Here is a 57,671-nt window from a genome sequence, read left to right as displayed (position 1 = left end):
CTTCTAATTTTCCTAAATGTCTCAATGTAGGTGTAAGTGCAGCGAAAAAGAAACCTTCTTTCAATTTACGAGCTTGTGGCGCACGTGGAGAATATGCTCTAGAACCACCGTTTACCATCGAAGCTTGATTTACTTCTAATAATAGGTAACCAGCTTCTTTTTTAATTTTGATCAGTTCAGCAAAATTATCGTCTAAATTATCGTTTTCAATAATATGATAAAACGCGTTTTTAAGCTGTTTATATTGGTTTTCATACGCATTGATATCGAATTCTAAGTATTTATTGATGCCATTTTGTGCGTCAGAAAATTTATGAATTAAATCTAACGAAGCTCTGATTGAACCGAGCGCTATAGGAATTTGTAAAGCTACAAATTGTGGTCGAATGGCAGAAGCAAAACTTTTTGCTTCTTTTGTTATAATTTGTGATTCAGGAATCTCTACGTTTTTCATTTCAATAGCAAATGTAGCCGACCCATTGACACCTAAGAAATTTGATTTTTCATCTAAAGTTATACCTTTTTGATTCGCTTTTACAATAAACATCACTAACTCATCTGTATCATTTGCTTTAGAAATTGCTCCAAAATAATGATCAGACGCAATATTACTTATTGCAGGTAATTTGCCATTAATAATTAATGTGTTGTCATTATAATGATGTGTTAAATTGAATGATTCTAAATCGTTAAAAGATTTCATAGGGTTAGATAAACCTGTTGCTCCTAAAATTTCTCCATTTAACAACTGTTGCTGTAAAGTTTTATTTAAATGTGGTTGATTTGCGTGTTGTAAATAAGTTGAAAATGCTAATTGACACCATAGACAAAAACCTGTAGTTAAGCAGGATTTTGAGACTTCTTCAATGACTTCTAGATTATTTTTTAAGTCATTTTCAGAAAAATAGCCATCTCTAAATAAGCCTTGAATGAATGGTCGTGGGTAATAACTCCCTTCATCAATTTCAATAACATAGGGATCTAATTCTGTTTCAATACGTTTTTGTAAAGTCATATAAATTACTCCTTTATTCTCCAAATCTGATTAAAATTAATTTTTCTAAATAACTAATTATTCTATCTATCAAAAATCCAAAGAGTCCAATAAAGAAGATCGCTGATAATACATCTTCTAAATTTAACATATTACGCGCATCTACGATTAAAAATCCTAGTCCAGATTGGGCTCCAATCATTTCACCTGAAACTAAGAAAATCCAACTTGTTCCCACTGCCATGTGAATACCAGCCATAATATGTTTAAATGAAGCAGGGAATAAGATGTTACGATATAACGTCCAACCACTTAAATTCATATTTGACGCAATTTTTAAGTATTGTGGCTCAACATTCCTAACGCCTTTAATCGTACTAAATACAATCGGGAAAAAAGCAGCGATAAAGATGATAGCCATTGCTGGTAAACTGCCAATACCAAACCATAAAACAACAAATGGCGACCAAGCTATAGGTGAAATAGGTCGTATAAGTTGAAATAACGGTTCTATTGCAGTGTGCAATAAGGTGCTTCGACCTAAAATAAAACCTGTTGGGACACCAATTAAAATTGCGATACTAAATCCAATAAAAAATCGAAATAAACTGATGCCCAGATGGGTAAATATTTCCCCGGTAATAATAAAATGCCAAATACTCTGAGCTACTAGGATAGGACCTGGGAGTAATATCGGTTTATAATCTCCAATCCAAATGACACATTGCCAAATAAATAAGAAAAGTATGAATGTTAGTATAGGTAAAGTTTGCTTTTTAATTAAATTACCTGACATGCTGCTTATGCCTCCTTATACAGTGTTGGATCAACGAATGATTTATAAGATGGTGTTTCGAAAAGTTGATGTTGGTTAATCAACTGTGTAATTTTTTGATAACCATCTTCATTAATTGATAAATTGCCATATGATGTCCATTCTGCAGATTGTTCCAATACTTTTCGATCTTGTTTAAAGTGCTTAGACATAATATCAACACTTTGTGATTTATCATTCATTCGATATCCAGCTTTTTTATAATCAGATATAAAACTTTGAGCAACATGTTTTTGATCTTTTATTAAGTCAGTTCTAAGTACTAAAGCACAACAGTATGCATCGGGAATCACTTCATTACCATGTTTTAAAGTTTTTCCTTTGCCTAACTTTTCTCCTAATGCGCCAAAAGGTTCGGCCACAGAATATCCAGAAATTCTATGTTCATTTAGGGCAGCTGGCATTTCTGCTGGAGCCATTTCATGATAACTGAATGTTTGAGCATTCAAATTTAATTGTTTTCTCATTTCTTCCAATAATAAGTAGTGCGTTGAATAACGATGAGGGATGGCAAATCGATATTGATGCTCATTATTAAAATTGTTTACCGTTTCACCTTTTTGTCCCATAATGACGTTACCTTCGTGGTGTCCTAGCGCAACTGCTTTAATATCAGCACCCTTTTGTTTAGATTTCATAGCTAATTCTATTAAGGTTGATGCGCCATCAATTCTCCCACTATTTAATGCATCCATAAGATCTGGCCAATTATTAAACTTAATTAATTTTAATTTATAACCATTATGTTTAGCTTGTGCTTTTACTTTTTGAGTCATCATTAAGTTAGCAGAATGTGTAATTGGCAAATAACCAATTTTTAAAGTCTTTTGCGGTTGATTATGTTGATTATTCTTCTGTATAGATTGATTATTACATGCACTTAGTATAAGGATCATAATTATTGGAAAGATGATTATTTTTTTCAATAGTTACAACTCCTTATATGTAATATTCAGGTTCTGCTTGATGGTGGTTTAATGCGAATTTTTCCATAATATTATTTCTTAAAGTTAATAAATAACTATCATTTCTATTTCTCGGATGTGATTGTTCAATTGAATATTGGCTTATAATATTACAGCCATCGCCGAGTAAGATAATGTGATCAGAAAGGTAAATGGCTTCATCAATGTCATGCGTAACTAATATAATCGTAGCTGTAGATTGTTTTTGGAGTTGCACAAGTTGATCTTGTAATTTATAACGTGTAAAAGCATCCAGTGCGCCTAATGGTTCATCCATCAATATGACTTTGGGTTGATGGACTTGTGCACGGCAAAGTGCTACGCGTTGTTTCATTCCTCCAGATAATTGCTCTGGAAACGTCTTTCCTTTATGATCTAAATCAACATATTTTAAATAATTATTGATTTCATCATCACTCAATTCGCGATTTAACCCTAAACGAATGTTGTCATTAATGTTTTTCCACGGCAGTAAATTATGATGCTGAAAAATCATTAAACAATCAGGTGATGGATTTTGTTTTAATTGATTTTCAATTTTAACAGTACCTGACGAAGGTGTTAAAAATCCGCCTATAATGTTTAACATGGTAGACTTTCCGCAACCACTTTTACCTAGAAAAGTAACTATTTTACCTTTTTCAATATTTAAATTAAAATCATCGATAACACGATGGTCTCCAAATTGATGTTGGATGTGATTAATGCGAATCATGGCAACACCTCTATTATTCCTATCTAATTAATATGTTTTTTGATGAAAAAAAAAGCGGCAGAAATCTAAAATGTATCATTTGATTTCATATTGCCGCTCCTTGAATAGTGTTTAGGTTATTTATAAGTTTACCCCAATTTTTAGCTTAAATAAGATTGTTAGCTAGCAATGGTGTGACGAGTGATACATACTTATAAATAACTTTTGCTAACTAAACCTGTGGAATTATAAATATAAAGAGAAAGTTTAGTTATAATTTTTCAATATCATCAATAGGTGTATCTACAGCTTTTCTTGCACGACGAACGGCGTCTTCATCAGGTGCATCATATAAGCAGATACATTTTGACATATCTTCACATACATAAGTACGTTGGAATTGAACTTCAGGGACTTCTTCATAGTGGACAGAATTTTTCTTTTTACGCGCTAAATATTGATCCATTGTGATACCTTCTGGGATGTTCCACGTAACAAGATAATCAACGTGTGCATCACCTTTTTTAACTTCTTCTAAGTCTTTACCTACTAAACGTACTTCTTTAACTAAATTAATGTTGATAGATGCATCTTCAAGAAATTGTTTAGCTTCTGTATCACTGTTCGCTTCTACAATAAAATAGCCATGTGTTAAATCTTCTGTTGCTTGTACTTCAATTAATGTTGGTACTTCACCAGTAGTGAGTTTTGCTGCTTTATCTTCTAAGTCTTTTTTAGACTTTGCGAAATCAAGATTATTTGCTTCGAGTAAATATAATGTCATTTAATAGAACCTCCAATGTTTATAATAAATGCATAGTACTATAATTCTTATCAAAATACAAGGATATAAAAGGATGTTATTTTAATTTTCTGATAATTGTTAAAAATTATATTCTATGTAAAGTAAAATCTTTCGGGAAACATGTAACGTTAATTTTTAAAAAATTTCAAAACGTATATAAAATGATATAAACATTTATATTTAATTAAACTGTATTAAATATAAGAAAAAACGGGGGGAGAAAATTTTAGGTTTCATAAAACTAAAGAAAACGTCAACTTCTATATTTATCATAGAAATTGACGCTTAAGCTTGAGCAAGCATTGTTTATGTTCTAACTTTTTATCGTTGTGATTTTAGATATTATAGTAAGACTGTTGCTAAAATTGGTGCAACAACGACTACGATTACACCTACGATTACTAGTGAAATAGAGGCCATTGAAGCTTCTGTCTCACCAAATTCTTGTGCAGATGACACTCCTAATGAATGGCCACTTGTACCAAGTGCGAGCCCACGAGCAATAGGGTTTGTAATGTTAAATAATTTAATGAGTTTGGAACCTAAAGCATAAATAATGACACCATTTAAGATTACTGCCAATGATGTTAGTTCTTTAATACCACCAATATCGGCTGATACTGGTAAAGCAATGGCAGTGGTAGCACCTTGTGGTAACATAGATGCAATGATTTCATTTGAAAATTGGAAAGCACTTGCAATGAAATAGATAAATACCAAAGCAGCTGTCGTTCCGAAAGCAATACCACCAAGGATCTGTTTCCAATATTTCTTAAGCACGTCACGTCTTTTATATAACGGAATCGCAAAACAGATAGTTGCAGGTTCTAAAAAGAAATTGATGATGTCGCCACCGATTTTATAATTTGCATAATCTATACCTGTTAACTTTAGAAATGCTATACCGAAGACCATGCTGACAAATAATGGTGTAAATAAAAAGAAGCCATTCGTCTTCTTGAATAATATCGTTGCTACGATAAAAGGTATAATAGATAATAAAATTCCAAAATATGGTGTGTTAATGCCTAAATGTTCAATCATAATTTTTCCTCCGCTAACTGTTTAGGTTTTCTTTTCTTAGGTATAAATGATTTTGTAATTAACATTTGTGAGAAAAATCCTGTGCATAGTAATAATAAGATTGTAGAAATGATAATTAGCAATATAATCAAGATCGGACTTTGGCTTAATACGCCTAAAGAATTAATAACTGAAATACCTGCAGGTACAAATAAGAAACCAATATTATTTGTTAGCGTCGTACCCACTTTTTCAACTTCCCCAAGTTTAACAATCCCTGTACATAAAGCGATAAATAATAAGACTAGACCTATCACTGATGCTGGCATTGGAATAGGCATGAAACTTTCGATAATATTTGATAAAAGCATGATGATTGCCAACACTAGTACTTGATGAAAAAAGTTATACGTTTTTGAATGACTAGGCTGCTTCTCAGCTTGTTTTTTGTTTGTTTCCATAATGTATTTCCTCCCGAATTAATCTTGAGTTAATTATAATATGAAAACGGTTGCTACTAGTCGTTTTAAAGGTGAATTACGAAACGTATATACTGAGTTGCATTAATTACGATGTGACATTCAAAGTAAGCCCATATTCTGCTTGAACGTTTTCATATATGAGCGACTGACTTGGAATTTTAATGCATTTGTCATCGTAAGTTGATAGGTATAGTTAAACCAATGTTCTATTGTTTGTATGTGTACTTTATTAACAAGCGTGGCACGGTGAATTCTCATAAACAAAGGATCCGCAATTTTTTTTTCGTAATGGTTAAGTGGTTCAGTTGTATGATAATTTTCTTGTAAGGTGTTGATTGTAGTAATACCGTTATTAACAGAAATAGCAATAATATCTTCTAAATTAATGATATGAATACGCTCATCTACTTCAATAGGTAAAACCATTTGTGAAGTTGGCGTATTTTCTTTGTGTGCATCATTTTGATGCTGGCTGACATCATTTGCTTGTTTATAAGTATCGTGATCGAGCGCTGTTTCAACTTTATGGATGGCCTGTGCAATACGTTTTTGTTCGAATGGTTTTAAAATATAATCCGTCGCATCTAGCTCAAAAGCTTTAACGGCGAAAGTATCATGTGCCGTAGCAAAAATAATATGTGGTGGGTTTTGCATTTTGTTAATTTTATTTGCTAAATCGAGTCCACTCTCTTCCATTAAATTAATATCTAAAAAAATTACATCATAACGATCATAAAGTAAGAGTTCTAATGTTTCTGAAACATTTTCTGCTTCATTAATTACATCAAACGTACGAATTTCATTTAATAAGTAATGAAGTTCGTTACGCGCTAAAGGTTCATCATCTACAATAATTGCTTTCAATGTTTTTCGTCCTCTCTTATGAAAAATGGAATAGTATAACTTACGTTGGTACCTTCTTTGCTGGAATGAATATGCATTTTAGCTGTAATACCAAATAAGCCTTCCAATCTGTGATTTAAATTCTCTAAGGCGCTACCTGTGCCTAAATCAGAATAAACACGTGTTTTACCTATATTATTAATTTTATCATCAGGGATTCCTGAACCATTATCTTCAACTGATATATATAATCCATCTGCTGTTTTATAAGCGGTTACGATAATACGATTGTTATATTTACGGTTTTTAAAGGCATGTTTGATGGCATTTTCTATAAGTATTTGTATTGCAAATGGTGGTACAAGTGCACCATAACATGAATCTTCAATATTGAATGAAACATCAAAACGATCTGGATAACGTGCTTGTTCCAGTGATAAATAAGCCTCAACTTGTTGCAATTCCTTTTCAAGTGAAATCGTATTGTTACGTGCACCTTGTAAATTTGAGCGGAAAAATTGGCTGAGCTGTAACAGTAACTTTCTTGCTTTTTCACTATCAATTCTGACTAAGGCAGAAATTGTGTTAATGGCATTGAAAAAGAAGTGCGGATTTACTTGTGCTTGTAGTGATTTGATTTCGGCATCTCTAACTAAAGCGCTTTGTGTTTCAGCTTGTCCTAATTCAAGTTGACTAGAAAATATCTCTGCAAGACCAGATGCTAACTGTTTGTCGGAATGAGAAACATCGTGCCTATTAGTAAAATATAGTTTTAAAGTACCAATAACATCATTCTTGACTCTTAATGGAACGACAATGGCTGCTTCAAGCGGGCATTCAGGATGATTGCAACCAATATCTTCCCTTGAATATGCTTCTTTTAAAGTACCTGCTTGTATTGCCTGTTTTGAAAGATTGGTAATGATTTGTTTTTGGGCAACATGATGATCACTTGCTGCACCTACATGCGTTAATATATCTTTACGATTAGTGATAGCGACTGCCGAAACACGCATAAGATCTAAAATAATGGTAGCTGCTTGTTTGGCAGAATGCTCATTTAATCCCGAGCGGAAAAATGGTAATGTTTCATTTGCTAGTTGTAAAACATCGTGTGTTTGAATAGCACGTGTTTCTTCTTCTTGTTTGATTGTCGATAATATAATTGATAAAAAAATTGCTGTACCGATTGAGTTGATTGAAATCATAGGTAAAGCAATTAATTTAACTAGTGACCAAGCATGCTCCGTATTATCAGAAAAGATTAAGATACAAATCATTTGAATAACTTCTGTAGTACCTCCAATGATAGTACCTTTAACTATGGTAGGATACTGACGTGCACGCATTGCTCTATAACCAAAATAACCGGATACTAGCGCAATAAATATAGATGAAATCAGATAAATATAAGCATCAGCACCACCAATATAAACACGATAAATGCCTGAAATTATTGCGACAAAAATAGCGACGAATGGTCCTCCAATTAACCCTGAAACGCCTATGGTAAGTACGCGCGTATTTGCGAGAGAAGCCTCAGGATCTAAGTGATTATAGACGCTACCATTAACGACTTCATTGCCATTGATTTGTATACCTGTGAAGTTTGAAATCATAGAGAAACACCCGAAAATGATGATGAGCTGCCATTGTGAACTTCGTTTATCTCTTTGATTCATCATTGTTTTAAAGTGATTAATATTCATTAATATATAAGCGATAATAATAATAAGACCTACACGTTCTAGTAATAAAATAAATAAATTTAACATCTCATACACCTTTATAGATAATTTGTCTATCTAGTATAATACATAATTTTGATTATGTATTAATTATTCTTATAGAAAAAATAAAATTTCTAAACGCTATCAATATATTTTGTGGAATAATTAAAAAGTTACTTAATACACTTTGCGTGCTCTTTTTTTAGCAATAAATTGAAGTAAATGTTATTTTTATCTTATTGACTTTTTTAAAAAATGTTTTGAATTTTAAAAAGTCATGTTTACCATGTAATCATTATTATAAGGCAAGAGAAAATGTTTTGGAGCTGGACAAGTTAAATCATTAATAATGATTATGGTTGTTTTACGGGGATTTAGGAGGCAAAATAATATGGAATCAGAACAACCATTTGAAGGAGATAACAGACTTCTTTCAGGTATTTTTTTAAGCGTAATAACATTTTGGTTGTTTGCTCAATCGCTCGTTAATATCGTTCCTGCATTAGAAACATCTTTCACAACTAGTTATGGAACGATTAACGTAGCCGTAAGTTTAACCGCATTATTATGTGGTTTGTTTGTTGTAGGTACAGGAGGACTTGCAGATCGATATGGTAGGGTCAAAATGACTTATATCGGTTTGACTTTAAGCGTTCTTGGATCATTACTTATTATCATTCCAGGATTTGTCCCTTTGTTAGTACTTGGGAGAGCAATACAGGGGCTATCTGCAGCATGTATCATGCCTTCGACATTAGCAATTATAAATGAATACTATATTGGAAGAAGGCGACAACGTGCGTTAAGTTACTGGTCTATCGGTTCATGGGGTGGTACTGGAATTTGTTCGTTTTTTGGTGGCATCATGGCTACCTTTGTAGGATGGCGATCTATATTTATTATTTCAATAATAGTAGCTTTAGTGTCTATGTATTTAATCAAACACACGCCAGAAACGAAAGCCGTTCAAACCGAGGCATCAAAACGTGCCAAATTTGATTTTGTAGGGCTAATTATATTAATAGTTGCAATGCTGAGTGTCAATTTAATCATTACACAATCTTCAAATTATGGTTTCTTTTCACCGCTTATTTTGATGTTAATTGTGATATTCATCATTTCAATTATTGTATTTATATTATTTGAAAACAAAGTTAAAAACCCATTGATAGATTTTAAACTTTTTAAACATAAAGCATACAGTGGTGCTACAGTGTCAAACTTTTTACTAAATGCTGTAGCAGGGACGCTTATTGTTGCGAATACTTATTTTCAATCGGGATTACATTTCACCTCATTCCAATCTGGTATGATGACTATTACTTACTTAGTAGCTGTTTTAATCATGATTAGAGTCGGAGAAAAAATCCTACAGGAAATCGGTCCTAAAAAACCAATGCTTATAGGTGCAGGGCTTAATGCGATAGGGATTCTATTAATCTCGTTAACCTTTTTACCTACACCTGTTTATGTCATCAGTTGTGTGTTAGGTTACTTAATTTATGGTGTGGGCTTAGGTATGTATGCCACACCTTCAACAGATACAGCTGTTACTACTGCGCCAGAAGATAAGGTAGGTGTCGCGTCTGGTGTATATAAAATGGCATCTTCACTTGGTAACTCATTTGGTGTAGCTATTTCAGGGACAATATTTACGATTATGTCAGCTCGTGACAATATTCATGTTGGTGCCATGTATGGACTGTGGTTTAATGCTGCATTAGCAATCATTGCATTTGTATTTGTATGGTTATTAGTTCCGAAAAAGCAATTTAATAATTAGTTATGGAAATAAGATTTTTGAAGTAAATAACAAAATGAAATGCATCCTCTATGCTAGATTAAGCATCAAGCATAGAAGGGTGCATTTTTTAGAGTAGTATATATGAAAAAATTAGGATATAGACAAACCTCATATGCGTAAATTAGTTTGAAATGTACAGTAAAATTATTGGTTATCATTGGGAAATCATATTATAATTTAGTAAACGCTTACAAGGAGGTCTGGATTGATGCAAACTTTATGGCAAAATGAACAAGATCGTTTAACTTTACTAAAACAACTTGTAAATCACCAATCAATTACGAATACACAAGGAGAGAAAACATTCCCTAATCTGGTAAACCAATTGTTATTTCAACTTAAATATTTTAAGACCAATCCCAATCAAATTCAAAAAATACTAACGGATGATGATAAAGAAGCATTAATTGCTTTTTATCAGGGTTCCCAATCCGGTAAAACTATTGTACTTGTTAGTCATTATGATACGGTCGATGTGTCGGAATTTGGTTTAGCTCATGATTTAGCTTGTAATCCTGATAAATTAAAGCAGTATTTTTTAGAAAACCAAAATTATTTAGATAAAGGGGCTGTAGAAGACTTACTTAGTGAAGATTACTTATTTGGTCGTGGGATTATGGATATGAAAGCAGGTCTCATGTTGCATATGTCTTTAATTGAATTAGCATCCATTGAACAATGGGATATTAATTTGATTTTAGTTACGGTTCCAGACGAGGAAGTAAATTCTTCTGGTATGAGAAAAGCGGTAGAAAAATTAGCAGAATTAAAAGCTAACTACGATTTAGATATACAATTACATTTGAATAGTGAACCTACTTTTCAGCAAGCTACTTCAGATGAAAAACATTATATATATTCAGGATCAATTGGTAAAATCATGCCAGCAGTACTGTGCTATGGAAAGGAAACACATGTCGGTCAGCCTCTTGAAGGTTTGAGTGCTAACTTTATGATGAGTTATATTACACAAGCGGTAGAATATAACACACAGCTAAAAGAACATTTTGAAAATGAATCCACACCTGTACCTGTAACATTAATGATGAAAGATATTAAAGATACATATGATGTGCAAACGCCATACAAAACCATAGGATTATTTAACTTCTTTCTATTTAACAAAACACCTAAAGATGTTTTTAGAGAATTCATAAATACGGTCATCACTGCTGTTGAGCGTTGTGAATCGGATTGGCTATCTGTATTAGAAACAGAAGATTACCAATTCGATAAAAAAATTAATGTTCTGACATATGAGCAACTTAGGCAATATGCTGTTAAACAGTACGGTGAAGAAGCAATCACTAATCTTATAGATCAAACACTTCAAGAAACGTCAGAGTTACATTTACAGAATATTCATGTTGCAGATAAGCTGATGCAAATATGTAAGAATATAGCGCCAGCTGTAGTGACATTTTTTGCTTCACCTTATTATCCAGCTGTTAATGCTTCATCCGACAAGCACGTATCCTCAACTATAGAATTAGTGAAACATACACTAAATGAACAATTTCAGCGTAGTAGTGAACAAGTATATTATTTTAATGGCATCAGTGATACGAGTTATTTAAAGTTTGATGGAGATATGGAACAGATGGTTATATATGAGCAAAATACGCCAAATTTCAATCGTACATACACTATTCCTTTTGAATCAATAAAAGCCATCAGTGCACCTACATTGTTGATAGGACCCATCGGCAAAGATGCTCATAAATTAAGTGAGCGTCTGCATAAGCAGAGCGCATTAATAGAATTACCTGTCGTGCTAGAAAAAGTAGTTAAGTCATATATTTAAACTAGATATGTAGCTAGTACTTGTTAGAAGGTGTGCGATTACGCTATTATGAATAATAAATGTTTAAATAACTTTAATTGAAAAATGGAGTGTCAAATATGATAGAGGCGTATAAAGATTTTTGGAAAAAATATATAGATTTTCAAAGTAAATCCAATAGATTAGAGTTCTGGACACCAGTGCTGATTCATATTGTTAGTATATTTATTGTAGCTATTATTGGTGTTATTGCTTTTATTTCAGGTGCTTTTATTGTTGCTACAATCCTGTCAATATTGGTTGGGATTTTTGTTTTGGCAATGATTATACCAATGTTTGCTATTACATTGCGACGATTTTATGATGCAGGAAGAAGAAGAACTTCTGCCATCATTCTTATAGCTGTGTCTATTATTATGAACATTTCATTTGATTTGATTCAAATCAATAGCATAGCCATCTTACTTAATGTGATTGCATGGATATGTACGATTTTATTAATCATTGAAACATTGCTACCTTCTCGTAATGAATCGGATGCCACTTTAAAATGGTTATAGCATTTTAAATGCGAATGAAGATATGAGACAGCAAGTGTTTAGATGTATGAATTATGGCGAACTTTAATGTCGTAGTAGAGGAATAAGTATAATACACGCGTTTTAACAAAGATGTTCAAGTAATTTTCCAAAAATGAAAAATTAAAATTTATCGCTTATAAGCCGTTGTCATTAAAAGTCTGAAACATGTAAAAGATGTTTTGGACTTTTTTGTTTATGTTGTTAGGGTATAAAAATTATCTGAAAATTCATTGTATTAAAAAAAGTAAACCTTTAATATAAAAGAAGAAAGGTGGAGATAACATGGAATGGTTAAAATTGATTGGAATTTTAATTATAGTACTTGGTTTTTTATTCAAGATTGATACGATTGCTGTGATTTTAATCGCCGCTGTAGCGACGGGACTTGTATCAGGTTTAAATTTGTACGTTATTCTTGACACATTAGGAAAAGCTTTTGTTGATAATCGTTTAGTTACACTTTTTATTTTAACATTACCTATGGTGGGGTTAATTGAGCGTTTTGGTTTAAAAAAGCAGGCCTCGAATATGATCGGTAAGGTGAATAAAGTTACGAGTGGGCGATTGATGACTATCTATTTATTCATTAGAGAATTAGCGGGTGTTGCATCAATACGTATCGGAGGACATCCACAGTTTGTACGTCCATTGATTAATCCAATGGTACAGGGTGCGTTAAGAACACGCTATCATTTGCAAGAACATGAAGTAGACGAAAAGGATATCGAAAAGATTAAAGCGCAGACTTCTGCGATGGAAAATTATGGTAATTTCTTCGGTCAAAATTTGTTTGTAGGGTCAGCAGGTGTATTGTTAATGGTTGGTACGTTTCAGTCTTTAGATATTAAAGTGAATGCCATTGATCTTGTATTAGCATCATTACCAATCGCTGTTATTGTCTTTTTTATTGTGTGGATAAATAATATTAGATTTGATAAATATTTAGATCGGAAATACGGTAAAAAGCAGGTGGAAAGACATGAGTGAGCATACATTAAATCAAATTTTAGAACTATTTTACATATTAATTGGTTTACAATTACTTTATACGGCATATCGCGTGTTAAAAGCATCAACAAATAGCAAAAAATATGGTACAGCTTTATTTTGGATTTTATTAGCTATTTTATTTATTGCCGGTCCTTATATACCTAACGTAATCAATGGCATATTTATCATAGTTATGGGAATATTAACGCTATGTAAACAAGTGGTTATTAAAAATATTATAGATGTCAACGAAGCACAGGGAAATTTAGGTTCACAAAAATATGGAAATAAATTATTTATCCCCGCTATTGTTTTAGCTATAGCTGCGATTATCGTTTCTAATTGGACACCATTAGGAGGAGCAATAGGTTTAGGTGTTTCTTCGATATTAGGGTTACTTGCTGCATATATTGTTATTAAGCCAAATGGTAAATATATACTTTATGACAGTGACCGTCTAACCCAACAAATTGGAACAGTTGGTATACTACCGCAATTCTTGGCTGCATTAGGCGTACTTTTTACAGTGAGTGGTGTGGGGGATGTTATTTCCAAAGGCATATCCTCTTTTTTACCAGAGGGCAATCATCTTATAGGTGCGGCAGCATATGTCATTGGCATGGTGCTTTTTACAATGTTAATGGGTAATGCATTTGCTGCATTTACCGTTATCACAGCGAGTATCGGTATTCCATTTGTTATCGCCCAAGGTGGAGATCCTGTTATAGCCGGTGCACTGGCTATGACTGGTGGATTTTGTGGTACATTATTGACACCTATGGCAGCTAATTTTAATACTTTACCAGTTGCTTTATTAGAAATGAAACAAGAGTTCGGCGTGATTAAAGCGCAAGCGCCCATTGCACTTATATTAATTTTGGTGCATATAGGATTAATGTATGTTTGGGCGTTTTAAAATGTAAAAAGTATAAATTAAAAAATGAAAAGGGGATGTTAATGATGAAAATATTAGTAACAGGGTTTGATCCTTTTGGTGGAGAAGAGATTAATCCAGCATTGGAAGCTGTTAAATTATTGCCAAATGAAATTGAAACACATCAGATTGATAAGATAGAAATACCTACAGTTTTTAATAAAAGCAAAGAAACTATAGTTAATAAATTAAAACAAGAACAATATGATGTTGTATTGGCAATTGGACAAGCAGGTGGAAGATTTGAATTGACGCCAGAACGTGTAGGTATAAACATTGATGATGCGCGTATACCTGATAATGAAGGTAACCAGCCGATAGATGAAGTTATTCAATCATCAGGCGATGCCGCATATTTTTCCAATTTACCAGTTAAACGTATGACAGAGGCGATTAAGTCTGCAGGGGTACCAGCGAGATTGTCTAATACAGCAGGTACTTTTGTATGTAATCATATTTTGTATCAACTTGGATTTTTACAAGCAACACAATTTCCAAATATTAAATTTGGATTTATACATGTGCCTTTTATCCCTCAACAAGTCACAGACAAACCTGAAAAACCATCCATGTCTATTCAAACGATTGCAGAAGGTTTGGAAGCTGCTCTAAAAGCGATTATAGAATCAGATGAGGACATTAAAATTACTTTAGGTGAAACGCATTAAATTATTTTTAGAACATATATTAAAATAAAAAAGCAGTGACACATACTATGATGATAGCGGGTGTCATTGCTTTTTTTAGTGCGTAAAACAATGTAGTAATAAAGTCGTAACTTGTTATTTTAATAATCGTGTTCATTTCTTGAATAATTCATACGAACTTCATAATAAGTTTTTCCAAAATAAGTAGCTTGTTTATCATTGCTCAACTTAAATCCAACTTGCTCATAAAAATGAATTGCATTTTTATTTTCTTCAACTACCCATAGGGTTACATTGTCAGGATAAGATAATTCCAAGGCACGTTGTGTAAGTGCATAACCAATCATATGACGCTGATAATCTTCCAATAAATAAAGTGCGAAGATTTCACTCCAGTCGTCAGAAGAAGATGAGGATTCCGTTTTGCCATAAGATATGAAACCTACTACTTCGTTTTCGACGAGGGCAACTAATGTCGGAACATTGTGCAAATAAGACTTTCTGATAAATTGAGCTTTGTCTAGGTTTTCTAAGTAATTATTTTTAGATAAATGGTCATAAGTTTCCAACCAACTTTCATAGTGGACAAGTGCTTTACCATACTTATCTGCTTCAGTTAATGCTCTTATTGTAAACTCCATACATCTTCCCCCTTTGTTTATCAAATTGTAAATATTATAGCATCTAACGATGTGTAAAAGAAATTTTTGAATTCATTACAAGTAAATGAAAGAATTTTAAAATTCAATAAAGTAACATGACTCATTGTTTAGTCAATATTTGTTTAATTGAGGGAATCCGCAAGTTTTAAAGCTTCTTGTTTTGCTTGTTTACTGTAATATGAATGAGCAAAGTGCATTTGTAAAATTAAAAACAAACCACTAAATGTCCAATACAAACCAAGTGCTGCTGCAGAATGTAAAGATATGTAAGTTATAAAAATAGGTGATAATATCATCATCACATAATATGTTTTGCGTTGATTTTTAGGGTAATGCATTGCATTTACAAGAGGTTGTATGAAATAAATAGCAGCTGCAATTAATGACATCCATAAATCAGGTTTTGTTAAATTGAACCATAAAAAATGAGGGAATTGATCTATTCCACCACTGCTAGGAAATTTAAGTGTCACGATTAAACCAAATAATATGGGCAACTGTATTAAAATTGGTAAACAACCGATAACGCTTTTTATTGGATTAATGTCATAACGCTTATAAGTGGTCATCAAATCTCTATTAGCTTCACGTTTTTCCTCCTGTGTTTGCGCATCTCTTACGCGTTGTTTGATGTTATCAATTTGCGGTTGTACTATCTTTGTTTTTTCTCTGATCAGATGCATGTTTTTAACTTGTATTAACATAAACGGCATTAAGATAAGGCGTATGGTCAGTACAATCATGATGATGGCTAACCCATAATTGTCGTTAAACAACTTTCCCAATCCATGCAAAAACATATCAATGGGTTTTACAAAAATAAAGTAAAACCAGCCACTTCTATCCTCTTGTTTTGAATAATCACAAGCAGTTAAAAGTAAAGGTAGCATCGTCATCATTAAGACAATCCAATTTTTCTTCATATGTTATTTCCTCCTGCTCGGGTTTTGAACAATGTAACTTTAACACAATTGCATACAATTTTTAAATATTATTTAAATAATTTCGAAAAACATTTTAATGAATGACTTACAGGTATGTTTGATATACAGAATGATTTGCTGAACGAAACTTATATGAATACAAGCGGAACATTTAAAGAATAAAGTGAAGTTGTGTCATAATGAAATTGTTAAACGAGTAGAGGAATGTGATAAATATGTTAATAGGCATGATTTCAGATTTACATATCGATAGACATAATAAATTAACGCCCAAAGATTATGAACAGGCATTAGTTACAGTAATTAAGCAACAAAAAATTGAATTATTACTTATCGCTGGAGATGTTTCAAATCATTATAAGTTAACGCAATCATTTGTGAAGGAAATCGAGATACAAACAATGATAAAAGTACTGTTTGTACCGGGAAATCATGATTTTTGGTCAACGGATACTGGGGCGACTTCTTCTGAAATCTTGGATACTTATATCAAAATGGATAATTGCTTAATAGATGATCCTTTTGTCATAAATGAAGCGTGGGCGATTGTAGGTAATACAGGTTGGTATGACTATACATATGCACACTCTAAATTCTCTTTGGAACGCATTGCACGTAGGAAATATTATGGCGCTACTTGGCAAGATAAAGTGAAAATAGATTGGCAAATTGAAGACCAAAAATTATCAATGATAGCGGCCAAACAAGCGATGAAGGATATTGAAAAAGTAAAAGATAAAAAAATTATATTAATGACACACATCGTGACTCATCGTAAATTCGCAGTACCAATGCCACATAGAATATTTGATTATTTTAATGCATTTATAGGCACTTCGGATTTTGATGAAATTTATACCCAATATGATATTAGATATAGTATTATGGGCCATGTTCATTTTCGAAATGTTTTTGAAGAAAACAACGTGACATATATTTGTCCGTGTTTAGGCTATCAACGGGAATGGCGTACACCAGATATAGAACAGGAAATCAACCATGCGTTACACAAAATAGAAATTAATTAATCATTTTTGTAAATGAATGCTCATACGTCCAGGAGCATTATAACTGCTTTCTAATTTCTGTTTGTTAATTTTTATAATTTGATATTTATTCGGAAAAATAGCAGGTATAATAATTGATTTCCATAAATTAGACCATAATGGATCAATATAATAATAATGGTTATCGTCATAACCAATCAGCACGGTAACATGAATGTTTGATACCAATTGATGATGTGTATTATCAATTTTAAATGTTTTGCTAAAAGGCTTTTGACCTAAAACAGTGTGATAAATGATGACAGGTTGCCCTTTATCAATGACGTCACATAATGAAGCCAGTGATTTCCCAGTACTATTAACAATACGTTTATCATACGTTTGTAAATAGGGTGCTAAGGCTGTAGGGAAAATCGTTTGATGATAACCACCCCATTTTACCCATAAGTGATGACCTACATAGCCTTTATATGGATTATTTGCGTGTTTCGGCCAGTGTTTCATGATATGTGTTGCTGGTATTTTGTGATTATTGAATTGTAATATCATTGCACTTGCTATGCCTTCGCACCCCATAATCATAGGTATCGGGAACAATTGGCTAATTGGTTTAACGGCTAATATTTTTTTATTCATAGATAGAGACTCCTGTATCGAATATTAAAGATTTATTAACATTGATGATTGCTTTTATTATATATCTATATCGATTTAAGTGACTACAAAGATGCTTAAATCATAGTTAATATTAGATATATTTTAATAAAAATGGTTATAATGTGCGAAAGGGGTTGAAAACAATGGATTATAGAATAGAAACATTATCCGACATTCCAGTGCCAGTTGTAGGGGTAAAAAGAGCATATGCAACTGGACAAAAAGCACAAGAAAATATTTTTAAGTTTTGGATGGAATTTGAAGCAATGGGTTACAAAAATCACTTGATATCACAAAGTAATCAATACCTCGAAGGGTTATTAGGTGTTTGTCTTCCTAAAGAAAATGGCGAAATGCATTATTTAATAGGTGTAACAAATGAGAAAACGCAAAGTGATTGGGAACAAGTAGAATTAGTAGAAGGCAGATACTTAGTATTTGATGCCAAAGGCCCAGTTCCAGAATCGATTAAACAAGCAATGCAAACCATTCATAGAAAAATCTTACATACTCTAGATTATGAATTGCGAAGCGCTCCTTTTTTTGAGTTGTATAAACCAGGTGAATTACATTCAAACGACTATATTACTGAAATTTGGTTTCCAATCAAATAGTAGAATAGAAGTTTGAAATCAACGATGTTAGAAATATAAACACAATTGTGTCGTGTAATCGTCCATTTCTATTTCAAGTCAAGTAGAATTGGACATTTATTGTGTTTATAGTATTTTATAGATTGGTATATTGAGCAAGCAAAAGAAAAGACGCCACTAAATGACATGTTGAAACATGAATTTAGCGGCGTCTATATTAATTTTTTAACCTAAGTTTTCCAAATCAATACATATGTTATTAAATTAATTGTGAATGTTGATAATGCTTTGAATGTATTTTTTAAGCTTTAATTCATGTTATATGCTTATTAATAAGAAACGACTTTAACCCAATTTCTAACCCAATGATTAACACTGCAGTGATTAGTAAAATAATCGTATATGGTAAGATACTGTATTCACCTTGTAATCCTACTAATGGAGACATGATACCACCAAGTATAAATTGAAATAGACCTAGTAAACTGGAAGCATTACCACTACCACCAGTACGAGCTTCCATTGCTAATGCAAAGCTTAAAGGTCCGATACCTGTTACAGGACATACATTTAAAAAGAATGCGATAATTAATACCCATAACGGCAAATGCAGTGTTAATGTCACAATAATAAGTACAACCCCAATTATTTGAACGATTGTTAGCATAATTAGCAAAAAGTAGCGATTTATATATGCCACAAGTAAGGCTGTAAGTTGACTCATAATAATAAGGCCAATGCCGTTAAAAGCAAACAAATAACTAAATTGCTGAGGCGTCATGTCATAAATTTTTTGTGTAATAAACGGTGCCGCAGATGAAAAACTAAATAACATTACGTACGTTAAGCCTTGTAAAATCATTGGAATAATAAATGCAGGCGTTTTTAACAAATGAGCAAAATCTTTAAAAATAACTTTAAAATTAAGTTTTGCTCGATTTGGTTGATGTGTTTCTTCTAAATGGCGAATCGACAAAAATAAAATAATAACACTTACGATGGTCAGAATTACAAATACTGCTTTCCAATTGGATATCGTTAGTGCGTATCCACCTATGATTGGCGCAATAATCGTAATGATTCCATTAATTACAAGTAATGCTGCTAGTCCTTTAGCTAATGCTTTTCCTTCATGCTGGTCTCCCATAGTAGCTTTGGCGATTACTATTGCACCTCCGCCAGTTAAACCTTGAACTAGTCGCAAAGTGAGTAAGACACCCATGGAAGCTGTGAAAACCGCCAGTAAAGAAGCGAGCGCATAGATTGAAATGATAAATAAAGCAACTTTTTTTCGTCCGTATGTATCAGACAAAGGTCCAAATATAAATTGTCCAATAGCAAGACCAATCATTGCAAATGATAAAGTAAGCTGTGCTTGAGATACAGATGTACTAAAGTCATGTTGCACATTCGGTAATGATGGCACATACATATCTATGGTTAAAGGACCAAATGTAGTCATGATACCTAACACAATAATGACCATAATTGGCAGTTGACGATTTGAAATCTTGTCCATGTTTGAAACTCCTTTAAAATACTCTCTAATGCTTAATTATAAACATGTTATCTCGTTTTGTAACTACTTATAAAAGTAATATATTAAATACCATGTATACTTAAAAACGAGCATATTAATTGAGCTCGTTGTAATTATTAATATAATACAAAACATACATTTATATGATAAAGTATTATACTAGATATAGCGCGTTAATAATATGTTTTTAATAGCAATTATTCAAAAAGACATGGAAATTTACTAAGGAGTAAAAAATGAATTTGACTAAAACACACTATGAAGTGATTAAATTTGTGATTGTAGGCGGTATGAATACTTTAAATTATTACATTGTCTATCTTTGTTTATTGAAGTTATTAGAAATGAATTATTTAGTTAGTCATATCAGTGGATTTATCATTAGTTTTGTTATTTCTTATTATTTAAATTGTTACTTTGTTTATAAAGTGACACCAACTTGGAGTAAATTCCTAAAGTTTCCATTAACTCAAGTTGTCAATATGGGCATGCAAACTTTATTATTGTACATTTTTGTACAATGGTTTGGTATATCATCTGTGATAGCACCTTTTGCAGGGCTTATCATTACGATACCTATAACATTTGTGCTCTCTAAATATATTTTGAGAGATTAGTTAAATGATTAATAGACCAACATTTTAAATATAGTTATTTTTATGAGATCAAGTTTCGGAATCAAAAATATGATTTGTTTCAAACTTGGTCTCTTATTTTTGCTCAATTTTATAATTAATATTAGGATTGGCTAAAAAAATAATTAGTTTATTTATATTAAATAATTTTTGAATAAAAATCGTTGTAAATATGTTTGTATTGAGTCATAATAAGTATTCAATCATACTGAAGGTGGAACGTAAGATGAGTCAAAAAGAAAAATTGGAAACAGCACAAAAAGGTGCCTTTTTAAGTTTAATCGTCTATATCATATTATCAGTGACTAAATTTATTGTAGGTTATTTATATGATTCTGCAGCTGTAAAAGCAGATAGTTTAAATAACATGACAGATATTATTGTTTCTTTGGCCGTAATTATTGGGTTGAAAATTTCTATTAAACCTGCAGACCAAAACCATCCATATGGACATTTGAAATCTGAAAATATATCATCATTACTCGTGTCATTTATTATAATGTTTGTAGGTATTCAAGTCATTATAGAGAATGTTCCTGAATTATTCACAAACGAACATCATACTCCTAATATTATAAATATTTATGTCAGTGTCATTAGTGGTTTGATTATGCTAGCTGTGTTTTATATTAATCAAAGAATTGCTAATCATACCCAAAGTAGTTCTCTGAATTCTGCAGCTAAGGACAATTTGTCGGATGCGTTAGTGAGTTTAGGAACTGCAATTGGTTTAGTATTTACACAATTTGGATTTCCAATCATTGATACGATATTAGCCATTATTTTAGGCTTACTTATAATATATACTGGTTTTGGTATCTTTAAAGAATCAATTTTTACATTAAGTGACGGTTTTAACGAGCAAGAATTAGAAGCTTATAAAAATTATGTGTTAGAAATTGAAGATGTAATAGAAGTACAAAATATTAAAGGTCGTTACCACGGTAGTAGTGTTTTTGTAGATGTAACGATTGTAGTAAAATCAGATTTGTCTTTAGAGGAAGCACATCACATTTGCGACAAAGTAGAACAACATATGCATAGCAAAGGCATTTCTTCAGTTTATGTGCATCCTGAGCCACAGTCAATACAGTAACTAAGATGTCGAGAAAGTAAATAATTTTGATTATTATCATGACTTATATTCATATTAAGTTAATAAACTACTAATGGATAACCTGAATTAAGGTAATTAATGAATATTGATGTATAAACTGAAATTTTATTAGCTTATTTTATAGTAAAAAAACGAGTGGAACAGAAATCTATTTTTATCAAAAAGATTTCACTGCTCCACCCTGGCAAGAATGACTAGAATTTAAAAAAAATATAGAGGAACACCTGAGATTCAGCCCATGCATAAGCCCCACTAACTCAATAAATTGAGAAGTGGGGCTTTATTTTTTTACATATTGAAGAAATGCATAAAATTCGTTTTACCACCAACCATTTGCAGCACGGAATTCAATTGCTGCATCAATTGAGCCATAACGTTCTTCAGCGTATTGAATCATACCTTTTGTTTGTTCAGTTACAGATCCAGTACCCCAAGCTTCCTTCGTTTGTCCTAAACCTCTATATCCTAATTCATTCACCGCATCTGGGTTACCGCTTGATTCTGGCATTACAATGTTATCCCAAAGTGCTTTTGTACCACCAGCAGCAATAAATTCACTATATACATCATTGTTTGCTTGAGTAGTTTCTGCAGCATCAGCTGTAGATGTATTTGAAGTTAAACCAACACCAGCAGTAGCGATTGTTACTGATGCGAATGAAGCTAATAATAATTTTTTCATTTGAAAAATCCTCCTAATAATTGTTTGTTTTAAATAATTTCAAATTGTATTTGTTAATCTGCATAGTTGTTTTAAAAGTGCTTATTTTTGTCTGTCGTATTGCTCGGTTTATCAACGTTTACAACTATAACATCATTTTTTTATAGACAGGTTACAGTAAAATAAAAATAAAAAGTCATTTATGAATAAATGAATACAATCATTTCAAAATTAAGTGTAAATTGTTATAATTTTAATGTATGGCATGAGAAATTATAGATAAGTATTGTCGTAACAAGATTTATATCTGTATATCACTGTAATATTTTTGTAAAACGGGTGATAATATAATTTTATTCAATGGAAAGAAGGAATATAATGCCAAAACTAATTTTATGTAGACATGGACAAAGTGTTTGGAATGCTGAGAATCTATTTACAGGTTGGGCTGATGTAGATTTATCAGAACAGGGAAGAACTGAGGCAGTAACGTCGGGAAAAAAATTAAAAGAACAGGGTATAGAGATTGATATCGCCTTTACGTCTTTATTACAACGCGCCATTAAAACTACATTTCACTTATTAGATGAATCTCAACAGTTATTTATTCCTGTTATTAAATCTTGGCGCTTAAATGAGCGTCATTATGGTGGATTGCAAGGTTTAAACAAAGATAAAGCAAGAGAAAAATTTGGAGAAGAACAAGTACATATATGGAGACGTTCATATGACATAGCACCACCTGAACAAAGTGAAGAACAAAGAAAAGACTATTTAAATGATAGAAAATATGAACATTTAGATAGAAGAGTTATGCCTGAATCAGAAAGTTTGAAAGACACTTTAATTAGGGTGATTCCTTATTGGAACGACCAAATTTCACAACAGTTATTAGATGGAAAAACTGTGCTTGTTTCTGCACATGGAAATTCATTACGTGCATTAATTAAGTATTTAGAAGATGTATCAGATGAAGATATTGTAGGATATGAAATTAAAACTGGAGCGCCTTTGATTTATGATTTAACAGATGATTTAAAAGTAATAAATAAATATTACTTATAGTTTTTCAATAAATGTAAGTAAAAAAAGACCTCATAAATAGATAATGAATCGTTTAAATAAAATAATGGCTGATCCTGAAGTATATAAATGTATATTTTCAGGAATCAAGCCACATTTTAGAAGTAATGCGACAAAACCAGAAACAAATTACCATTGGTTTTGAAGTGTTACTTCTATTTTTATTTATTTCGCTTATGTTGTTGGATAATTTTGCGTGCACGTTTCCGTGTTTTAATATTAGGACTATTTAAATTACGACGTGCTGTTTGTAAATCTAATTTCATGGTGAGGACCTCCTTTATCTATAGATATTATGTAAGAAAAAACCTGAAATGTAAATAGTAATTATTACGATTTATAACTATTTTTTAAATCTCTCAAAATAAAAGATTAAAATAAAACTAATATTTTAAGTATTTTTAATGATAAATTAAACTAAAATATGTATAATGCAGAAATGCGACTAAAAAGAGTTGATAAATTAATAGAAAATAGGAGTACAAAAATGGATCAAAAGACGAAAATTATAATGATTTTGATGATGTTGTGTGGTGGATTTTTTGGATTATTAAATGAAACCTTATTAACTACAGCATTACCAAGCATAATGAAAGATTTTAAAATAGATTACACACAAGTACAGTGGCTTACTACGGCCTTTTTATTGACCAATGGTGTAATAATCCCATTGTCAGCAATGATTATTCAAAGATACTCAACAAGAAAAGTATTTTTAACTGCAATATTTATCTTTTTTATCGGGACTTTAATTGCAGGATTTAGTCCAAACTTTTCTGTTTTATTAAGTGCAAGAATTGTTCAAGCACTTGGTTCTGGTATCATGATGCCACTGATGATGACGACGATCTTAGATGTATTTGAACCTCATGAAAGAGGTAAATATATGGGGACTTTTGGTTTGGTGATTGGTTTAGCTCCAGCAATTGGTCCGACACTGTCTGGTTATTTAGTAGAGTATTTAAATTGGCGTTCATTATTCCATGTCGTTGCTCCAATAGCTGCACTTACTTTCATTGGTGCACTTAAATTCGTCAAAAATGTTGGTACTAATCGAAAGACACGTATTGATATTTTATCAATAATCTTATCTGTGTTCGGTTTTGGTGGTTTGCTATACGGTACAAGTTCAATTTCTCGTGATGGCTGGAACGATCCAATTGTATTGACTACTGTAATTGGTGGCATTATTTTAGTTGCTGCTTTTATATTTCGTCAAACACGTTTGGAAAATCCACTGCTTGATTTTTCAGTATTCAAAGATAGTCAATTTGCCGTAGGTATTATCATAATGGCTTTTACCATGATTTCAATGATTGGTTCTGAAACTGTGTTACCGATGTTTGTGCAGAATATTATGAATGACTCAGCACTTCAATCAGGATTGATTTTATTACCTGGAGCTATCGTAATGGGGATTATGTCAGTGATTTCAGGTTTACTCTATGAAAAATATGGTGCTAAAATATTAGCATTCATTGGTATGTTTATTGTAGTTGTAACAACTTCTTATTTTGTAATCATGAATGAACATACTTCATCAGCGATATTAGCTACTGTATATGCTATTCGTATGATTGGTATCGCACTTGGTTTAATGCCATTAATGACACATACAATGAATCAATTAGCGCCAGAAATGAATGCCCATGGTTCATCGATGACAAATACTATACAACAAATATCTGCATCAATTGGTACAGCAGGTTTGATTACAATTATGAGTCAGGTTGCTAAAAACTACACACCAAATATGTCTGAGTTTAAAGATATGAGCCAAAAACAAATGACAGCAGAAATTCAACATCAAGCATTGCTCAGTGGGTATCACGGTGCCTTTTGGTTTGCAGTCATTATATCAATTATTAGTTTAATCAGTGTGTTTATGTTGAAAAGCAAAAGACAACTTAAATTAGAAGAAAAAAATGCTGAATAATTAAATTTGCGACATTGTAATGCATTAAGCGAAATTGTCTTGTAAATGATATTAATATTATGATACTTTGATATCAATATAAATATTATGAATGGAGCGTATGGATTATAGAACACTCGATGCATTTAAATAATGAACCTTTTCAATTAATGAAAAACGAAGTCAAAACGATTGAAATTAGATTGAATGATGAAAAAAGACAAGAAATTAAAAGCGGCGATTATATTGTATTCCAAAATTTAATGAATGAAGAAACATTAACAGTCCAAGTTAAGGAAATTGTAGTGTTTTCTTCGTTTCAGTCACTGTTGAACCAATATACAAATGAAGAAGTTGGAGCGAAAGCAGATGATCAACTTTCTCAAAAATTAGCGGCTATATATCAAATTTATTCACAAACAGATGAACTTAATTACGGTGCATTAGCAATCAAAGTGGCACTAATATGATGAAAATGAAATTAATTGAGTTATAGCTAGGATAAAGTTGTACCATAGGTGAAAATTTAATTTTTCACGGTAAATATGACACTTTCGTTAAATTCATTTATGAATGAATTTTTCGGAAGTGTTTTTATATAAATATAAAAATAATGTTATAGTTCTAGCACATCAAAGATTTTCGTTGTAAGATAAAACTTATGGTTAAATAATATTAGATATGAGAAGTAATATTAGGAGTGTAAATATGAAAAAATTAATGACGATGGTGTTCATTTCAATAATCATTATAGCTGGGTGCAGTAGTGGGAAATATGCTGATGAGATTGACAAAGCAGTGCATCAACAGAAAAAACAACAAAAGATTTTAGCTGATAAGCAAAATGGCGATGTGGAATCTAAGTTTGAAAAAAAGAATGCGAATATCTATGTGTATGACAAAGGTAAATATGTGACTATTGCTTATAAACCATTAAAAGATGATGATGAAGTTCATTTTTATACATATAAAATAACAGATGGTAAAGCACATTACTTAAAAAACTTTAATTCAAAATCATATTCACATGCACATGATGCGGATTATAAAGAAGAAAATATGAACTTAGAAGAATAAAACAAGATAAGAAGGTGTGTTTTTAACAAATGAAGAAATGTTGGTTAAGTTTGTTATTAATGGCAATAGTCATTTTTGTTTCCGCATGTTCGAATGACAATCAAAATGTACATCAAGATGACAAATATGGAAAAGGTGGAAAGATTAAAATTATTGAGTATGGTGATTTTAAGTGCCCATATTGTAAAAAAGTAGAAGAACATATTATGCCTAAATTAAAAAAAGAATATATTGATACGAAAAAAGTAGATTATCAATTTGTTAATATGGCATTTTTAGGAAAAGATTCAATTATAGGTTCAAGGGCAGGTCATGCAGTAAGGCAATATGCACCTAAACAATATTTAAAATTTCAAAAGTTAATGTTTAAGCAACAACCGAACTCAGAAAAAAAATGGATTACCGAACAACTCGTTGATCAACAAATAAATCTATTGGAAATTTCAAATGGTAAAAAAGAAAAGATAAAAGCGAGTTATAAAACAAAAGATAGTGAATCATGGAAAGCAGCCGAACAAGATCAAAAACAATATAAAGAAAACCATATTGAAACAGCACCTACAGTTTTTGTAGCAGGTAAAAAAGTAGAGGACCCGTATAAATATAAGAACTATAAAAAAATACTTGAAGAAAGTTAAATATTAAAATTTAGATTTAAACTTTAATATCAAAAGCCCGTTCCTGAACGTTTTATAAAACATTTAGGAACGGGCTTTTTTAGTTTATATGAAAAAGAAGGACTAACTTATTAAATCGAAACAATTACGAAAAAATCAAAATATGTATTGCATATCTCGAAAAGTACAGTTATAATTTTAAATCGTAATGATTACTATCTGAGGAGGAATAAGAATGAAAAAGTCAATATACATACTGTCATTTGTCATTATATTAGCGATCATCGTTACTGCTTGTAGTGCCACAAAGTCTAACGAATCAAAAGATAATGACAAAATAAAAATTAATACTACTGTATTTCCATTAAAATCATTTGCCAATCAAATAGGTGGAAAGTATGTTTCAGTTAAATCTATTTATCCTACTGGTGCAGATTTACATACATATGAGCCAACACAAAAAGATATTATGAATGCGAGTAAAGCAGATATGTTCCTGTATACAGGTGACGATTTGGATCCTATTGCTAAAAAAGTGGCAGCAACAATTAAAAAGGATGATAAAAAGGTATCGTTAGGAGATAAAATTGATAAAAGCGAATTATTAACTGATCAACACGACGAAGAACATGAAGAACATGAAGAACATGGTCACCATCATGAACATGGACATCATCATGGCGGCTATGACCCTCATGTATGGTTAGACCCAAAATTTAATCAAGTCTTTGCAAAAGAGATCAAAGATAAATTAATAAAGCAAGACCCTAAACACAAATCTTATTATGAAAAGAACTATAATAAGTTGAAAGAAGATTTGATGGGCATAGATCAAAAAATGCAAAACATCACTGAAGATAAGCAAGGTAATACCGTATATATATCACATGAATCTATTGGTTATCTTTCAGAAAGATATGGATTTGTCCAAAAAGGTATACAAAACATGAATGCTGAAGATCCATCTCAAAAAGCATTAGCAAAAATTGTGAAAGAGATTAATGATTCAGGCGCAAAATACATTTTGTATGAAGCCAATGTTTCTAATAAAGTCACAGATACGATTCGCAAAGAAACAAAAGCAAAACCATTGAAGTTTAATAACATGGAGTCATTATCAAAAGAACAAGCAGAAGATAATAAACTGACATATCAATCCCTAATGGAAAAAAATATAAAACATCTTGATATGGCATTAAATGACAATGTTAAAACAGATGATGAACACGCACATAATAAACATGAAAAAGCAATTGCTGATGGCTACTTTAAGGATAGTCAAGTAAAAGATAGAAAATTAACTGATTATGAAGGAGAATGGCAATCAGTTTATCCGTTTTTAAAAGATGGCACGTTAGATGATGTCATGAAACACAAAGCAAAAGAAGATAATCAAATGACTGCAAAAGAATATAAAGCATATTACCAAAAAGGATATAAGACAAATATTAGTAATATAAATATTACGGAGGATACGATTACTTTTAAAAAAGACGGTAAGACCTTAACTGGCCAATACAAATACGATGGGAAAGATATTTTGAAATATGAAAAAGGTAATAGAGGTGTCAGATATTCATTTAAACGAGTAGGCAGCAATAAAGATTTGCCAAAATATGTACAATTTAGCGATCATAATATTGCACCTAAAAAAGCAGAACATTTCCATATATTTATGGGAGATAATAAACAAAAAGTATTAAAAGAATTAGACAATTGGCCAACATATTACTCAAGTGAATTAACAAAAGCACAAATTAAAAAAGAAATGTTAGCACATTAAAGTCTAAATCAATGTGTGGATTTAAGTGAAATTAATTATTTATATAGATAATGAGTAAAATTTTGTTTTACGGGAATATTTTTCATAGAAACACAAATATGAGCTTTTCTATTGATATATAAAATATACCTGATATAATAAATGTATCAATAGAAAGTTAATAATTTGGAGGTATGAATTTTTATGACAAAATTTAATTTTGATCCAGCACATTCAGTAGTAGAATTTTCAGTTAAACACCTGGTGATTTCAAATATAAAAGGTAGATTTAATGAATTCGAAGCTTCACTTGAAGGAGATTTAAATGATTTAAGTACAATTAAAGGTGGTTTAACAATCAAAGCAGATTCAATTGACACTCGCGTTGGTGATCGTGATAATCACTTAAAAAGTGGTGATTTCTTAGATGTTGAAAACTACCCTGAAATTAAATTTGATGTAACAAAAGTAGATGGAAATTCAGTTACTGGTAATTTAACAATTAAAGATGTAACTGAAGAAGAAACTTTTGAATTATCATATGAAGGTCAAAGTAAAAACCCATTAAATGGAGCTACAACAGCAGGCTTCATCGCTAATGGCACAATTAACCGTGAAAAATATGGTGTGACATTTAACCAACCACTTGAAACTGGTGGCGTAATGATTGGTAAGGATATAAACTTCCAAGTAAGCCTTGAATTTGCATTAGAAGATTAATAACAAAAATTATAGTAAAAAGGTCCAAGACTGATGTTTGTCTTGGATCTTTTTTTTGTTATATAAAATTTAAAATCTTTTTATGCGGGTATAAAGTATTAAAAAGGGGGATTTCAGTGGCAACAATGTTACCTAAAATTGGTCGTCCAGCAACGAATGCGTTAGCTTCGATCGGTATAAATACTTTAGAAGAATTAGCAAAATATGAACGAACTACTATATTAGATACTCATGGCGTAGGACCTAAAGCAATCAGCATATTAGAAAATGCGTTAACAGAAGCAGGACTATCATTTAAAAATGAAGCGGCTTCAGAATTTCCATTTGAAATGGTTGGAGATTTAGGGTGTGATAATGCACCCAAACGGCGAATCATGTTAGATTTTCTAATTGGATCTGCATTAGCTGATAAGAATAAGTTATCACAAACAGTTGTGTCAAATTTCAAGTGGCAAGTGCCTGGTGCTTTTGAATTGAACAGTTTAGATGAATTTCACAATGAAATTGAAGCGCATAAAGTAGATATTAAAAGAATAGAAGTGACGCATAATTTAACACACGGAAAGTTTGGTGCAATGCATGGTACTCAGTTAAATAGTGATGGCACAGCAGTCTACTTTGCGGATTTTATTGAGTTTGAAAGCAATCGTAAAAATGCCAAAATTAAAACAGTGACATCTTATGTAATTATGAATGATGAATAAAAAGGAGCGTTTTAAGTGAGTATAGAAGTAAATGAAAATAAAATTATATTTAAAAGAGATTTTGAAGCAACTGCAGAAGAAATATTTGACGCATATACTGAGCAGTCTTTATTTGAACAATGGTTTCACCCTCAAGGTGCAACAACAAAAGTGTTCGAATTTAATATTGTGACTGGAGGTCAAGCGTTTTTTGCAATATATACTGATCAAGGTACAAGTTATACATTAACAAAGTATAATGAAGTCAAAGCACCTTATTTAATTGATTATAACGATTACTTTACTGATAAAGAAGGTAATATTGATAAAAATATGGCTAGTATGCGTAATGTCATTCAATTAGAACAGAAAGGTGAGAATTCAACACGTATTATATCCACTGCAGAACTACCAGATCCTAAATCAGCACAACAATTACTTGATATGGGTGTAGAAGCGGGTATGAATAGCACATTTGATAATTTAGAAACACTTTTAAAAAATAAATAGTCATAGATATGTAAGAATTGAAACACTTGTACACTTTAGCTTTTAGTTATAATAAAAGTGAAAAGAGGTGAGTGTATTGAATAAACGTTATTTAAAAGTATTAGGGTTATATACGATAAGTACGCTTGTACCAGCTATGATGTTAAATGAAAAATGTTTAAGTAGCAGTACATTCAAATGGTTATTACGTACTTTAACAGGCTATGGTATTTTTGCTTATGGCCTACATATATTAACAAAATTTAAAAAATAACAGCAAGTAGCGCGATTAAGTTAGAGCTATCCACGCTCCAATATGAGCGCAAATTCGTTATGAACTGTCTCTAATATTTGGAGTGAAATAAAGACACTTTCGTTGAATTCACATTAATAAGAATTTATACGGAGGTGTTTTTTTATGTAAAATAGAAGTACGTCTATTAAATTTGAATAAAAAATAATACAATGAATCTGTAAGTTTGAAATCTAAATATTTTAAAGGGGAAGGGTGTCGATGTTGATAGAGAATAATAAAGCCATCAAAGATACATATATGTCAGGCGAAACAATTAAGAACATTAATAATCAAGTTCAAATGAAGGATGTAATGTTTGACCAAACACCTGGACGTTATGCATTAAAATCGATTATGTCTGGATTTTTGTTAGCCATTGTAACAGTTTTCATGCTTGCAATAAAAACACAATTTGATGGTGCAAATGAAGGACTCATTAACTTAATAGGCGCTATTTCATTCAGTTTAGCCTTAGTATTAATCGTACTAACACATTCAGAATTATTAACGAGTAATTTTATGTATTTAACAGTTGGATGGTATTATAAACTTATCGGTATGAACAAGGCGTTACTCATCATGTTAGTATGCTTCTTTTTTAATATTATTGGAGGTATTGTATTATTTGGGTTAATGAAGTTTACGCCTATAATGACAACGGAAATGGTGACAAGTTTAACAACGCTTGTAGATGGAAAGACCATAGATACGACATGGTATGCCATTTTAGTAAAAGCCATTTTCTGTAATTTCTTCATAAATATTGGAATTTACGTATCAATTCAATTTAAAGATGGTTTATCTAAAGCTTTCTTCATAGCCTGTGGTGTTATTGTCTTTGTATTTATGGGTTATGAACACGTAGTATTTAATGCAGGTTTATATGCTGGTATGGTTTTTTATAATTTTGACGCTGTCGCATGGCTACACGTTTTAAAAAATATAGTCTTTGCTTTTATAGGTAATTATATTGGTGGAGGTATATTTGTTGGGCTGGTTTATGCTTATTTAAACGGTAAACGCGATAGTTTGCGCAGTTGATTTTAAGATAAAGTAGAAAGACAATGCGGTTTCGTTAATGAAATCGTATTGTCTTTTATTTTTTATCTATAAAACAAAAAAATTGACTCATTTATCAAGAAACCATATTGTATTACTGTAAATTAATGTTTGAGATTTAATAAAATGAAGCTTTAAGAGAAACGCTAAGGAGTGACAAAATGTCTGACTATAATATTAGAATTGCTGAAATAGATGATGCTGAAGCATTGCAAAAATTAATGCATGAAGCATTTACACCATTAAGAGAATTAGGTATTGATTGGCCATCTGTCAACGCTAGTGTTGAAATGGTCGAAAAAAATTTACAAACGGGTACGACTTTTGTCTTGGAAAATAACACGGAAATTATTTCAACGATAACTGTACGTTATCCTTGGGAGGCAAAACGACGTATTTCTATTTATCCGTTTGTATGGTGGTTTGCTACAAAACCTTCGTATGATGGTCAAGGATTGGGCGGCAAGTTATTAAAATACGTTGAAGAAACCTTCCTTAGAGATACGCTTAAGGTACCAGCAGTGACATTGGGTACATCTGCACGCAAACATCCATGGCTATTAGATATATACAAAAGAAGAGGTTATGAAGTATATGCAGAACATGAAAATGACGATGGTGATTTAGGCGTTATTATGAGAAAAGTATTAATTCCAGATCGTTTTGATGAAGAAGTATTAGGACAACCGCCATTTTAAGCGATGATATGTAGTAGGGGATTCCTTTAGGTTTTAGCTAAGGGAATTTCCTATTTTTATATTTTAGTAAAGAGGCAGGTACTGCAAACGGTATTGTTTCTATGATGGGCGGTTTGGGGGGATTCTTCCCACCCATTGTTATTTCTTATGTCACAATAGTCACAGGTTCCAGTCATTTAGCGTTTTTTATTATTAGCGATATTTGGAATTATAGCATTAATAACAATGTCGAGAATGGTTAAAAATGTAAACTAAAACTATAAATTTCATAAAAAAAGCAACACTTCACTTTTATGAAGTGTTGCTTTTAATGTTTAATCAATTTGAATATTATAAGAAGACTCTTTTTTCTCTTTTTTAGGTAGCGTCACATTTAGCATGCCATTTTCGTAAGCAGCTTTAATGCCATTTTCATCAACATTATCAAATTGATATTGACGTTTTACATCACTAAAGCTGCGTTCTTGATGAATCATGCGTCCATTTTCATCTTCTTTATTATTTTCAAATGATTGTTTACCTTCTATTGTTAAAACATTATTTTCAAATTGAAGATTAATATTTTCTTTTTTCATACCTGGTAATTCTGCTTCTACTACGTAAGCATCTTCAAGTTCTTTGACATCTGTTTTAATGCTATTACTTCCTGGAAATTGATCGAAAAATTGACGTCCAAAGTCTCTGAATAAATCACTAGGATTTGCATCGAAAAATGAATTATCGAATGGTTTCATATTGAATGCCATAAAGCATCTCTCCTTATATAATAAATTTATTTTGTTACGATTTAATCAATATTAATTTGTTTTTTTGTATGTTTAATAGGTAACGTAACATTTAATATACCATCGTTTAGCATTGCTTTAATATTAGGTTCATCTACATTTTTAAATATAAATTGTCTACTTTGATTATTAAAATTGCGCTCTTTAATCAAGTAATTATCTTGGTTTTGAGTTGTTGTAGAAGTATTTGTAACACTGATTGTTAAAGTCTTTTCATCAAATTGAATATCTATATCTTCTTTACTGTAACCTGGCAGTTCAGCCATGACTTGATATGCATTACTTGATTCATATACATCTACGTTAAAATCATGATGCTCGGTTAATAAATTTTCTAGAATATCTGTAGAAAGATTTTGAGTGTTTTGCATCATTTTTCACCTCTCCTTTAACCTTACATTAATATTATAATACATTAGTCAAAGAAAGTCAAAGTCAAACTATGAGCGTTGATTATTCTAAATGTATGATCATATCAAAAATGGCGTATCAATGATTGTTAACATAAGTATAATTAGAAAAAATAAAAAAGAGGCAAGTTTAAGTTTAAAATAGCATAAATAAACTACACACTTTAAACGTTTCTTTGCCTCTTAATATATTAAATTTCTTTAGTGAAATGTTTATTCACAAAATTTTGTAGTGTTTCTTTTAAGTGAACGGCTTCATCGATATCCATATCAAATTCACCAAAAACTTTTCTAGAGACACCGGATAATGAATCTTGAACTTTTGCACCATGTTCGGTAAGTGCAATTTGTAAATTACGTTCATCATCAATCTCACGTGTTCTACTAACAAACCCTTTTTTTTCTAATTTTTTTAGTAATGGTGTTAGCGTACCTGAATCAAGATAAACGCGTTGTCCAAGTGTTTTGATGTTGATTTTTTCATTTTTTTTAATTGCGAGCATAACAATATAACCAGTATATGTTAAATCATACTCTTTTAAATATGAAGTATATTTTTTTATTATTTCTTTTGATGAAACATAAAATAGAAAGCACAGTTGTTCTTCTAAGTAACTTAATTTGTCCTCCATTTAATCACCCCTTTTGAAATTTAACCTTATTATGAACTACGTACATTGTCAAGGAACAGTTGTGTCTTTATTCATAATATTTTTATACTGTTGTGAAAGTGTTATTTGAGTTATTTTATTAATTTCATTCATATTAAAGTTAGGTGAAATTGTCCTGAACGGATTATTCAAAAAGTAATAAAGAATATATGTATATTTTATAATATATACAGTTATACATAAGCGAAAAATTAAGAACATTTTGTTACAAAAGGTAATAATACTTTATAATTTATTTGTTATCGTTCATAATATTAATATTATGAATTTTAATAAGTAGTCTAGGAATTTAAGAGTATGAGGATTAACAATGGAGTATGTATAATAATTGTTTTTACTTAAAAGGAGATAAATAATGAAGACGTTTTTGAAAATACTAGGACTATTAATTATTTCGTTAATTTTGGCTGTAATTTTTTTCTTTGGTTTAAGAACTTATCAAGGTCACAAAAATTTAGAGTTAGTTGATAACTATTTAGATGAAACTCATCTAACTGATAAAATCCAAACAGAGAAAACATTATATAGTGCTAAAAAAGGTTTGTATTATAAAGAAATTAAATTTAAAGATGATTCAGATCATACTTATGTCGTTCAACCGATTAGTACATATAAAGGTATTTTGGTGCAAGGTTTTGATCCAGAAACTAAGAAAAATGTCAAAGGCGCAAAACATAATGCTTTTAAAGAAAAATATCAACCTAAAGAATAAAAGTTATTTTTAATGATGTTATTATTTTATAGATTAAAGCAAAACAAGATAAAGTTGGCTGGTACCGTATTTATTTATGGCATCAGCCATTTTTTATTGAATGCTTTTATCGTATAGATTACTTTAGTAAAAATTAAAAAACATAAGCATTTTGAGCACTATTCCAAGTGAAATGTATATAAAAATCATACCGATTTCTTATGTTACTCAAATAAAAAATAGACTAAAAGAGTAGTGGTTTTATTTGTGATTATATCATTATATCTAACTTTTAGTAAGCGATCATAGCGTGATATCATAGTCTTTAACGCCAATTTTGTATATTTGTCAAAATAATTATGTTACTTATATATATATAAAATGAGTAAAAATAAAAATTAAGTGTAATATCAACTCTTTTTGCTGAAAAAATTTATATCTATATAAAAATTATTTTGATATAATTAAGCAATGTCAGAAAAAGGGGAGAAACATCATGGCAATTATAAGAAGAATCAGTTTACCAATGCAAGTTATTATCGCTTTGGTATTAGGTGTTATCGTAGGCCTATTACTTTATGGGCACGATGAAATTGCAAATTACATTAAGCCTTTTGGCGATGTCTTCTTGAATTTAATAAAAATGATTGTAATTCCAGTTGTTTTTTGTTCACTAGCATTATCTATATCCAATGTAGGTGAATCTAAAACAGTGGGACGTTACGGTTTTAAAACAATTTTATATTTTGAAATTATAACAACAATAGCTATAGGACTAGGTATACTTTTTGCGAATATATTTAAACCAGGGAAAGGTTTAGATCCAGATAAATTACCCAAAGGTGATATTTCAACATATGAATCCTCGGCAAAAGCTGCCGAATCATCTACATATGGAAATCACTTTATCGATACAATTGTAAACATTGTGCCTCAAAATCTTTTCGAGGCATTGACTTCAGGTGAATTACTACCAATCATTTTCTTTGCAGTGTTTTTTGGTGTTGCATTATCAGCAATTGGTAAAAAAGCAGAACCTGTAAAAGCGGTTTTAAGTGGTGCATTAGAAGCTGTGTTTTGGATGATTAATAAAATATTGAAATTAGCACCTATTGGCGTATTCGCATTTATTTGTACGACAATTATGACTTTTGGTGCTTCAGCATTAATACCATTATTAAAATTACTATTAGTGGTTATCGGTGCAATGATATTCTTTATTATTGTTGTACTTGGTATCGTAGCTAGATTATGCGGTATTAGTATTTTCTCTATTATTAAAATACTAAAAAATGAACTAGTATTAGCATTTTCAACATCAAGTTCTGAATCTGTGTTACCAATAATAATGAAAAAAATGGAAAACTTTGGTTCTCCAAAAGATATTACTTCATTTGTAGTACCAATTGGATATACATTTAACCTTGATGGATCTGCATTATATCAATCAATAGCAGCCTTATTTGTTGCTCAGATGTATGGCATAGATATGTCCATCGGCCAACAAATCATGTTAATGGTTACTTTGATGGTTGCTTCAAAAGGTATGGCGGGCGTACCAGGAGTATCAATTGTAGTACTTATTACAACATTGACAACAATGGGATTACCAGCTGAAGGACTGGCATTGATTATCGGTGTCGATAGACTATTAGATATGGTACGAACTTGTGTAAATGTATTAGGTAACGCATTATCTACCATTGTTATTGCAAAATGGGAAAATGCTTATGACAAAGAGAAGGGTCAAGCCTATCTAAAATCGATATAAACTAAATTAAAATTCTGACATTTTGCACTGAATAGAAAATAAATCTATTCAGTGCTTTTTTGTTAATTACGGTTATATTATGTTAATTATAAAACAACAACAGTAGGATGTTTTTGAAAACAAGTGATGGGTTAAACAAAATTAATGTTATTTAAGGCACAAACAGCCCCATAAGCACTTCTAAGAAATGCTTATAGGGCTGATTTGTGACGCGGTTTTACTTATTTACATGCCTTTCATGTCCATATCGTGAATTTTCATCATTAGACCATGCGGAATGTCATCGTGATCAACGACTTCCATTTTACTATAAGTGTCTTCGTCCTCAGATTTAATAAGTTTTACAAAATCACCTTTTTTAGGATTAAATCCTGATTTAGAAGGTATTTTTACATTTTCCTCTACTTCATGGTCTTTTTCACTCACTACTTTATCAGCAGTTGTACTATTTTTCATGTAGCCGAAGTATGTCTCTTTTTGACCACCAGAAACCATCATAATAACTAAGACAATAGCTACAATCACCATTACTGCACTGATAATAATTGCAAACATTTTATTTTTCAAAATTAGATTCTCCTTTATATATCTTTACTTCAGTTATATCTGATATTTTAGCATAATGCAATTGAAGTATAAGCGATGACAAAACTTTTAAATTAAATTGTGCTAATATGTACTTATTTTTAAAGTTTCATGTCTATGCTGCACTATTATTTATTTGTAGGTGATAAGCGAATGTATTTCACCTCATCTCGACCAATATCAAACTCAATAGGTGTGTGTGGATAGGTAGTGTGTCGTAATTCTGATTTCGGCATATTTGAACGTTCTATATTTTTTAACAGTGATTGTTCAATGAAAATATCATTAAATATAGGAGGTAAAGCATAATCTATAAAACCATGTTCTCTATTTAACGTACGTATAAATAAAATTAATTTTGAAATAATTGTTTGTTGTTTTAATATAAACTTTCGCTTGTTTAACGTTGTGTGCGTATTGGCATTAAATAATAGTAAATGTGTACATTGTTTATCTTTTGCAACTAAATAATTAGGTTGTATTAATATCGCTTTTCCATAAAATGGCTTTAAGAATTGCATTATATATACAATGGGTTCATATATGCCGTGATGATTCATTAATGCAACGTCATATATACATTTATTCATTAGTTCATAGCCAACAGCAGAACCATTTTTAATCAATTGTATTGTATGTTGCATAATTTCTGATATTCCTAAAGGCGCTTTTTGATTATATTGAGTGAAGTGATTTTTAGTAAGTTTTGAGTACACACATTTATTAGGTTGTAGCTTAGAAAGTGTGACGAATTTATTATAATAATCACTATAACTTGATACATTATCGAATTGATGGCTATGCTTTAATAACATTGTACGTAATTCGCTACGTTCTACATCAATAAAATTAAAGTCAAAATTAAATCTATGTAAGAGTGTGAAAGTGTGTTTAAGGCTTTGAGTTTGGGTTAACACGCCTTCTACATTGATTGCTAATTTGATATTAATATTTAAACTTCTGACTTTAATGTACAATCTGTTTATATCATTTAACTTTAAGTATTCTGAATCAAATAGAATCATAAAGTTATACATATTACCATTAGCATGATATTTAGGTTTGAATATTAAAAATTGGGAAATCACTTGTTCTATTTTTTTATATTCTTCCATGGATTTAATTCTAATAACTACGCCTATACAGTTAGAAAAAATAGCATCGATTAAATTGACAATCCCATTTAAATTGAGTGAAGCTGATGCTAGATTGCTCACATTATTTATAAGTAAATAGCAGTTTGTAAGGTCACTAAAATTAAGTTTTTGATTTAAATTTGTTTGAATTATATCCATTAGATTATCAATATGAATAAAGATGGTAGGTTGTTTTGCCAAATCATTATACTTTAAGTGGTCTAAATTGATAATTTCGTTATCAAGTGATTGATTATGGTCATCTAAGTAGGCTTTGAAATAGTGTGAATATCCGCTAATATCAGTAGTTAATAACGTAATAGGATTATTGTGCAATATATTAAGCTTTTTTCTGTAAGCAAGCGGTGTTAACTTGAGATGATATTTGAATTGATGAGTATAGTTAGCATAATGATTGAAACCTATATTTTCAGAAATAAGATAAATGGTTTTGTTACTATTAATAAGTTCATTAAGAGAAAGCGCAATTTTTAAACTTACTACATAATGTTTAAAGCTAATACCTAAATATTTTTTAAATAAAATCGATATGTATGAACTAGAAATATAAAAAATTGAAGAAATTTCTTTGGACATGATATGTTGTGTAATGTGCTTTTGAATATAATCTGATATTTTATTTAAAAGTTCATTTTCAGAATGGATTGTCGGTATATAAGCATAATCAGTTGATTTTTTAGTTTCTTGCTCTAAGGTAGAAATAAGCTCAGTTAATTGAGGTAATTCCATTGAATTCATAGTATTTAATTTTTCAATCATGTTTAGTATTAAATACTTCAAGTATTCTTGAGCATGCAATGCTTTTGCATCATAATAACAATTAAAAAATAATTGATTAAGCGGGATGATTTGTTGTATTGGTATTTTTAGTTCAACAAGTTGTTCTGCGTGAGTTATACAAAATAAATCACTATGATTGATGATAGCGATATTGTTTTCAACCGAAGTTTGTTTACCATTAATATTGATATTCAATTTACTATTTAATGAAAATAATAGTATGACTTGGTTGATACAACGTTGCGTGTCTGTAGTTAAAAAATCGTGGATACATAATGTGGCATGTTCCATTCTATCTAGCAACTCCTGATAACATATTGTTATATTGACTAAATTACATTATATAATAAATAGTTGTGAATATTAATATATTAAATATAACTATTTTCTTATTTCAAGCGCTAATTCAATCGATAAAATTAAATTGTGTACACCATTAAATTTGGAATAAATAAATTAAACGAACTAATGCTGTAAAAATTTAAAAATTTAAATATTAAAGAGGGAAAATAATGGAGCATATATACTCAAATTATTATGAAATAGAGGAGAAAATCACTGAACGAAAAAAAGATATTTTAGGTGTCGTTCTACACGATGATGCCGAAAATTATTCTGCCAAAAATTACATTACATGGTTAAATAAGCGCATTGAAAAAAACGAATTAGAAAAAGGATGGGCGAGCGTCTACATCGACCAAGACACATGTTACTGGTTTCATCCAACACAATATACTGAATGGCACTGCGGAAATACATTTGCCAATACGCATTATATTGGTATCGAGAGATGTCAGTCTAAAATCAATGGTATATTAACAGATAGTGCATTTATGAAGGTAGAAGAGGTTAGCTTTTGGCTAGCAGCTGCAATTTTAAAGAAATATCAATTGCCTGTTAATAGAGAAACAGTAAGAATCCATAAAGAATTTTATGATACTGAGTGTCCAGCAAGATCGTGGTTAATTCATTTGGAACAAGCTTCAAGCACATTGGAAAACATGAATAGATTGAAAGATTATTTTATCTATAAAATAAAATATTATTATGATGATATTACTAAAGAAGATATTATGCCTTTAGGTTAAGGCCAGTATCAAATTAAAGTCAGCTAATATTTATTTTTACCATCAGCAAAAAATAGTTTGGATTATAATATTTAAAAACGTCAATTCTAATCATATAGAAATTGACGTTTTTATTTTTGAAAATTAACCTGATGTGACAAGCTATTCTCAATATATAAATTTTAATAAAAAAAGTGAAATAAATTTAAAAGGCATGTCTCCTAAATTTTTGAGGAAACAAGCTTTTAGAATATTACAGAAAACCAAAGTACAAATTTCAAGATTCAGTACAATAACACATGATAGAATCTTTCATATTGAGCATAAGCTTTATATCTAGTTATTTTTAAATGTGTGTTTGCTCTATATCAAAACTTTTGCTTTCGCCATAGAAATGCACCTACACATGAAACGATAATTAGTGAAATAGCGATCACGATAACCCAAGAGACATAGCTATGTTCATCAATAGGTAATGGAACATTCATGCCGAAAAAGCTAAATACTAAAGTTGGTAATGTTAAAAAGACAGTAAATAATGTCAATGTTTTCATCGTATTATTCATTTCATTTGAAAGTAGTGATGCATATGAAGTTGTAATACTTTCTAATATATCCGTGTATAATCTTGTGGTCTCTAAAGCTTGATTATTTTCTATGACTAAATCTTCCAACAAATCTTCATCTTCTTCAAATCGTTTAATTGCAGGTAATCTGAAAAGTTTCTTTACTATCGTTTCATTACCTTTTAATGCTGCTAAGAAATAAACTAAACTCTTTTCAACTTCCATTAAATTATATAGTTGTTTGTTTGTAACATTATTTTTTAAATCACGTTCTATACGTAATCTCGTTTTATTTAATAATCTAAGGTTTCTATTATAATGATTCGCGATCGTTAATAATATATTGAGCGCGAATCGGCTATGAAAATGTAAATTTAAATTTTGATGGCTAAATTTTTCTAGAAATTCGTTCTCCACATTACATACAGTAAATATTTTTTTATTACCAATAATAATACCTAGAGGAATTGTTATAAACGAGAGCACATTAAGATTTGTATCATTAACAACTGGCAAATCAAGGATTATGAGGGAATAGCCTGTTTCTTCATCGTATTCAACACGAGAACTTTCCTCAGTATCTAGAGGGTCTCTAATAAAATCTTCTGGTAAATGGTATAAATCTATTAAATGTTCTATTTCTTCCCAATTTGGGTCAACGACATTGATCCATGAAGCATCATGGTCTAAAGTTGATGTTATTATTTCTTGTGTTTGAGTATGTTTATAAGCAGTAATCACAATACAAATCTTCCCTTCATTAAATTCTTAATTATATTAGCGAAGATTAGAGCGGTTGACAAGTATCTTTCAATTTTAATTGTAATACTTATAAAAAGAATTAATTTAAGGATATTATAAGTATCATATTGTAAAATCTGCATGGTTAACGAATTTGGAAAGGTTTGCATGTATTGGTGAAATAAGATTACAGAAATGTTGAGAAAATACGATGTAATTTTAATGATAAATTAACATTAGCTTAACAAAAATTAGTTATACTTCACATAGTTTACAAATATTTTAAAGAGGTGTAACGATGGATTCTTCTGTAATGGAGATTATTTTTACCTTTATTGGTGGATTAGGTATTTTTCTATATGGTATTAAACAAATGGGAGACGGTTTACAAGCCGCAGCTGGTGATAGATTAAGAAGCATTTTAAATACTTTTACAAGTAACCCTTTAATGGGTGTCTTGGCTGGTATGATTGTAACGATATTAATTCAAAGTAGTTCGGGCACAACAGTAATTACTATAGGTCTTGTTAGTGCAGGCTTTATGACAATGCGTCAGGCAATTGGAGTAGTTATGGGAGCGAATATTGGTACTACAGTTACTGCATTTATTATAGGTATTGATATCGGTGAGTATTCGCTGCCAATTTTAGCAATTGGTGCATTTCTAATTTTCTTTATTCAAAAACGTAAAGTGAAAAATGTGGGTATGATTTTATTTGGTTTTGGTGCATTGTTCTATGGTTTAGAACTTATGAGTGGTGCAGTTAAACCATTAGCAAATTTAGACTCTTTTAAACAAATTATGTTAGATATGTCTTCGAATCCATTATATGGTGTGGTAGCAGGTACATTATTAACAGTAATTATCCAAAGTTCAAGTGCCACAATTGGTATTTTACAAGGATTCTTTGCCAATGATTTAATTAGTTTACAGGGTGCACTTCCTGTACTTTTAGGCGATAATATTGGTACGACAATCACGGCAGTACTTGCCAGTTTAGCAGGCTCGTTGGCGGCAAAACGTGTGGCAGCTGTACATGTACTCTTCAATGTAATTGGCGCTATCATTTTCTTAATAATCATGCCTCTCTATCAATTAGTTATTGAATGGATGCAAGGGATTATGAATTTAAAGCCTGAAATGGTTATTGCATTTGCACACGGTACGTTCAATGTAACAAACACAATTATTCAATTGCCATTTATTTTCATCCTAGCATGGATAGTGACGAAGTTAGTACCAGGCGAAGACTTGAATGAAAAATATAAACCAAGAATGTTAGATAAAAATTTAATCAACAGAGCTCCTAACATCGCGTTACAAGAAGCTCAAGATGAAATTCAAAATATAGGTCATATGACTTTCGATATGTTTAGATATGCTAAGAACTATGATGATAAAACAGAAAAAGATATAATTCAGAAGCATGCAGCTGTGGAAAGTATGTATGACAATGTAAGACAATATTTAACAAAAATCTCTGAGAAGAAGATATCCAAACAAGATGCAGAAAGAATGTCTGTGTTATTCGATGTTAATCGAACGTTTATTAAAGTAGCAAGTTTAACAGAAGCTTATTTATTGGATTTAAAGAAAAAAGAAACAGAATCAATTCAAATATCTGCAAAAGCAGAACAAAGTATTGAAAGACTATATGACCATGTCGATGCGTCACTTGAAAAAACAATTGATATGTTTAACGTATATGACAGAGTTAAAAAAGATGAAATCGTTCGTTTGAGTAACGATTCGTATACATTAGAACATGATCTTAGGAAGAAACATATCAAGCGCTTAAGTTCTGGAGAATGTTCTTTAGAAGGTGGTTTGCTATATCTAGATATGATAGCTATCTTAGAGCGTATTGGTTACCATTCTAGAAACATTTCAGAATCTATGATTGATATAGATAATATTGAACATGAGGATGATGAAGTGGAACATACTTTGGGTTGGTCATATTAAAAAGTTATTTTAACCACAATGTATGCAAAATTTAATATCATATAATGAGGCAAGCCATAACAGAAATAAATTTTATGCTTAGTCTTTTAAATTAGAGCGGAATAACATCACTTTATTAAAGGGTGATGTTACTCTGCTCTTTTTTTATGAGAAAAGTGTACTTGGTTAACAATTTTCAATTTAAATGATAAATGGTATGTAAAAAATGGAGTACTCGAGATGGCAAAAGCAATCCCTCTCTTAATCCTTAGTAAAACGATAAGGATACTTGACAAAATGTTGCCGTGAGCATAAGATTGAAACTAATATAATTTTCAGAAATCGATTGGGGGATTGTTTATGACATCTATTAGTATACTTGATCAAAGTCCGATAGATCATAATGAAGCAGTTAGCGACGGGATAAAGAGAACAGTTGAACTCGCTCAATTAGCAGAAAACCTGAATTATACAAGATATTTTGTTGCAGAGCATCATAATATACAAGAAGTCGTTGGTACGAGTCCTGAAATATTAGTTACACATCTATTAAACCAAACAAGTAGAATAAACATTGGTTCTGGTGGGGTTATGCTACAGCATTATAGTCCATTTAAAGTGATTGAGCAGTTTCATTTTATGAGCCAAATCGCTCCGGGAAGAGTAGATTTAGGTATAGGTAAAGCACCTGGTGGTTTTCCTCTAGCGACACAAGCATTGCAAGAAGATATCAAAAGTTCACCTACATCTTTCAATGATAAATTTCATCTATTAAATCAATTTAATAATGGAAACTTTCCTAAAGAAAATCCATATTCAAATTTAAAAACAACGATTCGTAATAAAGAGGTTGAAAAACCACATGTTTTTCTTTTAGGTGGCAGTGAACGATCAGCGCGTTTTGCAGCAGAAGAAAAAGTAGGATTTATTTATGCATATTTTTTGAATTCGGATAATGAACTTTTACAAAAAGCCATTCGTACATACAAAGCATTTTACCCTGAGGGGAGAATAATTGTTGCCTTGGCTGCTGTTGTATCGAATAGCGAAGCGGAGTACGCATTAATTGAAGAAGGGCGTACAAACTATGTTTTACACTTTGATGACGGTCAAAAATTAACGGTATCAAGTGAACACCAAATTGATGATTTTAAAAAGCAAAGTTCAAGGACATTTGAAATTGAAGCACAACAAATAGAGGTATTTAATGGTACAGCTGAGTCCATAAAACAACAGATTCATGAATTAAATATAGATGATGAAGTTGATGAATTTATGTTTCATATGCCCGTTCAAAATCATTCATTACGATTAAAAACAGTAGAGCAATTAGCGCGTGTATATAAAAAATCGACTTTGAAAGCAGGGGTAAAATGACAAATAAAAAAATAGATTTTGGAATTATGTTGAACGGTCCTGGTAGTCATATGCATGCTTGGAAATCAAGTGAGGTTCCAAGTGATGCAAGTACAAATTTTGAATTTCAACTTGAAATTGCTCGCAAAGCAGAAAAAGCTGGCTTCAGTTTCGTTTTTGTAGCAGATGGATTATATATCAATGAAAAATCGATACCACATTTTTTAGATAGACATGAACCTTTAACATTTTTAGCAGCTCTTGCTCCTATAACGCAGCAAATTGGATTAGTTGGTACGATTTCAACTTCGTATAGTGAACCGTTCACAGTGGCCAGACAACTTTCAACCATTGATAACATTAGTAAAGGTCGTGCAGGATGGAATGTGGTAACTTCGCCTTTAGCTGGGAGTGCTGACAATTATAGTAAAGGAGATCATCCAGAACATGATGTTCGATATGATATTGCTGAAGAACATATCCAAGTTGTACAAGGATTATGGGATTCGTACGAAGATGACGCGTTTACGTTCGATGTTGAAAATGGTGAATATGTTGATAAAAGTAAAATGCATACTTTAGATTACAAAGGTCAATATTTCCAAGTTAAAGGTCCTTTGAATGCAAGTCGGTCAGAACAAGGACAACCTGTTATATTCCAAGCAGGAGCTTCTCCTAAAGGACAGGCATATGCAGCTAAATATGCTGATGCCGTTTTTACACTTGGTGAGTCACTTGAAATTGCTAAAAGTAATTATGACAGTATTAAAAAACAAGCCCAAGCATTTGAGCGTAATCCCGACCATGTTAAAGTCTATCCAATGCTAGCACCAGTCATTGGAAAAGATAAAGCCGAAGTAGAGCGACGATTAAATGAACTTAAATCATTAGCAACAATTGAAGAGGCTTTAGACTACTTGGGAAGATATTATGATCACCATGACTTTACTCAATACGAATTAGATGCACCATTTCCAGAGTTAGGTGACGTAGGGAAAAATAGTTTTCGTGCAACTACTGATGCAATTGCTGAACGTGCGAAATCACAAAATTTAACGTTAAGAGAAGTTGCTCTAGAAGAAACTGTAAGACGTTCACCATTTACAGGCACTTATGAAGAAGTAGCAGCATTAATAATTGAATGGTTTGAACAAGGTGCAGCAGATGGCTTTATCTTTGGACCACATGTCTATGGTGAAATATATGATGAATTTTTAAGAGAAGTGTTACCGATATTAGAAACAAAAGGTTATTATTCGAAATCTTATGAAGGTAGTACATTACGTGATCATCTTGGTATTCCGTTTAAAGAAAATCGATATCGAAACACAAAAGTAGAGCATATCTAATTTAAATGATTTTTAAGGAGTGAAATAGAATGTCTGAATATAGTGCAACTTCACATCATTCGCAAACAGATGTTGAACAAGACCAATTAAAAATAAAAGAAAAAAGAAAATTTCAATTGCCACACGTGTTATTAATGATGTTGATGATGATGATGTTTGCATGTTTACTGACATATGTCATTCCAGCTGGTGAATTTGACACGACAAAAAGTGGTGAAATTGTACAAGGAACTTATCATGCTATTTCACAAAATCCAGTTAATCCGTTTTATGCAATTACCTTAATATTAAATGGGGGTATACAATCAGCTCAAACTGTAACTTTATTGCTATTTGTTGGTGGGGCAATTGGAGGTATGTTGCAATTGGACTCAGTGACAAAGTTAACTAATTATATGATATATAGATTTGAACACGCAGGTGCTTTACCACTCATTATAGGATTATTTTCTTTAATGGCGTTTATAGGGTTTTTTGTAGGTGGCGATCAGATGATTGTTTTTGTTACGCTCGGTGTCATTTTAGCGAATAGGTTAAAATTAGATCCAATTATTGCCCTTGGCATGACCTTCCTACCTTTGTATATGGCATTTTCAGTTTCTCCTTCAGGTATGGCTAAAATTGGTCAAATCGTTTATCCGGAAGTCACTTTATATTCAGGATATGGTGGGAGAGCAATTATGTATACGGTGTTTTTATTGGTCACTTTATTATATGTTATCTGGTATGCGAGAAGGGTTATTAAATCACCAAATAAAAGTTTGATGAATACTACATCTTGGCAACAAAATAATGTGCAAACAACAAATACAGAAATTGATTTGAAAGATAGAACAATTAATTGGAGAGATTTGGTTGTAGTAGGATTAGTGATTTTTACACCTATAGTATTAGCAATAGGTAACGGCATGTTAAGTTGGACTGAGAAATATGGAAATGGTGTATTCATTACTGTTTTTGGTATTAGTTTTGTGCTTGCTTACTTAATAAAAAGTAAACGGCCTAGTGAAATGGTGGATGGATTTCTAGCAGGAGCTAAACCAATGCTAGTGGTTGCTTTTGCTATTATCATGGCAAACACAATCAGCGTTATTCTAGAAAAAGGTAAGATTTTAAGTACGATTGTCAACGGATTAACGACACAACTTGATGGTTCGTCAGCTGGTGTCGTATCAATATTAATATTTTTAGTAGCAACAGTATTTAATTTTTTAGTACCATCTGGTTCAGGTTTAATGAGTGTCATGGTTCCAATATTACAACCAGTTACGCATACACTTGGTGTGAATGACCAAATACTGTTAACTTCACTATCTTTTGGCGGTGGATTAGGTAATTTAATTACGCCAACATTGGGTGCGACAGTAGGTGCGATTGCTATTGCGAAAGCTAATTTTAGTTCATGGTTTAAATTTATGGCACCATTGTTTTTAATTTGGGTCATCGTAGGTTCAATTGTGTTGTATATCTTCACTACTGTTGGATGGTCAGGTGGTATATAAAAAGATTGGATAATTATTTTAAGTAAAAAAGCTGTATCAATTAGGTATTAAATTATTCTAATTGATACAGCTTTTTAAATTGTTAATTTTGAAATTAAACAACAGTTAACTTAAATGGCATGTTTTGTAGCCATTTTTTTTGGGGGGGTTCATCAGTAATAACTTCAGTAATATCAGTGATTTTAGCAAATGATAAAGTAGATGAAATATCAAATTTACTGTGGTCTATCAGAGCAATTACTTTTTCACTTTCTTGAACCATCTGCTTTTTGAGTTGAACTTCAGGTAATGAAAAATCAGTCAAACCATTTTCTAAGGTGAAACCGTTTGCAGATAAAAAGAAATAATCAATATGATACATTTCTAAAATTTGTGAATCAATGTTTCCAGTAATTGCATTTGAATCTTGTGATACAAACCCTCCAACTACGAGCACTGTTAAGTTAGGATTTTCTTTTAAGAGTACTGCATTTTCCAATCCATTTGTAATAATCGTAAGTTCCATTGTTGTCTCAGATATTAATTTTGCAAGCTCATATGTAGTTGAACTTGCGTCGATGAGTATGCATTGTTGCGGTTCGATTTTATTTAACGCATGCTCACTTATTTTATGTTTTTCACGATGCTTTTGTGTTAAGCGGTAAGAAAAGTTTAATTTAGAAGTCATCGTATCATTTACTTTTGCTCCGCCATGTGTACGTGTAATCTTATTTTCACTTTCTAAAAGCCTTAAATCGCTCCGAACTGTTGCTTCTGTCACGCTTAAGTAATCTGAAAGTTGTTTTACAGTAGCTCTTTTATGTGACTTTATATAAGTATATATGTGCTCTCGTCGTTCATCTGCATACATTTTCATATGATTCGCAACCTCCTTATGTTCATAATTTAGTTTAACACAATTTTTTATAAAAATAACAAAACAAAAGCAAAACGAAAATAAACGAAAAAATATTTGAAAGAAATGAAAATATATATTAGAATTATAGGTATAAATGAAAGCGTTTTCTAATAAAAGAAGGGGTTGTTGAAAATGACGAATAAAAATTATCCAGACAAAATGAATGCAGTTGTAGCATATGCGCCAGGGGATTATAAATATGAAACAGTAGAGACGCCAACAATTGAGAATTCAAAAGAAATTATAGTGAAAGTTGAAGCATGTGGTATTTGTGCAGGAGATATTAAAGCGTATGGCGGAGCACCAAGTTTTTGGGGTGATGAAACGCAACCTTCTTATATTAAAGCACCGATGATACCGGGCCACGAATTTATTGCACGTATTGTTGAGAAAGGCGAAGATGTGACTGATTTTGAAATAGGTGATCGTGTCATTTCTGAACAGATTGTACCTTGTTGGGAATGTAGATTTTGTAAACGTGGAGAGTATTGGATGTGTGAAAAACACGATTTATACGGTTTCCAAAATAATGTCAATGGCGGTATGGCTGAATACATGAAATTCACTAAAGAAGCAATAAATTATAAAGTTCCTGAAGATCTACCTATAGAAAAAGCAATTCTAATTGAACCATATGCTTGTAGTTTACATGCAGTGCAACGTGCAAACATCAAATTAGGAGATTTCGTTGTATTATCTGGTGCTGGAACACTGGGGCTTGGCATGATAGGAGCTGCTAAAAAATCTGGCGCTGAAACTTTGGTTGTACTAGATATGAAAGATGATCGTTTAGAATTAGCGAAACAGTTTGGTGCAGACATTGTAATGAATCCAGCAAAAGTTGACATAGTAAAAGAAATTAAGGATATGACTGAGGGCTATGGTTGTGATACTTACATTGAAGCGACAGGACATCCTAAATCTGTTGAACAGGGTTTGAGTGCAATTAGAAAACTAGGAAGATTTGTCGAATTTTCTGTATTTGGGGATCCAGTAACTGTTGATTGGAGCATCATTTCTGATCGTAAAGAACTAGATTTAATGGGTAGTCATTTAGGACCTTACTGTTATCCGCTTGTGATAAATGGTATACAAAATGGTGATTATCCAACTGAAGGCGTAGTAACACATCAATTGCCACTGCAAGATTTTGAAGAAGGCTTTGAATTGATGAAAAAAGGAGATAAGTCATTGAAAATTGTGCTTGTACCTTAAAACAGCAAAGTGATAGATAACATAGATAGTTAAAAGGAGAGACTTTAAATGAAAAAGATGATTAATCATCCTGATGACGTTATAGAAGAATTAATGGCCGGATATTTAATTGCTTATCCTGAATATATTAGACGTTCAAACTTGCATCAAAGAGCATTAATTGGAAAAAAACGACACCCTAATCGTAAAGTGAGTGTTTTAATTGGTGGAGGATCAGGACATGAGCCAGCTTTTATCGGATATGTTGGTCAAGGTATGGCTGATGGTGTGGCAGTAGGTAATATTTTCGCTTCACCTTCACCAATTCCTATACAAGCTGTAACTAGAGAAATTCATGACGGCAATGGTGTGTTATATATTTATGGAAATTATGCAGGAGATTTAATGAATTTTGAAATGGCCAGCGAAATGACAGAAGTCGAAGATGATATTGAAACAGCAGTAGTAATAGGAAATGATGATGTTGCTTCAGCGAAGGAAATTGAAGAGAGACGTGGCATAGCAGGTGAATTACTGGTTTATAAAGCTGCAGGTGCTGCTGCTGATTTTGGCTATGATTTGAAGGAAGTACGTCGTATTGCACAACTGGCAAATGATTATACACGTTCGATGGGCATTGGGTTAAGTCCTTGTTATTTACCGCAAACAGGAAAACCAAGTTTTGATCTTGAAGATAATGAGATGGAAATTGGATTAGGACATCATGGTGAACCAGGTATTGAAAAAACAACGATTCGCACAGCAAAAGAAACCGTCCAAGTTATTATGAAAAACATTTTGAAAGAAGGTCTTTATCAATCAGATGATGAAGTGGTTGTGTTAGTAAATGGGTTGGGTGCAACCTCACAAATGGAATTATATATTATCAATAAAGAAGTTGATGCAATATTAAATGAAAATAATATAAAGACGTACAAATCGTATATTGGTAATTTTATTACATCAATGGAAATGGGTGGCTTCTCAGTAACATTGATGAAGGTGGACGAGACGTTAAAGTCATGTATAGATCATCCTGTCGATTGTCCAAATTTTAAAGAAGTCTAGGAGGAAATTGTAGTGACATTAACAAGTGAAACATATAAATCATTCATCCTAGCATTAGCTGAGTTGTTTGAAGAACAAAAAGATAACTTATGTGAATTAGATAGAAAAATAGGTGATGGTGATCATGGTGTGACGATGAATATTGGTTATCAAGCTGTAAAAGGTACGATTCATAACGAGTTACAAGTACAAGATGATATTGCAAAAATCAGTGTTGCTGTTGGTAAAAGCTTTTTGGATGCAGTCGGGTCATCTGTAGGTCCTTTATATGCTTCAGGTTTTTTAAAGTCAGCAGTTGCAGTGAAAAATAAAACTGAATTAGATGATACAGATTTATATCAATTTTGGATTGCATTCAGTAAAGGAATTAAGGCAAGAGGTAAAGCTGAAATAGGTGATAAAACGATGATTGATACACTTGAACCATTCTATCTTTCATTAGAAACATCTAAATCTCAAACTATTAATTTCAAGGAAGCATTTGAGATTGCACTTTTAGAGGCTAAAAAAGGTATGGAAAGTACAAAGGATATTGTTTCAAATAAAGGCCGTTCTAAGCGATTAGGCTATCGTTCGCAAGGTCATGTAGATCCTGGCGCGATGTCAGCGTATCTGATGTTAAATACATTTAAATCATATGTATAAGTGAAGTGATAAGTATATAAGGAGGAGTTAGAATGAAAATAGCAATCGGTGCAGACCACAATGGTTACGACTTAAAAGAGGCAGTGAAAACGCATATAGAAGCACTCGGCCATGAAGTCGAAGATTTTGGTTGTCATCATTGTGCAGAGACGGATTATCCAGATGTTGCTGCTAAAGTTGGTAAAAGCATCCAACAAGGAGATAATGAACGTGGTATTCTTATTTGTGGAACTGGCATTGGCGTTGCGATAACAGCCAACAAATTAAAAGGCATACGCGCTGCTTTGGCGCATGATTACTATTCTGCAGAGCGTGCACAGTTAAGTAACAATGCTCAAATACTGACTATGGGTGCACAAATTATTGGTATAGAAGTTGCTAAAAAAAATGTTGAAGCTTACTTAAATGTAAGTTGGGAAGGCGGTTCTCAACGTAAAGTAGATAAAATTGTGCAAGTTGAACAAGATGAATTTTAATGCGTTATATTTATGTAAACCATATCATTCTTGAAGAATAAGAAGTTGAGGCCTAAAGCGCATAATTAAAGCAAAGGACTAGTCCGTGTGAGAGTCGACGGATTAGTCCTTTGCTATTTAAATTAAATTTATACATAATTTGTAACTTAGCATTTCTAATAAAAACAAATTTAGCATTAGTTTAATACTTATTTTTATAACAACACATTATAAATATTTTTAATGGAAACAAAACTAATATTTTATTTCTAATTAATTGGAACAATAATATTTAATTTATAATTATTTGTCCAAAAAATGACAAAATGAAATTTATATTGTGAATATATATTTCATTTAATATCATTGATAATATAAACTTTTTGAAAAAGGGGGATGAAAGTGCAATTAACATTTAAACTTCATAAGTTTTCTTATGTTATATTTATAATTTCGTTGATCATTGGGATAGTTACTTGTTCTCAGCAAGTTTCAGCACATGCAACTTTAGAAAAAGTTACTCCAGCACAAAATAGTGTGGTTGAAAACGCGCCAAAAGAAATAACATTACAATTTAATGAACCAGTCCATTCAAAGTATTCAAGCATAAAGATTTATGATGACAATGGTTCTGAATTGACTGAAGTAAAACCAAGTACAACAGGTTCCTCTCAAACATTGACATTTCCTATTGAAAATTTAAATAAAGGTACGCACAGTATAAAATGGCATACAATGTCTGCAGATGGCCATGAAATCAATGATAGTTTTGAATTTTCAGTTGGAAAACAGACAGCAAATGGAATTGATACAGCACCACCGTTTTATGAAAAGGCAGATTTTTGGTTTGGGGTTACGCGCTTTATAATAGAAGGATTATTGATTACACTTACCGGCCTTTATTTTGTCAACCGCTTAGCTAAAAGACAAAGTTTACCTCATTTAAATTTTAAAACATACACGCTGCCAACCATTTTGACGTTGGTCATGATTTCCGTTATCACAGTTTTAATTTATATGATGACTTTATCTTCTGATGTTGTGTCAGATGTGTTAAGTCTACAAAAAGCAACTTTATTGCAAACACCATTCATATTAACAATGATTGCAGTTATCATATTATTATTGCTTTTCACTTTGAAAAATATGGCTACAAGTTGGTATATATTCATTCCAAGTCTAATATTAATTGCGCTTAGTATGTCTGGACATGCTTGGTCTCAATCTGTACCAATATGGTCGATTTTTATCAGAGTGATCCATATTACTGGAATCTCATTTTGGTTAGGCGCTTTGATATACTTAGTGGTGATGGTATTGGGTAAAAAACAATTTGCAGTAAATCAAATGAGACCTTTTTTATTAAAAGTAAATATTAGCGCTGTCATGTTAATTGTCATATCAGGTGTCCTTATGTCAATTGACCAAACGAATGTCTTAACATTGTGGAAAAATATTCAAACGTGGAGCGTTTTATTACTTATTAAGATTCTGCTAACATTTGTGATGATGACGTTAGGATTTTATCAAACAACTAGAGCGCTTGGTAAGCATCGTCAGACAAATAGATTTGCATTAATCATAGAACTAAGTATAGGTATTTTACTCATATTAGCAGGTGTAATTATGAGTCAATTAAATATCCCAGGATAGGAGTTTAAAAGATGAAAAGACAATTTATTTTAGCCATCGCAGTTTGTTTTACTATTTTAGTATTTTCCAAAAGTGCTCATGCACATGTGACTATGAATCCTGACACAAGTGAACCAGGTTCTTATGAAAAATATGATGTTAGAGTTCCAGTAGAAAAAGAAGCGAACACGACAAAAATAGAGTTGAAAGTACCCAAAGGTGTAAATGTTGTAGGTGTTGCACCACAGGAAACATTTGATCATAAATTAACTAAAGATGACGATGGTAATATTACCAAAATCACTTGGACAGCTAAAGATAAAGGTATTGGACCCAATGAATTTGTCGATTTACCTATTCAAGTAGCAAATCCTGATAAAGAAGGCGAATTTAAATGGGATGCTTATCAAACTTATGACGATGGAGAAACTGTAAAATGGAATGGTGATGAAGACGCAGAAAAACCATCACCTATGACTAAAGTATCCAAAAAAGCTGATGTTGATTCTGGAAATAATCAATCGGGCAATGATTCTATCGCTTTATGGATTGTATCTATCATAGCTATTATTTTAGCGCTCATAGCAATTTTTAAAAAGTCTCGTAAAGAAAGATAAAGCATAAGTGATTAAGCTAGTAATCAGATTTTGATTACTGGCTTTTTTGTGAAGTTTGGTGAATTGTCACTGTATTTTAATTAAATTTATTTTATAATAATTTTTAAGGAGGATTTTGAATGCGCAGAATATTATACGCTTTTTTAATTTATACAATCTTAGGATTGCTTAGTGGTTTTTATTATCGTGAATTAACACTTGCTTATGACTTTACAGGTGATACACAATTAGTAGTAGTACATACGCATACGTTAATATTAGGAATGTTTATGCATCTCATTTTATTACCAGTAACAAAAGTATTTAATTTGAGTAGTTATTATTTATTTAATTGGTTCTTTATTGTGTATAATATAGGTGTATTGGTAACGATTGGTATGATGTTTACGAAAGGCACTTACCAAGTGATGGGACTTAAAGTTCCAGAATCATTTGCTGGCTATGCAGGAATGGGGCATACAGTGATTACAGCTGGTTTTATTTTATTATTCTTCTTGCTTAAAAACGCCATTGTCAAAAAATCAGAAAAATAATTTCTCTAAATAGATTTTTAAAACAAATATAGCAATCATAGATATAGCAGACGATCGATACGAATTTGATCGTCTTTTTATTTTATTTTAAAGCCATTATACATATAAAGTAATTAATTATTAAAAAGTCACCCTTTTTAATTGATAAGCATTATCAATAATAGGATAATAGGTATTAATAAGTAGTACATGTAGGAGGATTATTATGGATGATGTAATCATTATCGGTGGTGGACCAGCCGGTTTGTTCGCGAGCTTTTATTCTGGATTAAGAGGGATGAATGTAAGAATTATTGATATTCAAGATAAGCTAGGAGGTAAAATGCACGTGTATCCTGAAAAGATTATTTGGGATATCGGGGGATTGGCACCGAAACCTTGCTATGAAATTATACAAGATACTGTTAATCAAGGACTACATTTTAATCCTAAAGTAAATTTAGAGGAACGTGTGATAGATATTAGGAAATTGGCTGAACGTCATTTTGAAGTAGAGACCAATAAAGGAAATATATATAAATCCAAATCTGTTATTATCGCCATTGGTGGTGGCATCATTAATCCAAAACAACTTGATATCAAGGGAGCAGAAAGATATCAATTAACAAACTTACATTATGTTGTGCAATCTTTAAAACATTTTAAAAACAAAAACGTATTGATTTCAGGGGCAGGTAACTCTGCTCTAGATTGGGCAAATGATTTAAGTGGCTATGCTAAAAGTGTGACATTAATTTATCGAAAAGCGGATATCAAGGGTTATGAAGCAATGAAAAATATATTAGATGGATTGTCAGTAGAAAAGTTACCCAACACACATATCTATCAATTAATAGGAGACGTTACCCAGTCGCGTATAGAACAAGTGATATTGGAAAATATTGAAACAGGGGAACAAGAGGTACGTGCTTTTGACGAAGTCATCGTCAGTCATGGATTCGATAGAGAAAATACATTATTAGAACAATCTACAACTCAAGTTGATATGCATAGTGAATATAATATTAAAGGGTTTGGTAACACTGCAACGAGTATTGAAGGTCTATACGCTTGTGGTGATATTATTTATCATGAAGCAAAAGCACACTTAATCGCGAGTGCTTTTAGCGACGCAGCAAACGCAGCTAATCTAGCAAAGCTTTATGTTGAACCAGAAGCAGCTCCTGAAGGTTATGTATCGAGTCATAATGATGCATTCAAAGAATCTAATAAAGTAGTGATGAAAAAATATTTATAAATCATGGTTTAGCAGTCTGGGGGATGAAAATACATGGTTAAAATAAAGTACGAAGCGCCTACAGTACAAGATTATAGAAATATGAGAAAAAAAGCTGGGTTAAGTGAAAAATCACAAAAGGCGACAGAAAAAGGGATATCAAATGCATGCTTTGACATTACAGTATATGATGATGACTTATTAATAGCGATGGGCAGAGTAATTGGAGATGGCGGTACTGCTTTTCAAATTATTGACATAGCAGTAGAACCACGTTATCAAGGTCAGGGTTATGGTAAACAGGTTATGACTAATATTATGAAATATATATCATCTGTTGCAGAAGATGGTACTTATGTGAGTTTAATCGCAGATTATCCTGCAGATCAATTGTATGAACAATTCGGATTTACGACTACGGAACCTCATTCTTGTGGGATGTATATCAAATACTAAATTTAAATATGTTGAAGAATGTTTAAATGCGAAGCAGTAGTTTAAAGATAGTTATCTATGAAACACACGTCCATTGCTCTATCATAAAGATAGAATCTGACGTGTGTGATGTTGTGCTAATTGATATCATTTTTTAATGATAATACAACGCGTTCACATTCAGAGTGAATGATACCAAACCATCTTTTAGAAAACTATACGGATTAATTTGCGAGATGCAAAGAGAGCTAATCCAGAATGATATGCTCCCTTCAAAG

Annotated in this window: 60 protein-coding genes and 1 pseudogene (1 of these 61 running past the window's edge); 39 read left to right on the top strand and 22 right to left on the bottom strand. The window is 31.5% G+C overall.

Features of this window, described 5'->3' with window-relative positions; genetic code table 11:
- The 9 genes from KA833_RS00380 to KA833_RS00340 form a co-directional block, all read right to left on the bottom strand.
- A protein-coding gene (locus KA833_RS00380; RefSeq protein WP_210128231.1) for an acyl-CoA dehydrogenase family protein crosses the window boundary here: on the bottom strand, positions 1-1,015 show its 5' portion. The gene continues 23 nt to the left of window position 1, outside the view; the window shows 1,015 of its 1,038 coding nt (coding positions 1-1,015); it begins with the start codon at positions 1,013-1,015; the stop codon falls past the left edge of the window.
- Positions 1,016-1,028: 13 nt separating this feature from the next.
- Positions 1,029-1,790, bottom strand: coding sequence for an ABC transporter permease (locus KA833_RS00375; protein ID WP_046207559.1), 762 nt, complete (start codon positions 1,788-1,790; stop codon positions 1,029-1,031).
- A gap of 5 nt (positions 1,791-1,795) precedes the next feature.
- Positions 1,796-2,755, bottom strand: a complete 960-nt coding sequence (locus KA833_RS00370) for an ABC transporter substrate-binding protein (RefSeq protein ID WP_046207560.1) — start codon at positions 2,753-2,755, stop codon at positions 1,796-1,798.
- A 13-nt stretch (positions 2,756-2,768) separates the two neighbouring features.
- A complete protein-coding gene (locus KA833_RS00365) occupies positions 2,769-3,509 on the bottom strand; it encodes an ABC transporter ATP-binding protein (protein WP_210128232.1) in 741 nt (246 codons plus the stop codon).
- Positions 3,510-3,759: 250 nt separating this feature from the next.
- Positions 3,760-4,272: a DUF4242 domain-containing protein gene (locus KA833_RS00360; protein WP_019468800.1), complete on the bottom strand. Its 513-nt coding sequence runs from the start codon at positions 4,270-4,272 to the stop codon at positions 3,760-3,762.
- 363 nt (positions 4,273-4,635) lie between these two features.
- Entirely contained in the window at positions 4,636-5,337 is a 702-nt protein-coding gene (lrgB, locus tag KA833_RS00355; RefSeq protein WP_019468801.1) for an antiholin-like protein LrgB, read from the bottom strand.
- The gene (gene lrgA, locus KA833_RS00350) at positions 5,334-5,777 is read right to left on the bottom strand and encodes an antiholin-like murein hydrolase modulator LrgA (RefSeq protein WP_046207562.1); all 444 of its coding nucleotides are present in this window, start codon (positions 5,775-5,777) and stop codon (positions 5,334-5,336) included. Before lrgA ends, lrgB begins: the two co-directional genes overlap by 4 nt.
- Positions 5,778-5,897: 120 nt before the next feature.
- Complete coding sequence (locus KA833_RS00345; protein ID WP_046207563.1) at positions 5,898-6,662, bottom strand: response regulator transcription factor LytR; 765 nt, start codon at positions 6,660-6,662, stop codon at positions 5,898-5,900.
- Entirely contained in the window at positions 6,659-8,416 is a 1,758-nt protein-coding gene (locus KA833_RS00340; protein ID WP_046207564.1) for a sensor histidine kinase, read from the bottom strand. Before KA833_RS00340 ends, KA833_RS00345 begins: the two co-directional genes overlap by 4 nt.
- Before the next feature lie 346 nt (positions 8,417-8,762).
- Here KA833_RS00340 and KA833_RS00335 point away from each other — a divergent pair, with 346 nt between their 5' ends.
- From KA833_RS00335 to pcp, 6 genes are all read left to right on the top strand, one after another.
- On the top strand, positions 8,763-10,154 hold the full coding sequence (locus KA833_RS00335; protein WP_046207565.1) for an MFS transporter: 1,392 nt from the start codon (positions 8,763-8,765) through the stop codon (positions 10,152-10,154).
- A gap of 229 nt (positions 10,155-10,383) precedes the next feature.
- On the top strand, positions 10,384-11,979 hold the full coding sequence (locus KA833_RS00330) for a M20/M25/M40 family metallo-hydrolase (protein ID WP_174894783.1): 1,596 nt from the start codon (positions 10,384-10,386) through the stop codon (positions 11,977-11,979).
- Positions 11,980-12,077: 98 nt separating this feature from the next.
- Complete coding sequence (locus KA833_RS00325) at positions 12,078-12,518, top strand: DUF805 domain-containing protein (RefSeq protein WP_064209313.1); 441 nt, start codon at positions 12,078-12,080, stop codon at positions 12,516-12,518.
- Between the two features lie 303 nt (positions 12,519-12,821).
- A complete protein-coding gene (locus tag KA833_RS00320; protein ID WP_210128233.1) occupies positions 12,822-13,526 on the top strand; it encodes a DUF969 domain-containing protein in 705 nt (234 codons plus the stop codon).
- Complete coding sequence (locus KA833_RS00315; protein ID WP_019468808.1) at positions 13,519-14,445, top strand: DUF979 domain-containing protein; 927 nt, start codon at positions 13,519-13,521, stop codon at positions 14,443-14,445. Before KA833_RS00320 ends, KA833_RS00315 begins: the two co-directional genes overlap by 8 nt.
- Positions 14,446-14,489: 44 nt before the next feature.
- The gene (gene pcp, locus KA833_RS00310) at positions 14,490-15,131 is read left to right on the top strand and encodes a pyroglutamyl-peptidase I (RefSeq protein ID WP_210128234.1); all 642 of its coding nucleotides are present in this window, start codon (positions 14,490-14,492) and stop codon (positions 15,129-15,131) included.
- 119 nt (positions 15,132-15,250) lie between these two features.
- On the opposite strand, the gene KA833_RS00305 is transcribed toward pcp, so the two are convergent.
- Positions 15,251-15,751, bottom strand: a complete 501-nt coding sequence (locus KA833_RS00305) for a GNAT family N-acetyltransferase (RefSeq protein ID WP_046207571.1) — start codon at positions 15,749-15,751, stop codon at positions 15,251-15,253.
- Positions 15,752-15,894: 143 nt separating this feature from the next.
- Entirely contained in the window at positions 15,895-16,695 is an 801-nt protein-coding gene (yidC, locus tag KA833_RS00300) for a membrane protein insertase YidC (RefSeq protein ID WP_019468812.1), read from the bottom strand.
- Between the two features lie 236 nt (positions 16,696-16,931).
- Here yidC and KA833_RS00295 point away from each other — a divergent pair, with 236 nt between their 5' ends.
- Positions 16,932-17,744 carry a metallophosphoesterase gene (locus KA833_RS00295; RefSeq protein WP_046207572.1) on the top strand — a complete coding sequence of 271 codons (813 nt, stop codon included), beginning with the start codon at positions 16,932-16,934 and terminating at the stop codon, positions 17,742-17,744.
- Here the strand turns inward: KA833_RS00295 and KA833_RS00290 are convergent, their stop codons facing one another.
- Entirely contained in the window at positions 17,745-18,359 is a 615-nt protein-coding gene (locus tag KA833_RS00290; protein ID WP_210128235.1) for a C39 family peptidase, read from the bottom strand. It abuts the gene before it with no gap.
- A gap of 164 nt (positions 18,360-18,523) precedes the next feature.
- On the opposite strand from KA833_RS00290, the gene KA833_RS00285 reads away from it, so the two are divergent.
- A complete protein-coding gene (locus KA833_RS00285) occupies positions 18,524-18,994 on the top strand; it encodes a GyrI-like domain-containing protein (RefSeq protein WP_210128236.1) in 471 nt (156 codons plus the stop codon).
- A 292-nt stretch (positions 18,995-19,286) separates the two neighbouring features.
- Here the strand turns inward: KA833_RS00285 and KA833_RS00280 are convergent, their stop codons facing one another.
- Entirely contained in the window at positions 19,287-20,492 is a 1,206-nt protein-coding gene (locus KA833_RS00280; RefSeq protein ID WP_070037473.1) for a putative multidrug effflux MFS transporter TcaB, read from the bottom strand.
- A gap of 257 nt (positions 20,493-20,749) precedes the next feature.
- Between KA833_RS00280 and KA833_RS00275 the strand changes: the two genes are divergently transcribed.
- Both KA833_RS00275 and KA833_RS00270 read left to right on the top strand, forming a co-directional pair.
- On the top strand, positions 20,750-21,130 hold the full coding sequence (locus KA833_RS00275) for a GtrA family protein (RefSeq protein WP_019468817.1): 381 nt from the start codon (positions 20,750-20,752) through the stop codon (positions 21,128-21,130).
- A gap of 244 nt (positions 21,131-21,374) precedes the next feature.
- Entirely contained in the window at positions 21,375-22,244 is an 870-nt protein-coding gene (locus KA833_RS00270; protein WP_019468818.1) for a cation diffusion facilitator family transporter, read from the top strand.
- Positions 22,245-22,584: 340 nt separating this feature from the next.
- On the opposite strand, the gene KA833_RS00265 is transcribed toward KA833_RS00270, so the two are convergent.
- A complete protein-coding gene (locus tag KA833_RS00265) occupies positions 22,585-22,947 on the bottom strand; it encodes an aggregation-promoting factor C-terminal-like domain-containing protein (RefSeq protein ID WP_019468819.1) in 363 nt (120 codons plus the stop codon).
- Positions 22,948-23,304: 357 nt separating this feature from the next.
- On the opposite strand from KA833_RS00265, the gene KA833_RS00260 reads away from it, so the two are divergent.
- On the top strand, positions 23,305-23,991 hold the full coding sequence (locus tag KA833_RS00260; protein ID WP_040030126.1) for a 2,3-diphosphoglycerate-dependent phosphoglycerate mutase: 687 nt from the start codon (positions 23,305-23,307) through the stop codon (positions 23,989-23,991).
- Between the two features lie 179 nt (positions 23,992-24,170).
- Here KA833_RS00260 and KA833_RS00255 read toward each other — a convergent pair whose 3' ends face one another.
- Entirely contained in the window at positions 24,171-24,275 is a 105-nt protein-coding gene (locus tag KA833_RS00255; protein WP_017722768.1) for a putative metal homeostasis protein, read from the bottom strand.
- A 221-nt stretch (positions 24,276-24,496) separates the two neighbouring features.
- Here KA833_RS00255 and KA833_RS00250 point away from each other — a divergent pair, with 221 nt between their 5' ends.
- The 12 genes and pseudogenes from KA833_RS00250 to KA833_RS00195 form a co-directional block, all read left to right on the top strand.
- Entirely contained in the window at positions 24,497-25,945 is a 1,449-nt protein-coding gene (locus KA833_RS00250; RefSeq protein WP_210128237.1) for an MDR family MFS transporter, read from the top strand.
- Between the two features lie 119 nt (positions 25,946-26,064).
- Positions 26,065-26,394 carry an ASCH domain-containing protein gene (locus KA833_RS00245; protein WP_019468822.1) on the top strand — a complete coding sequence of 110 codons (330 nt, stop codon included), beginning with the start codon at positions 26,065-26,067 and terminating at the stop codon, positions 26,392-26,394.
- 238 nt (positions 26,395-26,632) lie between these two features.
- Complete coding sequence (locus KA833_RS00240; RefSeq protein ID WP_019468823.1) at positions 26,633-27,001, top strand: DUF4467 domain-containing protein; 369 nt, start codon at positions 26,633-26,635, stop codon at positions 26,999-27,001.
- Positions 27,002-27,030: 29 nt separating this feature from the next.
- On the top strand, positions 27,031-27,639 hold the full coding sequence (locus KA833_RS00235; protein ID WP_070657947.1) for a DsbA family protein: 609 nt from the start codon (positions 27,031-27,033) through the stop codon (positions 27,637-27,639).
- A 214-nt stretch (positions 27,640-27,853) separates the two neighbouring features.
- Entirely contained in the window at positions 27,854-29,401 is a 1,548-nt protein-coding gene (adcA, locus tag KA833_RS00230) for a zinc ABC transporter substrate-binding lipoprotein AdcA (protein WP_210128238.1), read from the top strand.
- Positions 29,402-29,584: 183 nt separating this feature from the next.
- Positions 29,585-30,100 carry a YceI family protein gene (locus KA833_RS00225; RefSeq protein ID WP_019468826.1) on the top strand — a complete coding sequence of 172 codons (516 nt, stop codon included), beginning with the start codon at positions 29,585-29,587 and terminating at the stop codon, positions 30,098-30,100.
- 125 nt (positions 30,101-30,225) lie between these two features.
- Entirely contained in the window at positions 30,226-30,804 is a 579-nt protein-coding gene (locus KA833_RS00220) for a helix-hairpin-helix domain-containing protein (protein WP_037539911.1), read from the top strand.
- A 15-nt stretch (positions 30,805-30,819) separates the two neighbouring features.
- Entirely contained in the window at positions 30,820-31,293 is a 474-nt protein-coding gene (locus tag KA833_RS00215; protein WP_046207578.1) for an SRPBCC family protein, read from the top strand.
- 76 nt (positions 31,294-31,369) lie between these two features.
- On the top strand, positions 31,370-31,546 hold the full coding sequence (locus tag KA833_RS00210) for a hypothetical protein (protein WP_046207579.1): 177 nt from the start codon (positions 31,370-31,372) through the stop codon (positions 31,544-31,546).
- Positions 31,547-31,789: 243 nt separating this feature from the next.
- Complete coding sequence (locus KA833_RS00205) at positions 31,790-32,608, top strand: formate/nitrite transporter family protein (RefSeq protein WP_210128251.1); 819 nt, start codon at positions 31,790-31,792, stop codon at positions 32,606-32,608.
- Between the two features lie 179 nt (positions 32,609-32,787).
- The gene (locus KA833_RS00200; protein WP_046207580.1) at positions 32,788-33,324 is read left to right on the top strand and encodes a GNAT family N-acetyltransferase; all 537 of its coding nucleotides are present in this window, start codon (positions 32,788-32,790) and stop codon (positions 33,322-33,324) included.
- A 59-nt stretch (positions 33,325-33,383) separates the two neighbouring features.
- Positions 33,384-33,579, top strand: a pseudogene (locus KA833_RS00195) (MFS transporter); the annotation flags it as partial.
- Positions 33,580-33,638: 59 nt separating this feature from the next.
- On the opposite strand, the gene KA833_RS00190 reads toward KA833_RS00195, so the two are convergent.
- From KA833_RS00190 to KA833_RS00180, 3 genes are all read right to left on the bottom strand, one after another.
- Positions 33,639-34,070 carry an Hsp20/alpha crystallin family protein gene (locus KA833_RS00190; RefSeq protein ID WP_019468832.1) on the bottom strand — a complete coding sequence of 144 codons (432 nt, stop codon included), beginning with the start codon at positions 34,068-34,070 and terminating at the stop codon, positions 33,639-33,641.
- Positions 34,071-34,111: 41 nt separating this feature from the next.
- Positions 34,112-34,483, bottom strand: a complete 372-nt coding sequence (locus KA833_RS00185; RefSeq protein WP_046207581.1) for an Hsp20 family protein — start codon at positions 34,481-34,483, stop codon at positions 34,112-34,114.
- A gap of 227 nt (positions 34,484-34,710) precedes the next feature.
- Complete coding sequence (locus KA833_RS00180; protein ID WP_046207582.1) at positions 34,711-35,151, bottom strand: MarR family winged helix-turn-helix transcriptional regulator; 441 nt, start codon at positions 35,149-35,151, stop codon at positions 34,711-34,713.
- Positions 35,152-35,545: 394 nt separating this feature from the next.
- Between KA833_RS00180 and KA833_RS00175 the strand changes: the two genes are divergently transcribed.
- Positions 35,546-35,902 (top strand): DUF3139 domain-containing protein, encoded by a 357-nt coding sequence (locus KA833_RS00175; protein ID WP_046207583.1) that lies wholly within the window; start codon positions 35,546-35,548, stop codon positions 35,900-35,902.
- A 475-nt stretch (positions 35,903-36,377) separates the two neighbouring features.
- Positions 36,378-37,652, top strand: a complete 1,275-nt coding sequence (locus KA833_RS00170) for a cation:dicarboxylate symporter family transporter (protein WP_210128239.1) — start codon at positions 36,378-36,380, stop codon at positions 37,650-37,652.
- A gap of 225 nt (positions 37,653-37,877) precedes the next feature.
- Here KA833_RS00170 and KA833_RS00165 read toward each other — a convergent pair whose 3' ends face one another.
- Together KA833_RS00165 and rsp are read right to left on the bottom strand one after the other, a co-directional pair.
- Complete coding sequence (locus KA833_RS00165) at positions 37,878-38,219, bottom strand: DUF4889 domain-containing protein (protein ID WP_019468837.1); 342 nt, start codon at positions 38,217-38,219, stop codon at positions 37,878-37,880.
- A 146-nt stretch (positions 38,220-38,365) separates the two neighbouring features.
- A complete protein-coding gene (rsp, locus tag KA833_RS00160) occupies positions 38,366-40,465 on the bottom strand; it encodes an AraC family transcriptional regulator Rsp (protein ID WP_210128240.1) in 2,100 nt (699 codons plus the stop codon).
- Between the two features lie 221 nt (positions 40,466-40,686).
- On the opposite strand from rsp, the gene KA833_RS00155 reads away from it, so the two are divergent.
- Positions 40,687-41,262: a peptidoglycan recognition protein family protein gene (locus KA833_RS00155; RefSeq protein WP_064209323.1), complete on the top strand. Its 576-nt coding sequence runs from the start codon at positions 40,687-40,689 to the stop codon at positions 41,260-41,262.
- 347 nt (positions 41,263-41,609) lie between these two features.
- Here the strand turns inward: KA833_RS00155 and KA833_RS00150 are convergent, their stop codons facing one another.
- On the bottom strand, positions 41,610-42,548 hold the full coding sequence (locus tag KA833_RS00150) for a magnesium transporter CorA family protein (RefSeq protein WP_046207586.1): 939 nt from the start codon (positions 42,546-42,548) through the stop codon (positions 41,610-41,612).
- 298 nt (positions 42,549-42,846) lie between these two features.
- Between KA833_RS00150 and KA833_RS00145 the strand changes: the two genes are divergently transcribed.
- The 4 genes from KA833_RS00145 (at position 42,847) to KA833_RS00130 (ending at position 48,700) form a co-directional block, all read left to right on the top strand.
- A complete protein-coding gene (locus KA833_RS00145) occupies positions 42,847-44,514 on the top strand; it encodes a Na/Pi cotransporter family protein (RefSeq protein ID WP_210128241.1) in 1,668 nt (555 codons plus the stop codon).
- 339 nt (positions 44,515-44,853) lie between these two features.
- Complete coding sequence (locus KA833_RS00140) at positions 44,854-45,870, top strand: MsnO8 family LLM class oxidoreductase (protein WP_070812615.1); 1,017 nt, start codon at positions 44,854-44,856, stop codon at positions 45,868-45,870.
- A complete protein-coding gene (locus KA833_RS00135) occupies positions 45,867-47,198 on the top strand; it encodes an LLM class flavin-dependent oxidoreductase (RefSeq protein WP_064209325.1) in 1,332 nt (443 codons plus the stop codon). Before KA833_RS00140 ends, KA833_RS00135 begins: the two co-directional genes overlap by 4 nt.
- A gap of 29 nt (positions 47,199-47,227) precedes the next feature.
- Positions 47,228-48,700 (top strand): Na+/H+ antiporter NhaC family protein, encoded by a 1,473-nt coding sequence (locus KA833_RS00130; RefSeq protein WP_040030123.1) that lies wholly within the window; start codon positions 47,228-47,230, stop codon positions 48,698-48,700.
- 94 nt (positions 48,701-48,794) lie between these two features.
- Here the strand turns inward: KA833_RS00130 and KA833_RS00125 are convergent, their stop codons facing one another.
- Complete coding sequence (locus KA833_RS00125) at positions 48,795-49,556, bottom strand: DeoR/GlpR family DNA-binding transcription regulator (RefSeq protein WP_019468844.1); 762 nt, start codon at positions 49,554-49,556, stop codon at positions 48,795-48,797.
- A 174-nt stretch (positions 49,557-49,730) separates the two neighbouring features.
- Here KA833_RS00125 and KA833_RS00120 point away from each other — a divergent pair, with 174 nt between their 5' ends.
- The 9 genes from KA833_RS00120 to KA833_RS00080 all read left to right on the top strand — a co-directional run bounded on the left by KA833_RS00120 (position 49,731) and on the right by KA833_RS00080 (position 57,414).
- A complete protein-coding gene (locus KA833_RS00120) occupies positions 49,731-50,813 on the top strand; it encodes an MDR/zinc-dependent alcohol dehydrogenase-like family protein (protein ID WP_064209326.1) in 1,083 nt (360 codons plus the stop codon).
- Between the two features lie 48 nt (positions 50,814-50,861).
- Positions 50,862-51,860, top strand: a complete 999-nt coding sequence (locus KA833_RS00115; protein WP_046207592.1) for a dihydroxyacetone kinase subunit DhaK — start codon at positions 50,862-50,864, stop codon at positions 51,858-51,860.
- A 12-nt stretch (positions 51,861-51,872) separates the two neighbouring features.
- Positions 51,873-52,505, top strand: a complete 633-nt coding sequence (gene dhaL / locus KA833_RS00110; protein ID WP_210128242.1) for a dihydroxyacetone kinase subunit DhaL — start codon at positions 51,873-51,875, stop codon at positions 52,503-52,505.
- A gap of 32 nt (positions 52,506-52,537) precedes the next feature.
- A complete protein-coding gene (rpiB, locus tag KA833_RS00105) occupies positions 52,538-52,981 on the top strand; it encodes a ribose 5-phosphate isomerase B (protein ID WP_019468849.1) in 444 nt (147 codons plus the stop codon).
- A gap of 375 nt (positions 52,982-53,356) precedes the next feature.
- Positions 53,357-54,613 (top strand): copper resistance CopC/CopD family protein, encoded by a 1,257-nt coding sequence (locus KA833_RS00100; protein WP_210128243.1) that lies wholly within the window; start codon positions 53,357-53,359, stop codon positions 54,611-54,613.
- Positions 54,614-54,624: 11 nt separating this feature from the next.
- The gene (locus KA833_RS00095) at positions 54,625-55,209 is read left to right on the top strand and encodes a YcnI family copper-binding membrane protein (protein ID WP_210128244.1); all 585 of its coding nucleotides are present in this window, start codon (positions 54,625-54,627) and stop codon (positions 55,207-55,209) included.
- Between the two features lie 119 nt (positions 55,210-55,328).
- Complete coding sequence (locus KA833_RS00090) at positions 55,329-55,742, top strand: DUF2871 domain-containing protein (protein ID WP_019468851.1); 414 nt, start codon at positions 55,329-55,331, stop codon at positions 55,740-55,742.
- Positions 55,743-55,947: 205 nt separating this feature from the next.
- Positions 55,948-56,979, top strand: coding sequence for an NAD(P)/FAD-dependent oxidoreductase (locus KA833_RS00085; RefSeq protein WP_019468852.1), 1,032 nt, complete (start codon positions 55,948-55,950; stop codon positions 56,977-56,979).
- Positions 56,980-57,012: 33 nt separating this feature from the next.
- Positions 57,013-57,414 (top strand): GNAT family N-acetyltransferase, encoded by a 402-nt coding sequence (locus KA833_RS00080; RefSeq protein ID WP_210128245.1) that lies wholly within the window; start codon positions 57,013-57,015, stop codon positions 57,412-57,414.
- Positions 57,415-57,671: the final 257 nt, after the last annotated feature.

The sequence above is a fragment of the Staphylococcus sp. GDY8P67P genome, assembly GCF_017892545.1.
Taxonomy (GTDB): domain Bacteria; phylum Bacillota; class Bacilli; order Staphylococcales; family Staphylococcaceae; genus Staphylococcus; species Staphylococcus ureilyticus.
The sequence above is the reverse complement of the archived record's forward strand: the minus strand, read 5'-3'. Positions and strand labels throughout refer to the sequence as shown.

Coding starts and splice junctions, on each gene's coding strand:
- KA833_RS00330 (WP_174894783.1), top strand. CDS start 10,384: ATGCAAACTTTATGGCAAAATGAACAAGATCGTTTAACTTTACTAAAA.
- pcp (WP_210128234.1), top strand. CDS start 14,490: ATGAAAATATTAGTAACAGGGTTTGATCCTTTTGGTGGAGAAGAGATT.
- KA833_RS00335 (WP_046207565.1), top strand. CDS start 8,763: ATGGAATCAGAACAACCATTTGAAGGAGATAACAGACTTCTTTCAGGT.
- KA833_RS00255 (WP_017722768.1), bottom strand. CDS start 24,275: ATGAAATTAGATTTACAAACAGCACGTCGTAATTTAAATAGTCCTAAT.
- KA833_RS00180 (WP_046207582.1), bottom strand. CDS start 35,151: ATGGAGGACAAATTAAGTTACTTAGAAGAACAACTGTGCTTTCTATTT.
- KA833_RS00190 (WP_019468832.1), bottom strand. CDS start 34,070: ATGGCATTCAATATGAAACCATTCGATAATTCATTTTTCGATGCAAAT.
- lrgB (WP_019468801.1), bottom strand. CDS start 5,337: ATGATTGAACATTTAGGCATTAACACACCATATTTTGGAATTTTATTA.
- KA833_RS00085 (WP_019468852.1), top strand. CDS start 55,948: ATGGATGATGTAATCATTATCGGTGGTGGACCAGCCGGTTTGTTCGCG.
- KA833_RS00365 (WP_210128232.1), bottom strand. CDS start 3,509: ATGATTCGCATTAATCACATCCAACATCAATTTGGAGACCATCGTGTT.
- KA833_RS00140 (WP_070812615.1), top strand. CDS start 44,854: ATGACATCTATTAGTATACTTGATCAAAGTCCGATAGATCATAATGAA.
- KA833_RS00155 (WP_064209323.1), top strand. CDS start 40,687: ATGGAGCATATATACTCAAATTATTATGAAATAGAGGAGAAAATCACT.
- KA833_RS00305 (WP_046207571.1), bottom strand. CDS start 15,751: ATGGAGTTTACAATAAGAGCATTAACTGAAGCAGATAAGTATGGTAAA.
- KA833_RS00135 (WP_064209325.1), top strand. CDS start 45,867: ATGACAAATAAAAAAATAGATTTTGGAATTATGTTGAACGGTCCTGGT.
- KA833_RS00265 (WP_019468819.1), bottom strand. CDS start 22,947: ATGAAAAAATTATTATTAGCTTCATTCGCATCAGTAACAATCGCTACT.
- rsp (WP_210128240.1), bottom strand. CDS start 40,465: ATGGAACATGCCACATTATGTATCCACGATTTTTTAACTACAGACACG.
- rpiB (WP_019468849.1), top strand. CDS start 52,538: ATGAAAATAGCAATCGGTGCAGACCACAATGGTTACGACTTAAAAGAG.
- KA833_RS00090 (WP_019468851.1), top strand. CDS start 55,329: ATGCGCAGAATATTATACGCTTTTTTAATTTATACAATCTTAGGATTG.
- adcA (WP_210128238.1), top strand. CDS start 27,854: ATGAAAAAGTCAATATACATACTGTCATTTGTCATTATATTAGCGATC.
- KA833_RS00170 (WP_210128239.1), top strand. CDS start 36,378: ATGGCAATTATAAGAAGAATCAGTTTACCAATGCAAGTTATTATCGCT.
- KA833_RS00115 (WP_046207592.1), top strand. CDS start 50,862: ATGAAAAAGATGATTAATCATCCTGATGACGTTATAGAAGAATTAATG.
- KA833_RS00250 (WP_210128237.1), top strand. CDS start 24,497: ATGGATCAAAAGACGAAAATTATAATGATTTTGATGATGTTGTGTGGT.
- KA833_RS00295 (WP_046207572.1), top strand. CDS start 16,932: ATGTTAATAGGCATGATTTCAGATTTACATATCGATAGACATAATAAA.
- KA833_RS00280 (WP_070037473.1), bottom strand. CDS start 20,492: ATGGACAAGATTTCAAATCGTCAACTGCCAATTATGGTCATTATTGTG.
- KA833_RS00175 (WP_046207583.1), top strand. CDS start 35,546: ATGAAGACGTTTTTGAAAATACTAGGACTATTAATTATTTCGTTAATT.
- KA833_RS00275 (WP_019468817.1), top strand. CDS start 20,750: ATGAATTTGACTAAAACACACTATGAAGTGATTAAATTTGTGATTGTA.
- KA833_RS00315 (WP_019468808.1), top strand. CDS start 13,519: ATGAGTGAGCATACATTAAATCAAATTTTAGAACTATTTTACATATTA.
- KA833_RS00290 (WP_210128235.1), bottom strand. CDS start 18,359: ATGAATAAAAAAATATTAGCCGTTAAACCAATTAGCCAATTGTTCCCG.
- KA833_RS00095 (WP_210128244.1), top strand. CDS start 54,625: ATGAAAAGACAATTTATTTTAGCCATCGCAGTTTGTTTTACTATTTTA.
- KA833_RS00125 (WP_019468844.1), bottom strand. CDS start 49,556: ATGAAAATGTATGCAGATGAACGACGAGAGCACATATATACTTATATA.
- KA833_RS00360 (WP_019468800.1), bottom strand. CDS start 4,272: ATGACATTATATTTACTCGAAGCAAATAATCTTGATTTCGCAAAGTCT.
- lrgA (WP_046207562.1), bottom strand. CDS start 5,777: ATGGAAACAAACAAAAAACAAGCTGAGAAGCAGCCTAGTCATTCAAAA.
- KA833_RS00130 (WP_040030123.1), top strand. CDS start 47,228: ATGTCTGAATATAGTGCAACTTCACATCATTCGCAAACAGATGTTGAA.
- KA833_RS00320 (WP_210128233.1), top strand. CDS start 12,822: ATGGAATGGTTAAAATTGATTGGAATTTTAATTATAGTACTTGGTTTT.
- KA833_RS00120 (WP_064209326.1), top strand. CDS start 49,731: ATGACGAATAAAAATTATCCAGACAAAATGAATGCAGTTGTAGCATAT.
- KA833_RS00240 (WP_019468823.1), top strand. CDS start 26,633: ATGAAAAAATTAATGACGATGGTGTTCATTTCAATAATCATTATAGCT.
- KA833_RS00185 (WP_046207581.1), bottom strand. CDS start 34,483: ATGATGCAAAACACTCAAAATCTTTCTACAGATATTCTAGAAAATTTA.
- KA833_RS00285 (WP_210128236.1), top strand. CDS start 18,524: ATGGATTATAGAATAGAAACATTATCCGACATTCCAGTGCCAGTTGTA.
- KA833_RS00235 (WP_070657947.1), top strand. CDS start 27,031: ATGAAGAAATGTTGGTTAAGTTTGTTATTAATGGCAATAGTCATTTTT.
- KA833_RS00200 (WP_046207580.1), top strand. CDS start 32,788: ATGTCTGACTATAATATTAGAATTGCTGAAATAGATGATGCTGAAGCA.
- KA833_RS00260 (WP_040030126.1), top strand. CDS start 23,305: ATGCCAAAACTAATTTTATGTAGACATGGACAAAGTGTTTGGAATGCT.
- KA833_RS00270 (WP_019468818.1), top strand. CDS start 21,375: ATGAGTCAAAAAGAAAAATTGGAAACAGCACAAAAAGGTGCCTTTTTA.
- KA833_RS00145 (WP_210128241.1), top strand. CDS start 42,847: ATGGATTCTTCTGTAATGGAGATTATTTTTACCTTTATTGGTGGATTA.
- KA833_RS00225 (WP_019468826.1), top strand. CDS start 29,585: ATGACAAAATTTAATTTTGATCCAGCACATTCAGTAGTAGAATTTTCA.
- KA833_RS00220 (WP_037539911.1), top strand. CDS start 30,226: ATGTTACCTAAAATTGGTCGTCCAGCAACGAATGCGTTAGCTTCGATC.
- KA833_RS00100 (WP_210128243.1), top strand. CDS start 53,357: ATGAAAGTGCAATTAACATTTAAACTTCATAAGTTTTCTTATGTTATA.
- KA833_RS00340 (WP_046207564.1), bottom strand. CDS start 8,416: ATGTTAAATTTATTTATTTTATTACTAGAACGTGTAGGTCTTATTATT.
- KA833_RS00325 (WP_064209313.1), top strand. CDS start 12,078: ATGATAGAGGCGTATAAAGATTTTTGGAAAAAATATATAGATTTTCAA.
- KA833_RS00080 (WP_210128245.1), top strand. CDS start 57,013: ATGGTTAAAATAAAGTACGAAGCGCCTACAGTACAAGATTATAGAAAT.
- yidC (WP_019468812.1), bottom strand. CDS start 16,695: ATGAAGAAAAATTGGATTGTCTTAATGATGACGATGCTACCTTTACTT.
- KA833_RS00375 (WP_046207559.1), bottom strand. CDS start 1,790: ATGTCAGGTAATTTAATTAAAAAGCAAACTTTACCTATACTAACATTC.
- KA833_RS00245 (WP_019468822.1), top strand. CDS start 26,065: ATGCATTTAAATAATGAACCTTTTCAATTAATGAAAAACGAAGTCAAA.